The organism is Deinococcus arboris (genome assembly GCF_009755355.1).
Taxonomy (GTDB): Bacteria; Deinococcota; Deinococci; order Deinococcales; family Deinococcaceae; genus Deinococcus; species Deinococcus betulae.
Genome location: NZ_WQLB01000006.1, coordinates 1 through 56,184 on the forward strand (window position 1 = coordinate 1; position 56,184 = coordinate 56,184).

The 56,184-nt window shown below is 66.6% G+C and carries 51 protein-coding genes (1 of these 51 only partly in view); 22 read left to right on the plus strand and 29 right to left on the minus strand.

What is annotated here, in order from left to right; genetic code table 11:
• Positions 1–134: 134 nt before the first annotated feature.
• Both GO986_RS06025 and GO986_RS06030 read right to left on the minus strand, forming a co-directional pair.
• Positions 135–2,057 carry a PAS domain S-box protein gene (locus tag GO986_RS06025; protein WP_198170441.1) on the minus strand — a complete coding sequence of 641 codons (1,923 nt, stop codon included), beginning with the start codon at positions 2,055–2,057 and terminating at the stop codon, positions 135–137.
• Between the two features lie 147 nt (positions 2,058–2,204).
• Positions 2,205–3,701: a GGDEF domain-containing protein gene (locus GO986_RS06030; RefSeq protein WP_157458391.1), complete on the minus strand. Its 1,497-nt coding sequence runs from the start codon at positions 3,699–3,701 to the stop codon at positions 2,205–2,207.
• A gap of 726 nt (positions 3,702–4,427) precedes the next feature.
• On the opposite strand from GO986_RS06030, the gene GO986_RS06035 reads away from it, so the two are divergent.
• Positions 4,428–4,787 (plus strand): hypothetical protein, encoded by a 360-nt coding sequence (locus GO986_RS06035; RefSeq protein ID WP_157458392.1) that lies wholly within the window; start codon positions 4,428–4,430, stop codon positions 4,785–4,787.
• A gap of 458 nt (positions 4,788–5,245) precedes the next feature.
• Here GO986_RS06035 and GO986_RS06040 read toward each other — a convergent pair whose 3' ends face one another.
• On the minus strand, positions 5,246–6,166 hold the full coding sequence (locus tag GO986_RS06040; RefSeq protein ID WP_157458393.1) for an MBL fold metallo-hydrolase: 921 nt from the start codon (positions 6,164–6,166) through the stop codon (positions 5,246–5,248).
• A 361-nt stretch (positions 6,167–6,527) separates the two neighbouring features.
• Between GO986_RS06040 and GO986_RS06045 the strand changes: the two genes are divergently transcribed.
• Entirely contained in the window at positions 6,528–7,769 is a 1,242-nt protein-coding gene (locus tag GO986_RS06045) for a glycoside hydrolase family 16 protein (RefSeq protein WP_157458394.1), read from the plus strand.
• Positions 7,770–8,244: 475 nt separating this feature from the next.
• Here GO986_RS06045 and GO986_RS06050 read toward each other — a convergent pair whose 3' ends face one another.
• Positions 8,245–8,886, minus strand: coding sequence for a glycine-rich domain-containing protein (locus tag GO986_RS06050; protein ID WP_157458395.1), 642 nt, complete (start codon positions 8,884–8,886; stop codon positions 8,245–8,247).
• Positions 8,887–9,142: 256 nt separating this feature from the next.
• Between GO986_RS06050 and GO986_RS06055 the strand changes: the two genes are divergently transcribed.
• Positions 9,143–9,586: a DinB family protein gene (locus tag GO986_RS06055; RefSeq protein ID WP_157458396.1), complete on the plus strand. Its 444-nt coding sequence runs from the start codon at positions 9,143–9,145 to the stop codon at positions 9,584–9,586.
• Between the two features lie 555 nt (positions 9,587–10,141).
• On the opposite strand, the gene GO986_RS06060 is transcribed toward GO986_RS06055, so the two are convergent.
• Complete coding sequence (locus GO986_RS06060; RefSeq protein ID WP_157458397.1) at positions 10,142–10,561, minus strand: response regulator; 420 nt, start codon at positions 10,559–10,561, stop codon at positions 10,142–10,144.
• Between the two features lie 153 nt (positions 10,562–10,714).
• On the opposite strand from GO986_RS06060, the gene GO986_RS06065 reads away from it, so the two are divergent.
• From GO986_RS06065 to GO986_RS06080, 4 genes are all read left to right on the plus strand, one after another.
• A complete protein-coding gene (locus GO986_RS06065) occupies positions 10,715–11,044 on the plus strand; it encodes a DMT family transporter (RefSeq protein WP_157458398.1) in 330 nt (109 codons plus the stop codon).
• Positions 11,045–11,151: 107 nt separating this feature from the next.
• Positions 11,152–12,357 (plus strand): trans-sulfuration enzyme family protein, encoded by a 1,206-nt coding sequence (locus GO986_RS06070; protein ID WP_157458399.1) that lies wholly within the window; start codon positions 11,152–11,154, stop codon positions 12,355–12,357.
• 335 nt (positions 12,358–12,692) lie between these two features.
• Positions 12,693–12,989, plus strand: a complete 297-nt coding sequence (locus tag GO986_RS06075; RefSeq protein WP_157458400.1) for a DUF8820 family protein — start codon at positions 12,693–12,695, stop codon at positions 12,987–12,989.
• A complete protein-coding gene (locus GO986_RS06080; RefSeq protein ID WP_157458401.1) occupies positions 12,989–13,990 on the plus strand; it encodes a DUF6745 domain-containing protein in 1,002 nt (333 codons plus the stop codon). The genes GO986_RS06075 and GO986_RS06080 overlap by 1 nt, the downstream gene beginning before the upstream one ends.
• Before the next feature lie 163 nt (positions 13,991–14,153).
• On the opposite strand, the gene GO986_RS06085 is transcribed toward GO986_RS06080, so the two are convergent.
• The 9 genes from GO986_RS06085 to GO986_RS06125 all read right to left on the minus strand — a co-directional run bounded on the left by GO986_RS06085 (position 14,154) and on the right by GO986_RS06125 (position 23,915).
• Positions 14,154–14,540 (minus strand): VOC family protein, encoded by a 387-nt coding sequence (locus GO986_RS06085; RefSeq protein ID WP_157458402.1) that lies wholly within the window; start codon positions 14,538–14,540, stop codon positions 14,154–14,156.
• A 105-nt stretch (positions 14,541–14,645) separates the two neighbouring features.
• Positions 14,646–15,605: an STM4011 family radical SAM protein gene (locus tag GO986_RS06090; protein ID WP_157458517.1), complete on the minus strand. Its 960-nt coding sequence runs from the start codon at positions 15,603–15,605 to the stop codon at positions 14,646–14,648.
• 94 nt (positions 15,606–15,699) lie between these two features.
• A complete protein-coding gene (locus GO986_RS06095; RefSeq protein WP_157458403.1) occupies positions 15,700–17,031 on the minus strand; it encodes an STM4012 family radical SAM protein in 1,332 nt (443 codons plus the stop codon).
• The gene (locus GO986_RS06100) at positions 17,028–17,828 is read right to left on the minus strand and encodes an STM4013/SEN3800 family hydrolase (protein ID WP_157458404.1); all 801 of its coding nucleotides are present in this window, start codon (positions 17,826–17,828) and stop codon (positions 17,028–17,030) included. Before GO986_RS06100 ends, GO986_RS06095 begins: the two co-directional genes overlap by 4 nt.
• Entirely contained in the window at positions 17,822–18,934 is a 1,113-nt protein-coding gene (locus tag GO986_RS06105) for an STM4014 family protein (RefSeq protein WP_157458405.1), read from the minus strand. Before GO986_RS06105 ends, GO986_RS06100 begins: the two co-directional genes overlap by 7 nt.
• Complete coding sequence (locus GO986_RS06110; RefSeq protein ID WP_369409190.1) at positions 18,931–19,848, minus strand: STM4015 family protein; 918 nt, start codon at positions 19,846–19,848, stop codon at positions 18,931–18,933. The genes GO986_RS06105 and GO986_RS06110 overlap by 4 nt, the downstream gene beginning before the upstream one ends.
• Before the next feature lie 2 nt (positions 19,849–19,850).
• Positions 19,851–20,789 carry an STM4015 family protein gene (locus GO986_RS06115; RefSeq protein ID WP_157458406.1) on the minus strand — a complete coding sequence of 313 codons (939 nt, stop codon included), beginning with the start codon at positions 20,787–20,789 and terminating at the stop codon, positions 19,851–19,853.
• Between the two features lie 103 nt (positions 20,790–20,892).
• On the minus strand, positions 20,893–21,414 hold the full coding sequence (locus GO986_RS06120) for a DUF305 domain-containing protein (RefSeq protein ID WP_157458407.1): 522 nt from the start codon (positions 21,412–21,414) through the stop codon (positions 20,893–20,895).
• Positions 21,411–23,915 (minus strand): heavy metal translocating P-type ATPase, encoded by a 2,505-nt coding sequence (locus GO986_RS06125; protein ID WP_369409191.1) that lies wholly within the window; start codon positions 23,913–23,915, stop codon positions 21,411–21,413. The genes GO986_RS06120 and GO986_RS06125 overlap by 4 nt, the downstream gene beginning before the upstream one ends.
• 516 nt (positions 23,916–24,431) lie before the next feature.
• On the opposite strand from GO986_RS06125, the gene GO986_RS06130 reads away from it, so the two are divergent.
• The 3 genes from GO986_RS06130 to GO986_RS06140 all read left to right on the plus strand — a co-directional run bounded on the left by GO986_RS06130 (position 24,432) and on the right by GO986_RS06140 (position 27,398).
• The gene (locus GO986_RS06130; protein WP_157458408.1) at positions 24,432–25,265 is read left to right on the plus strand and encodes a uroporphyrinogen-III synthase; all 834 of its coding nucleotides are present in this window, start codon (positions 24,432–24,434) and stop codon (positions 25,263–25,265) included.
• 256 nt (positions 25,266–25,521) lie between these two features.
• On the plus strand, positions 25,522–26,463 hold the full coding sequence (locus tag GO986_RS06135; RefSeq protein WP_157458409.1) for a DUF808 domain-containing protein: 942 nt from the start codon (positions 25,522–25,524) through the stop codon (positions 26,461–26,463).
• Entirely contained in the window at positions 26,463–27,398 is a 936-nt protein-coding gene (locus tag GO986_RS06140) for a type I phosphomannose isomerase catalytic subunit (protein ID WP_157458410.1), read from the plus strand. Before GO986_RS06135 ends, GO986_RS06140 begins: the two co-directional genes overlap by 1 nt.
• Positions 27,399–27,711: 313 nt before the next feature.
• Here GO986_RS06140 and GO986_RS06145 read toward each other — a convergent pair whose 3' ends face one another.
• The 9 genes from GO986_RS06145 to GO986_RS06185 form a co-directional block, all read right to left on the minus strand.
• On the minus strand, positions 27,712–28,527 hold the full coding sequence (locus GO986_RS06145) for a CopD family protein (RefSeq protein ID WP_157458411.1): 816 nt from the start codon (positions 28,525–28,527) through the stop codon (positions 27,712–27,714).
• Between the two features lie 2 nt (positions 28,528–28,529).
• Positions 28,530–28,928, minus strand: a complete 399-nt coding sequence (locus GO986_RS06150; protein ID WP_157458412.1) for a copper resistance CopC family protein — start codon at positions 28,926–28,928, stop codon at positions 28,530–28,532.
• Positions 28,929–29,106: 178 nt separating this feature from the next.
• Positions 29,107–29,559 (minus strand): DUF1775 domain-containing protein, encoded by a 453-nt coding sequence (locus GO986_RS06155; protein ID WP_157458413.1) that lies wholly within the window; start codon positions 29,557–29,559, stop codon positions 29,107–29,109.
• Between the two features lie 85 nt (positions 29,560–29,644).
• The gene (locus GO986_RS06160) at positions 29,645–30,127 is read right to left on the minus strand and encodes a hypothetical protein (RefSeq protein WP_157458414.1); all 483 of its coding nucleotides are present in this window, start codon (positions 30,125–30,127) and stop codon (positions 29,645–29,647) included.
• A gap of 72 nt (positions 30,128–30,199) precedes the next feature.
• Positions 30,200–30,958, minus strand: a complete 759-nt coding sequence (pstB, locus tag GO986_RS06165; RefSeq protein WP_224572778.1) for a phosphate ABC transporter ATP-binding protein PstB — start codon at positions 30,956–30,958, stop codon at positions 30,200–30,202.
• A gap of 15 nt (positions 30,959–30,973) precedes the next feature.
• Entirely contained in the window at positions 30,974–31,834 is an 861-nt protein-coding gene (gene pstA / locus GO986_RS06170) for a phosphate ABC transporter permease PstA (protein ID WP_157458520.1), read from the minus strand.
• The gene (pstC, locus tag GO986_RS06175) at positions 31,834–32,850 is read right to left on the minus strand and encodes a phosphate ABC transporter permease subunit PstC (RefSeq protein WP_157458415.1); all 1,017 of its coding nucleotides are present in this window, start codon (positions 32,848–32,850) and stop codon (positions 31,834–31,836) included. Before pstC ends, pstA begins: the two co-directional genes overlap by 1 nt.
• Positions 32,851–33,028: 178 nt before the next feature.
• Positions 33,029–34,054, minus strand: a complete 1,026-nt coding sequence (gene pstS, locus GO986_RS06180) for a phosphate ABC transporter substrate-binding protein PstS (protein WP_157458416.1) — start codon at positions 34,052–34,054, stop codon at positions 33,029–33,031.
• 89 nt (positions 34,055–34,143) lie between these two features.
• A complete protein-coding gene (locus GO986_RS06185; RefSeq protein WP_157458417.1) occupies positions 34,144–35,784 on the minus strand; it encodes a M20/M25/M40 family metallo-hydrolase in 1,641 nt (546 codons plus the stop codon).
• A gap of 208 nt (positions 35,785–35,992) precedes the next feature.
• On the opposite strand from GO986_RS06185, the gene GO986_RS06190 reads away from it, so the two are divergent.
• On the plus strand, positions 35,993–36,376 hold the full coding sequence (locus tag GO986_RS06190) for an HU family DNA-binding protein (RefSeq protein WP_157458418.1): 384 nt from the start codon (positions 35,993–35,995) through the stop codon (positions 36,374–36,376).
• 188 nt (positions 36,377–36,564) lie between these two features.
• Positions 36,565–38,850, plus strand: coding sequence for an ATP-binding protein (locus GO986_RS06195; RefSeq protein ID WP_157458419.1), 2,286 nt, complete (start codon positions 36,565–36,567; stop codon positions 38,848–38,850).
• A 214-nt stretch (positions 38,851–39,064) separates the two neighbouring features.
• On the opposite strand, the gene GO986_RS06200 is transcribed toward GO986_RS06195, so the two are convergent.
• A complete protein-coding gene (locus GO986_RS06200) occupies positions 39,065–39,496 on the minus strand; it encodes a response regulator (protein WP_224572783.1) in 432 nt (143 codons plus the stop codon).
• Between the two features lie 192 nt (positions 39,497–39,688).
• Between GO986_RS06200 and uraD the strand changes: the two genes are divergently transcribed.
• The 3 genes from uraD to uraH are packed head-to-tail and all read left to right on the plus strand — an operon-like array spanning position 39,689 to position 41,411.
• Positions 39,689–40,222 (plus strand): 2-oxo-4-hydroxy-4-carboxy-5-ureidoimidazoline decarboxylase, encoded by a 534-nt coding sequence (gene uraD, locus GO986_RS22830; protein ID WP_157458420.1) that lies wholly within the window; start codon positions 39,689–39,691, stop codon positions 40,220–40,222.
• Positions 40,219–41,067 (plus strand): factor-independent urate hydroxylase, encoded by an 849-nt coding sequence (gene pucL / locus GO986_RS22835; RefSeq protein WP_157458421.1) that lies wholly within the window; start codon positions 40,219–40,221, stop codon positions 41,065–41,067. Before uraD ends, pucL begins: the two co-directional genes overlap by 4 nt.
• Positions 41,064–41,411: a hydroxyisourate hydrolase gene (gene uraH / locus GO986_RS06215; RefSeq protein ID WP_224572789.1), complete on the plus strand. Its 348-nt coding sequence runs from the start codon at positions 41,064–41,066 to the stop codon at positions 41,409–41,411. Before pucL ends, uraH begins: the two co-directional genes overlap by 4 nt.
• Positions 41,412–41,488: 77 nt before the next feature.
• On the opposite strand, the gene nagA is transcribed toward uraH, so the two are convergent.
• Positions 41,489–42,652, minus strand: coding sequence for an N-acetylglucosamine-6-phosphate deacetylase (gene nagA / locus GO986_RS06220; protein ID WP_157458422.1), 1,164 nt, complete (start codon positions 42,650–42,652; stop codon positions 41,489–41,491).
• A 109-nt stretch (positions 42,653–42,761) separates the two neighbouring features.
• On the opposite strand from nagA, the gene GO986_RS06225 reads away from it, so the two are divergent.
• Positions 42,762–43,625 (plus strand): DNA repair protein, encoded by an 864-nt coding sequence (locus tag GO986_RS06225; RefSeq protein ID WP_157458423.1) that lies wholly within the window; start codon positions 42,762–42,764, stop codon positions 43,623–43,625.
• A 389-nt stretch (positions 43,626–44,014) separates the two neighbouring features.
• Here GO986_RS06225 and GO986_RS06230 read toward each other — a convergent pair whose 3' ends face one another.
• Genes GO986_RS06230 through GO986_RS06240 form a run of 3 tightly spaced genes read right to left on the minus strand, consistent with a single transcriptional unit; the run spans position 44,015 to position 47,524 of the window.
• Positions 44,015–44,707 carry an HAD family hydrolase gene (locus GO986_RS06230; RefSeq protein ID WP_157458424.1) on the minus strand — a complete coding sequence of 231 codons (693 nt, stop codon included), beginning with the start codon at positions 44,705–44,707 and terminating at the stop codon, positions 44,015–44,017.
• A gap of 34 nt (positions 44,708–44,741) precedes the next feature.
• Positions 44,742–46,109, minus strand: a complete 1,368-nt coding sequence (locus GO986_RS06235; RefSeq protein WP_157458425.1) for a TldD/PmbA family protein — start codon at positions 46,107–46,109, stop codon at positions 44,742–44,744.
• Positions 46,106–47,524 (minus strand): TldD/PmbA family protein, encoded by a 1,419-nt coding sequence (locus GO986_RS06240; protein ID WP_157458426.1) that lies wholly within the window; start codon positions 47,522–47,524, stop codon positions 46,106–46,108. The genes GO986_RS06235 and GO986_RS06240 overlap by 4 nt, the downstream gene beginning before the upstream one ends.
• 524 nt (positions 47,525–48,048) lie before the next feature.
• Here GO986_RS06240 and GO986_RS06245 point away from each other — a divergent pair.
• Positions 48,049–49,635: an HD domain-containing phosphohydrolase gene (locus GO986_RS06245; protein WP_198170445.1), complete on the plus strand. Its 1,587-nt coding sequence runs from the start codon at positions 48,049–48,051 to the stop codon at positions 49,633–49,635.
• A 327-nt stretch (positions 49,636–49,962) separates the two neighbouring features.
• Here GO986_RS06245 and GO986_RS06250 read toward each other — a convergent pair whose 3' ends face one another.
• Positions 49,963–50,250 carry a PAAR domain-containing protein gene (locus GO986_RS06250; protein ID WP_157458428.1) on the minus strand — a complete coding sequence of 96 codons (288 nt, stop codon included), beginning with the start codon at positions 50,248–50,250 and terminating at the stop codon, positions 49,963–49,965.
• A gap of 73 nt (positions 50,251–50,323) precedes the next feature.
• Between GO986_RS06250 and GO986_RS06255 the strand changes: the two genes are divergently transcribed.
• The 5 genes from GO986_RS06255 to GO986_RS06275 all read left to right on the plus strand — a co-directional run.
• Positions 50,324–50,917, plus strand: coding sequence for a TetR/AcrR family transcriptional regulator (locus GO986_RS06255; protein WP_157458429.1), 594 nt, complete (start codon positions 50,324–50,326; stop codon positions 50,915–50,917).
• Positions 50,918–51,057: 140 nt separating this feature from the next.
• Positions 51,058–52,512 carry a TolC family protein gene (locus GO986_RS06260; RefSeq protein ID WP_157458430.1) on the plus strand — a complete coding sequence of 485 codons (1,455 nt, stop codon included), beginning with the start codon at positions 51,058–51,060 and terminating at the stop codon, positions 52,510–52,512.
• On the plus strand, positions 52,509–53,564 hold the full coding sequence (locus GO986_RS06265) for a TolC family protein (protein ID WP_157458431.1): 1,056 nt from the start codon (positions 52,509–52,511) through the stop codon (positions 53,562–53,564). Before GO986_RS06260 ends, GO986_RS06265 begins: the two co-directional genes overlap by 4 nt.
• On the plus strand, positions 53,564–54,826 hold the full coding sequence (locus GO986_RS06270) for an efflux RND transporter periplasmic adaptor subunit (protein WP_157458432.1): 1,263 nt from the start codon (positions 53,564–53,566) through the stop codon (positions 54,824–54,826). Before GO986_RS06265 ends, GO986_RS06270 begins: the two co-directional genes overlap by 1 nt.
• Positions 54,823–56,184, plus strand: partial view of an efflux RND transporter permease subunit gene (locus GO986_RS06275; RefSeq protein ID WP_157458433.1) — the beginning only. 2,055 nt of this gene lie beyond the right edge of the window; the window shows 1,362 of its 3,417 coding nt (coding positions 1–1,362); its start codon is at positions 54,823–54,825; its stop codon lies off the right edge, out of view. The genes GO986_RS06270 and GO986_RS06275 overlap by 4 nt, the downstream gene beginning before the upstream one ends.

A 56,184-nucleotide genomic window follows, 5' to 3' on the forward strand; every position in this document is an offset into this window, starting at 1 on the left:
TTTTCAGACGCACTTTAAACACCCAGCTGATTCTCAAATTGAGCAGCCTCTCAGCGGGTGAGACTTTCAGACGGCTTCCCATTGGAAGTGGCGGCCGAGATACTTCAGCCGCCGCTGTCACGATTTTGCTGGATTTAATGCACCGTCTTGGGCACGGCCGCCTCTTCGGCAGGGTCAGCCAGTGGCGGTCCGCTTTCGTTCAGGACGTGTTCCAATGCCCTGACCACCTGCGGATCAAAGTGCTGACCGGCCTGCGTTTGAATCTCAGCCAAGGCCGCTGCCTGAGACCACGCCCGTTTGTAAGGCCGCTCGCTCATCAGGGCGTCGAGCACATCGGCCACGGCCACGATGCGTCCACTGATGGGAATCTGCTCACCGCACAGACCCGCCGGATAGCCGCTGCCGTCCCACCGCTCATGATGCGTCCGGGCAATTTCTTCTGCCAGGACCACCAACGGACTCTGACCTCCAGACAAGATATTGGAGCCTATCAGGCAGTGAGTTTTGACGACCTCAAACTCGTCGGGCGTGAGGCGGCCGGGTTTGAGTAAAATACTGTCTGAAACCCCGATCTTCCCGACATCGTGCATCGGTGCGGCTCGCCGGAGTAACTGCACTTCCTCGGGCGACAAGCCCAACTGGGCTGCTATCCCAGCGGCAGTTTCTCCCACCCGCGTCATGTGTTCCCCCGTGTCATCGTCCCGGTATTCTGCGGCCCGGGCCAGCCGTTCTAGTACCTCCACCTGCGCCGCTTCGACTCGACTTCTAAGCAGCGTGTTGTGCTCTTGAATCGTCGTTTCCGATACCTTGCGCTCGGTAATGTCGATGGCCACGCCAATCAGCCCCGTCAGCGTGCCATCGGGCCCCCACGCTGGAAGCTTGGAGGACCAGAACGTCCGGCGCGCCCCATCAGGCAACTGGTCCGTGACTTCGTAAGTGATGCCCTGGGCCTGCTCAAGAACCTGTTCATCTCGGAGGCGCGAAGCACTTGCGACCTCTGCGCCAAACAGCTCATCATCTGTCCGTCCCAGAATGTCCTCTACCAGGCGGCCAATTTGCGCTGCACCTGCCTCATTAATCATGGTGTAACGCCGCGCCTGATCTTTAACGAAAATGGCCTCTGGAACCGTGTCAACCACAGCCCGGAGCAAGCGGTTGCTGCTTTCAAGAGCGCTTTGGGCGGCCTCCACATCCGTGAGATCGCGCAGGGACGCCGTGAACAGCCGTTCATTGGGCAAGTCCAGCGCCGTGATGGCCAGCTCGCAGGGAAAGGTCTCTCCCGTGCGCCGCAGGGCGGTCAGGTGCAGGCGCCGGCCCAGGACAGGCCCTTCGCCCGTTCTCAGGTAGTGGGCCAGCCCACGCTGATGTGCGTCTCGCCACTCAGGAGGAATGATGTGCGCCGCCAACTCCTGGCCAATCAGCTCTTCACGGCGGTAGCCAAACAGGCGCTCTGCCGCTGGATTCCACTCCGTGACCTTTCCGTGTTCGTCCATGACAATGACGGCGTCAAGTGAGGAGTTGAGCACCGCCGCGTGGACCGCTTCCTGGTGAGTCAGCCGCGCCAGCGTGCGCCGCAGTTCCAACTCGCTGACGACACTATCGGCCAGGTGCTGCAACATCTGGCACTCATCTGGCGTCAATGGCGCGCGGGGTTGCTGGTCAAGGATACACAGGGTGCCCAGTTTCTGTCCGTCTGGTGTGACCAGAGGCGCCCCCGCGTAAAAGCGGATGTGCAGCTCACCTGTGACCAGCGGATTGTCCACGAAACGCGGGTCTTGCCGGGCATCTGGAACGACAAGCACCCCGTCCTGTTCCAGGGCATGCGCACAGAATGAAACCGAACGGGACGTCTCCCGAAAGTCCAGCCCGTAACAGGCTTTGAACCATTGCCGCTCAGCGTCAACGAGTGACACGAGGGCCATAGGCGCTTTAAAAAAGGCACTCGCCAGACGAACGGCGCGGTCATAGACCGCTTCCGGTGGCGTATCAAGAATCTGATAGGACTTCAGGGCCAGGAGGCGCGCCGCCTCAGTCTGCTGCTGGGCGTCTGCGCTCATGGACTGAGCATAGAAAACTGGCCCTTTCAGAAGCCTCACGGCCCGCTGATTCATGAAGTCTTAAACGGTTCAGGCCAATTGTAGGTTGAAGCATGAATGAGACAACTCTGCTTCTCCTGGCAGCCTCGCCACCACCGCTTTAAGGACTCAACCTGCTCGCCGCCGCGCCTTCTGAGCGTACATACGTTCATCGGCAAGCCCCAGGAGGGCTTCACCAACACCCTCATGCGGAAAATACGCCGCCCCCACACTGGCCCCCAACTCGGGAAAGCCCCGCGCCTGCACATCCCGCACGATACTGGCGACCCGCTCATGAACGGCTGGTTCGCCCTCCGCCGCGCTGTGGGCCAGCAGCAGCGCAAATTCATCTCCTCCCAGGCGGTAGGCGCGGTCCTCGGGACGGAAAGCCCCGGGCAGCGCGCGCCCAAAGGCCGAGAGGAGCGCGTCACCGTGGGCATGGCCCTGACGGTCATTGACGGCTTTCAGGCCGTCCAGATCAATCATGACGACCGCCAATGTCAGGCCGTGGCGCTGGGCACGCGCCGTTTCACGAACCAGATCCGTTTCGAAGGCGCGGCGGTTGGCCAGGCCGGTCAGCGTGTCCTCGTGGGCCAAGCGCTGTGCAAGGGCATGCTCCTGCGCGCGGGTGGTCACGTCACGCGCCACCACAGCCTGCCCCAGGGTGTTCCCCCATGCGTTGCGCACCGTTGACAGGCGCAGCTCCCACACCTCGCGGCCGGGGCGCCACTCGGTTATGCGCCCCTCGGCCATCTGTGGCCAGCTCTGAAACACGTCCCCTATCTGTGCGCCGCGCAGTTCGGGGGCAGGGCGGCCAGCCAGCCGGAGGGCACGCTCATTGATATCCAGAATCCGGTTGTGGGCATCCAGGACGAAAACCGCATCTGTGAGCTGTTCGACGACCTGACGGTGAGCGAGCGGCGCCACACGGAGCAGCCCGTAGCGCCTCATGCTCCAGGCAACAGGCAGTAAACACAGCGCGAAAAAGACAGGTGCAGGCGCCACGCCTCCAGGTAAAACCGGAATGCCCAGGAGAAAAGCGGTATTGACCGCGTTAGGCACCAATACGGTCAACAGCATCACGAGGCTCTGGGCGCGGTCAGAGCGTTGCCCAGAGCGCCAGGTGGACAGCAGTCGCCAGGCGCCCCATACCAGCAGCGCATTGGGATAAGCCACGATCAGGAGCCAATACAGCGGCGTGCGCTCGACCTGGCCCCAGGTGGGGACCGTGCCTGGCGGGAAGCGCCAGATTAGACTGTGCTGCTCATTGGTCCAGAGCAGCACGAGGGCCAGGCAGGGCACCACCAGCAGGGGCAGGAGCCGCGAGAGGGGCAGAGGTTCAGGAAGTGGCTGCAAGTAGCGCAGGACCAGGGCCAGCCACGCGACAGGAATGGTCAGAATGCCCAGGAACTGCACCAGGCCCCACCGCCACCGGTCCTGCGCGTCACTGGCTGTGAGGGACAGAACGTCGCCAATAAGCCACACACAAATCCCCAGAAGAACTGCCAGGAACGCCCGCTGAAGAGGCTGTCCCAGCCGGTGCAGAATGCTCCCGGCCATCAGGAGAGTGCCTGACAACGCCAGCAGCGGCAGCAGCGTGGCAGAGGTCAGGATGTAGGTCGTCATAGGTCAGCCGGGAGGGTGAGCGCAGCTTAGGACGGGGCGACTTGCGAAAGTCTCACCGGGGGTGGCCGGGCTCATCTCTGAAGAGTGGAGGGGGAAATTCATCTCAGCAGCTATCCGCCGAATGCCTCTCCACACAGATGAAAGGCAGAACGACTCAGCTGGGCGAGGGCCTCACCTGTGCAGCAAATTGGCAGAGCCGCAGTCCAGGTGCGGGCACATTTTGACCAGCCGACGAGCCTGTGGCCTGTATACCATCAGGCTAAAAAAGGCCTCTGGCGGCTCACCGAAGGGAGGCCAGGAGTTACGCCGGACTCACCCTCGGGCTGCGGCTGTGATGCGGTCAGTTGCCGCGCGAGTGGCTTCCGGGTGCTGCTCTAACGCCTGAACCAACGACGCCAGACTGTTCGCCTCTTTGGTCAGAGGCTGCTTCACCGCGCGCCAACGAAGTGATTTCATACGCCATTGTACTTAGACGAGGAGGGCGTGACCAGGTTCGGCACAGGCTGCTTTCCACCTTCGGGATGGACGAAGCGTGTGCTCCACGAGCAACCTCATAGGTCTGGCACCTCTGACCGTTGAGGACCAGACAACAGGTCGCCTGAACCTGCGACCTCGGCGCTTCTTCTCAAAACCAAGCACTTGCTATGACGAGTGCATTGCTCTCTGTCATGCCAGGCGATCTGTGCAATAACGGTCCATTAACGTTAAAAGGTCAACACTGCCCGCATGGACTCTCTCCGAGTCAAACTCACCACCGGCTATATCTCCGCACGGCTGTATCTCCTGATCTCCGTCACGAACTCAGGTGATGACACCGTTCCTGTGGTTCGCACCATCACTCTTCAGGGCAATGCCGCCCACTTCATTGACCTTCCTCTCGATTCCACCCTGGGGATCACCACGACCCGGCCGCTGCCCGCGCTGCTCTATCCCAGCGACCGCCTCCTTGTGTCCTTACCGTTCCAGGCACTCACTCAGTTGGAGCCTCTCTTCTTCCTGCCTCTTCAGGTCAGCGCGCATGTCCGGGACATGACTGGAGAGACTTTCAGTAGCCTGCCGGTCACACTTCACGCTCCTACGGAATAGAGGAAAGCCTGCGTTCTCAAGCACGGATGGCTCAAGTCAGGGTTTGTGCCTGGGTCCATTCGCTTCTGCCTGGGTCAATGCCAGTCCATCAAAGTGTCTAGCGAGCGCAAATTGCCAGCTTCCAGGCGTGAGGGATTCCGAAGGGTCAACATGGGGCCAGCCGCTGCACCCGCGGCACGTTCAATCCGTATTTATAAACGGTGAGACTGGGCTGCCGCGCTGAGCATGGCGCATGCCACGAAGTGTTCCCCGTCCTAGTCAGCGCTGCTGGAGCCAGCAGGCTAGAGATTTCAGCGAAAGCGAACCACGCCTCCAGCGGAGCACCGGCCCCTATTGAGGAGAGCCTGAACACCACATGCGACCTCATGGCGATCACCCGCCAATAAGGCGAGCCTCTGACTGAGGCCATCAGGCCTCAAGCAGTCCAGGGAAACTTCTTCCTCCACGTTCTTTGTAGCCTAGAGGGGCAGATCAAAGCGCATCAGGTCACGGCCCACCGTGATCGGCCCAGCATAGATGTCAGCCATTCCCGCCGTGTAGGCGGCCTCCGCTTCCGGCGTCGCCAGCGGCACCGGAATGTGGTGCGTCAGCACGAGATGCTTGACCTGAGCGTCTTGGGCCACCTGCGCCGCTTCCAGCGTGGTCGTGTGGTACTTCGCTGGATTGGTGACCTGCACCGCCTGCGCCGGATGGGCCTGGGCGATCTCGGCCAGCCACTGGGCCTGATAGGCGTCGTGGATCAGCAGGTCTGCCTGCTGCGCGTGGCGCACGGTGCTTGGCACCGGACGGGTGTCCCCACTGATCACGACCCGGCGACCGCCAAACTCGATGAGATACCCCAGCGCAGGTTCAACCGGCCGGTGGTCAACTTCAAAGGCAGTCACGCGAACCCCACCCTCATCAAACACCACGCCGGTATTGCATTCGGTGTACTCCACGTGGGCGCCAGCGGCCTCGGACTTGTTGTACGCGACGCGGAGGTCAATATCGTAGGCCAGGGCGGTGTGGAAGGCTCCGATGATCTCACGGGTCCGGCTGGGTCCGTAGACCCGCATGGCCTGGGCACGCCCCTCGATAACGCCCACATGTGTGCGCCAGCTGCTGATGAAGAGATCTGGAAAACCAGCGTTGTGGTCGTAGTGGTGGTGGGTAAAAAACACGTCCCGTACCCGCTGCGGCATGAGGCCAGAGGCGATCAGCTGCCGGGTCGTGTCGCAGCCGCAGTCAAAAAGCAGCACCTGGCCGCCGACGGCAACGGCCACCGCAGGTTTGGCGGCGCCCGGGTAGGCACGTGGCGTGCCGGTGCCCAGCAGAATGACGCTGAAGCCGTCGGGTGCCAGGGGCGCGATGGGGGTGGGCTGAATGAACGGCTGGGCCATAGCTCATTTTCGCGCGGCCGCAGGGCCCCTGAAGCCACGCTGTTGGACAGGCCCCTGAAGGAGAGCTGTAGGCATTTGCAGGACGAGGGCGGGCGGCAGCCTGTATTGCAGCGGTTCTAAGGTCTTCGTCCTCCTGAGGCACCAGCAGCTACCCTCTGGCGTTCACAGGGGTCCACGTTTACGTTCTACCTGAACCGGTCTAGTGAGCTGCGTGACCTGCATGAGCCCGAAGATTGAAAACGCTTTCACCACTTGTTAGGGTGATGGAGTTCCACAGTTCATCGGGTGACCCGCACTCGTCCTCACGGCGCGTCCTGCTGCGCTGGTGGGCCTGCGTGAGCTGCCCAATCGGAGGTTTGTCATGCACCGGTCCCTACCTGTCGCCGCCACCCTCGCCCTCAGCCTCGCCGCGTGCAGTCCGGCCCCCACGCCGCTTGCCGCAGGCGAACCTTCTCTGCACGCCCAGGCCACCTGGAGCCTCGTGTACGCCGACGAGTTTAACGGGACTGGTCTGGACACCAGCAAGTGGATCGCTGTCAACGGACCGGCCAACGTGAACAGCGAATTGCAGTACTACACCCCGGAAGACGTGTCGGTGCAGGGCGGCAGCCTGGTGCTCCGCACGCAGAGACGTGCCTTTGGAGGGCGCGGGTACTCTTCCGGTGAGGTGCGCAGCGGAAACAACGTGACGGTCACGCGCGGCAGCGCCGTCGAATGGCGGACGAAGATCCCCAAGGGCAAGGGCATCTGGCCGGCGAACTGGCTGGTCAGTACAGCCTGCAACGGCATTGACGGCTGCGGCTCGGCCTGGCCGCCCGAGATCGACGTGATGGAGGTGCGGGGCTCGCAACCCGCCGTCAACGTCATGACGCACTGGTGGGGCAGCTATCCAAACCAGGCTTACCAGACGAGCACCTACACTGGCCCCGACCTGAGCCAGGCGTTTCACACCTACCGCGTGGAGTGGCTGGCCGACAGCATCACCTTCTACGTGGATGGGGTGCAGCGCGCCCGTCATACCGCGAACATCACGAGCGGCACCATGCAACTTGTGATGAACACCGCCGTGGGCGGCATGTTTGATGGGAATCCGGATGGCAGCACCACCTTTCCGCAGTATCAGTACGTGGACTACGTGCGCGTCTACCGGAACACTGGCGGCAACACGGCGGGGCCGAACCTTGTTACGAACAGTTCCTTTGATGGGGGCCTCAGCGGCTGGGGCGTGTGGTCACCAAACAATGCGTACCAGGGCACGGCGTTCGCGGAGACGTATAACGGCCGCAACGGCATGCACGGCACGGAGTACAGCACCTCGCCCTACGAAGTGCACACCTACCAGATCAAGACCGGGCTGGCCAGCGGCAACTACACCATGCGGGCGTGGGTGCGCTCGACCGGCGGGCAAAGCGTCGGCGAGATGCTGGTCAAGAACTTCGGTGGCGCGCAGCGCAGTCTCGACATCCGCGGTTACACGAACTGGACGCAGGTGAGCATTCCGAATGTGAACGTGACCAACGGGCAGGCGGAGATTGGCTTCCACACGGCGGCCGGAGCGTACCAGTATCTGTACTTCGATGATGTGGAGTTCTTCAAACAGTAAGGGACCTCTGCTGGCACGGTGAGCTCACAGCCAGCGAGAGAGGACCCTTCGCCAGGCGTTCACGACAAGACCTACATCAGCGCTCCAGATCGGTAACGCCAATCTGGGGCGTTGGTGTGCATGATGACAGGAAGGGCTCAAGATTCCGTCGGAGATAGTTTAAGAAAACGCTTGCAGATAGTAATTGCCGCGTCAGCCTGACCAGCAGTCCAGTCTGATGTGGTACGCCCTGACACGCTCCCTGCCGGCCACTTAGAGGCTGGCCTCAGTGAGTCTGAGGCGCCTCCAACATGCCCGCAGGTCCTCGGTGACAGGGCAATTCACCGCTATATATCTGTGGGATGGAGCGCTCCTGTTGAGGAGGAAATAAACCTGACCTGGCCACCAATTGGATGTGGCGAATGGGTTAGGGCACCTCCTCAGCTCGAAGAACAGACCTCTTCCCAGGCCACCCGATCAGGCGAGTGTCTTCTCGTCAGGAGCCGCAGCCTCCACCGCAGCCACTCCCGCAACTGGACCCACCATCACTGCTGTCCCCGTCAACCCCATCGCCAGCCAGCGTCATGCTGCCCCCTCCACGGGCACCCAGCGCCAGCAGCGCAATGACCCCCAGGCCGCTCAGCAGCGGCCACCCCATCAAGAATGTCAGAAAGATGAACGCGCCCAGCAGCCCCATCCAGGTCTGGGGCTGGCGACGCACCGACGTGGCTGGGGTCATGACCGCCGCCGGCCTGGGCCAATAGGTGTCCGGCGCCGCTTCGCCGAAGGTCAAGGCGTATTCAGCGAGGGTGCGCGCGTACTGTTCCCGGAAGTGGTCGTCATCTCCAGGGGCGCCGGTGCCCGGCTCATGGTGCAGAGGGGCTGGCAGCACCGCCTGAAACGCGGCGTAATCCCGCGTGAAGAGGATGTGCGCGTGCCAGACCTCATCCACGCTCTGCGAGGGAGTGACACCCTGGCCCTGGGTGGCAAGGTAAACAAAGCGGCGATATTCACGCTCAGCGCCAGCCAGAAAGGGAGCCGTCCAACCATGTTCGCGCTGCAAGCGGTCGTGAAGGCCAGCGGGTAGGGACCAGGTGTTCAGAGCAGGATTGGGGGTGGGTGCGCGGTGGACGGTCATCGTTGCCTCCAGAGATCTCTTCGGTGTCAGCTGTCGCGCGGTCTGTTGGCCCGGCTGAGGCCAGCATTGGCCTGCCGTGTCAGCGGCCTGTCAGGGCAGAGCCCTCCGGCCCACACAGCAGAGCAGTAGATGCGCTGGCCAACGTTGACGCGCCCCAAATATGGCGCCCCTTAGAGAAATCAAGGCGGCCTCTGGGTCGCCTTCTTGTCTTGAGGTGGAGGAGCTGTGGCCTGCTCGCTATGCTGGAGGCCACACTATGAATGACTGGGACGATCTGCTGCTGACAGGTGGTTTTGCCGTACGTGAGTCCATCTTTGCTGGATTGACGCTTGAACAGGTGACGGCGCGGCCACAGGAGGTGCCGCACAGCATCTATCAGGAACTCTGGCACGCGGCGATGGTGCTGAAAATCAGCCTGGATGAGGGCCGATCTGCCCTGGAACACTGGCCCTATGCCCACCACTTCCCGCCCGACCCAGCACCCGCCAGCCAGGCCGAGTGGGACGATCTGGTCGCGCTGTTCATGCTGTCCTCCAGGCGGGCCGTCACTCAGGCAAAGGATGAACGCTGGCTGACGGCGCCAGAACCCGGCTATCCCCACACCCAGTGGCGTGACGGGCTAGAGTTCTTGGCTGTGCACACGGCCTACCACCTGGGCAAGATTGTGAGTCTTCGGCAGGTCATGCACCTCTGGCCGTAACACCACAGGCTGAACTTGCGGCGACGCTAGATCGGATATAAAGATCGCTGACTCTACTGCCTGTTGCCGGAGCCGTACTGTACATGTGGCCAGAAGGCCACCATTTGCCCCATTACCCATCAGGGCCTCCGACGCCGACACTGCAAACGATTTCTGACGGCGAGCATTAACTTGCAAGCTATACGCATGCCCTACGTCTTCCTCACAGCTAGCACCATGACAGGGAAAAGAGCCCACGCCGGCCTCGTTCAAAGCAGCTCTAGCGCCGTTCATACCCGCCCGGTTTTGAGGCGAAGCTCTAGCGGTATGACAACACCCTGCCTGATGTAGGCCAGGCCAGCGTCCCTACCAGCCCCCACGATCAAGGACACCGCCAGCACAGTCAGTTCAAAGTGCACTAACGTCTCCTCTACCGGTGAGTCCTCAAGCCACAGGAAGGCTAGAGGCATCCCTGAAATATCAAGCTGTGGTGGCCCGTCTCCCCTTCCTTGACGGCGCCCTGATGTGTGCTTACGCCTCACGCACCCATATCAAGGCGGCTAACGCAACTTTCGCTTACCAATTGGGCAGGCGTGGTGTCAACGACCAGAACGCGATCAGCCGTTCAAACATTTGCATCAGCTCACTCAGATGCGGCGCCTTGACAATGTAGAAACTCGCCTGCCGGTCATAGGCATCCAGAATGTTCGTCTGACTTTCCGAGGTCGAGAGAATGCCAACGGGCAGATGACAGAGTGCAGGGTCGTGGCGGATGGACGACAGCACCTGAAGACCCGTCAGCCCCGGCATGTTGATGTCAAGCAGGATCAGGTCCGGCAGGGGCTGCTCAGGGTCTCGCAGGTGAGCCAGTGCCGCTTCGCCGTCGGAGGCTGTGGTCAGGCGCACCCGGTCAGCATGAGTTTCAAGGGCGACCTGAGCCAGCATGAGGTCGGCGGGACTGTCGTCGACCACCAGAACACGCATGCGGTTGGGCATAGGAGCAGCATCGCATATTGCCAAGGGGCTAAATGGTCAACGTCGCAGCACAACTCTCAGGCAACGGCGGGCAGCATATTCTGGCCTCATGCGTGCGATTTCTTTCCTTCCTCTTGTGCACAGCACATGGTCACCGCTGCCCGTGGTTCACCCATGAAACCAGCCCTCCTGCTGGCCCTCGCCATCGTGGCGGAGGTGCTGGCCACAGCGGCGCTACGCGCGTCTGATGGATTTTCCCGCCTGATTCCCTCGGTGGTTGTGGTGCTGGGGTATGCGGCCGCATTTGCACTCATGGCCCAAATTCTCAAAAGCTTTCCTCTGGGCCTCACCTACGCCGTGTGGTCCGGCGTGGGCACAGCGCTGACGGCAATCGTGGGCTGGCTGTATTTCCGGGACGCGTTCAACGGCATGGCTGTGGCTGGCATCGCCCTGATCATTCTGGGGGTCGTGGTGCTGAATATCAGTGGAACAGCCAAGCACTGACACAGTGCCCACCCAGGCTTCGGCACAACGGAAACCGCCTGGCCAGCGAGGCTGGACGCGCTGTCTAGAACAAACGTTCGTTGGGCAGGTCGCGTACAGTAGAGGGCATGAGCGACAACCCAATCTTCTCTTTCCGAACGCGCGCCGTTCATGCCGGTCACGGCCTTGACCCATCCACAGGCGCCCACGCCACCCCTATTTACGCCACCAGCACCTTCGGCTACGGCAGCGCCGAACGCGGCGAGCGCCTGTTTGCCGGTCAGGAAGACGGCTACTTTTACTCGCGCCTGAGCAACCCCACGGTGCGCGCCTTTGAGCGCAAATTGGCCGACCTGGAAGGACTCCCTGAAGCGGTGGCCTTTGCCAGCGGGATGGGCGCGGTGTCGGCCATCTGCCTGACGCTGCTGCAACCCGGCGACGAGGTCATTTTCGTGGCCCCACTGTACGGCGGCACCACCGGCTTCCTGCACGAGGTGGCTGCCAAATTCGGCGTGACCGTTCATGAGGCAGCCGACGAAGACGCCCTGGACGCCCTGGTGAGCCCCAAGACACGCCTGATCTGGGTCGAAACCCCCACCAACCCGCGCCTCAACATCGTGGACCTGGCCCGTGTGGCGCGCGCCGCGCAGGGAGTGGGCGCCCTGAGCGTGGTGGACAACACCTTCAGCACCCCGGCGCTGACCCGGCCCGCCGAGCACGGCATTGACCTCGTGATGCACAGCGCCACCAAGTACCTGGGCGGGCACGGCGACGCCATCGGAGGCGTCGTGGCGGGCCGCGAGGACCTGCTGACCGAACTGCGCTTGGTAGGCTTGCGGCATGTGGGGGCTTCCCTTGGCCCGTTTGAGGCCTACTTGTTCCTGCGCGGCATGAAAACGCTGCCGCTGCGGATGGCCGCCCACTGCGAAGGCGCGCTGGCACTGGCCCAGGCGGTGCGTGGCCACCCGGCTCTGGCCGCCACCCTTTACCCTGGCCTCAGCGACCACCCCGGCCATGAAGTAGCTACCCGGCAAATGAGCGGGTTTGGCGGACTGGTCAGTCTGGAACTGGGCACCCGCGCCGCCGCCATGACGTTTGTGGATGGCCTGAAGCTGTTCACGCAGGCCGTGAGCCTAGGCGACGTGGAAAGCCTGACCTGCCACCCCGCCAGTACCACCCATGCCCTGCTGGGCGACGAGGCGCTACTGCGTCAGGGCGTTACGCCGGGCCTGGTGCGCCTGAGCGTCGGCATTGAAGACGCGGCCGACCTGATTGACGATGTACTAAGGGCGCTGGACCAGGTACCGGCCCAGCCAGAAACGGTCAGCCGGTAAGAGGCTCTAAACTAAAAATCAAGGTGGGGCCGGCTGTAGGGAAATGCCGGCCTTCCGTCATTGCAGAGACAGGAACTGGCGATCCTGTCCGACTCGTCAGAGTGACAGCCAAAGCGGCTAAGAGTCATCACCCCTACTGCTTTCCAAAACGGAAAAGGTGATCGAAAGAGCTGGCAACACCAACGGCACGGAAAGGCATCTTCGGCCTCGGGGTGAACCGGGCATTCGCTGCCAGAACGCAGACATTAACCCGCTTTCAAGAGGTCGCAATTGTTCTCCAAGCGGCTATGTGTTATGCTGTGAACATAACAGGGATATGCCCTTAGGAGGAGAACATGCTTTACCGTCATGGTGATGTATTGGTGCAACGCGTTGAAACCCTGCCCCCGGTCCTGCCTCGCGCAGGCACGACCCTGGCGCGCGGAGAAGTAACTGGCCACAGCCACCGCTTTCAGGACCCCAGCAGCGTTCAATTGTTCCAGGCGGGCCTAGCCACTTACGTGCGGGTGCTGAGCGACTCGGCCGAGCTGATTCACGAGGAGCACGCCACCATTACCCTGCCGCGCGGCGACTACCGCGTCTGGATGCAGCGCGAATACAGCCCCCAGGCCATTCGCCGGGTGATCGACTGATGACGGTCACAGTCTCGGCGGCCGAGGCGCGCACCCGGTTGTTGCGGGGCGAGGTGACGGGCGGTCTGCACTTTCGCGGCAAACTGGACCTGAGCGGCGAAAAAACCCTGACCTCGCTGCCCGAGGGCCTGTGCGGCGACGTGCTGGACATCAGTGACACCGGCGTTCATACCCTACCCGAGACCCTCCAGGTGGGTGAACTCGTGGCACGTAACCTCCCCATCACCCGCCTGCCAGCTGGCGTTCGGGTACAGTTTCGCCTCACGCTGGACGGCTGCACCCGCCTGACCGAGTTGCCAACCGGCCTGACTGTGGGGTCGCTGAGCCTGCAAGACGCGCTGTCGCTTGAAGCTCTACCCGAGGGCCTGGACGTCTGCTTTCTGAATCTCAGCCGCTGCGACGCCCTGCGCGGCTGGCCTCAGCAGGGCCGCGTGCGTTACGGCCACCTGAGCGTGCGCGATTGCCTGAGCCTACGGGAGTTGCCTGCCTGGCTGACCCAAATTGCCCAGCTGGACGTGTCCGGTTGCCGGGGGATTACGGCGCTGCCCGCCGGACTGCGGGTCAACGGCTGGCTGGATGTGGCCGGCAGTGGCCTGACCGCCCTGCCCGCCGGTCAGCCCATCCCGCTGCGCTGGCGCGGCGTGCGGGTGGACGCGCGCGTGGCCTTTCAGCCGGGCACCCTGACCGGCGCCGAGGTCCTGGCCGAGCCGAACACCGAAGTGCGCCGGGTGATGATGGAGCGCATGGGCTACGAGCGCTTTCTGACCGAGGTCGGCGCCGAGGTACTGGACCGCGACCGCGACGCGGGCGGCGAGCGCACGCTGGTGCGCGTGCCTCTGCCGGACGACGAACCGTTCGTGGCCGTCAGCGTGGCCTGCCCGTCCACCGCGCGCCAGTACGTGCTGCGCGTGCCGCCCACCATTCGCACGGCGCACGCGGCCTCGGCGTGGCTGGCCGGCTTTGATGATCCTAGTCAGTACCAGCCTGCGATTGAAGCGTAAGGAGTAGAGAGTCAGTCTTTTACGAGTCGGCTCGCCGCCAGCTCGCAAGACCCTCTCAAGTCTCTACCTGGCAAAGCTGTGCAGCAGCGCCATTGACCACCACACATAGAGCGGCCTACACGGCATGACGGGACACTCTACGGCCGGGCAAGACCCCCCTCCGTCAGCTGACCCCACCGTAGGGCCGCGTAATAATTTCCAGCCCATGTCCGGCGGGGTCGGTGAAATATACGCCCCGGCCCCCGTGATGGGTGTTGATCTGGCTCGGCAGCGCGCGCTGCGGGTCGGCCCAGTGGTCAAACTCACCTGCCTGAAGGCGCCCGTAGATCTGGTCAAAGGTATCGTCATCAACCAGAAAGGCGTAGTGCTGCATCTGAATCTCAGCGACAGCGGGTTCTGCAAACTGAAGGTGAACGCCCTCTTCCAGAGTGACACTGGTAAAGGGGCCCCAGGACACTGGCTCGGGTAAACCGAACACGAAGGCAAAGAAGGACGCCGAGGCCTGCCGGTCTATGGCGGCAATAATCGCGTGATTGAAGCGAATGCTCATGCGAGCAACTCCTGGTGTGGTAGCCCGAGGTCTCAAGCAGCCGGACGCCGGGACGCAGCACCGGCCCTGAGCATACTGCGCATCGAAGACGCTGAGCCCTTGCATTCAGCCAGCGGCGCGCTCACTCCTGCCCACCAACTGCCTCGCCCGCGCCAGATACGTACTCGGGTCCGCCCAACCCGGCCCTTCTGGAATGCGGGCCAGCAGCCCAGGGCCATACAGGTCTTCGGCGCCCAGCGCGGGCAGATGCACGTAGCCGATGTGGCACTCGCAACTGGGCCGGCTGCAAGGACGAGGGCGCAGCAGTTCTGCCACCGGCTGGGCATAGAGGTTGCCCAGGGGCCGCGCGATGAAGTGGCAGCGGCGCACCGTGCCGGCGCCGTCCACGCTGATGGCCGTTTCGCCGGCGCCGCACGGTTGCCCGCGCGTGGGATAACGGCGGGTGTTGACCTCGAACAGGGGGTCGGCGGCGTTCAGGCGGGCGAGGTCGCTGGGTGTGTAGTAGCCCGGTCCCACCTTGAAGGCGTTCACCCACAGATACACCTCGGGCCGCAAGGCCGCCCGCAGCACCTCGATCTCGGCTAGCTGGCTGCGGCGCCCCACGACGCCCACGCTGTAGCGCACACCCAGCGCGTCCAGTTCCGCGCAGCGGGCCAGAAAGCGCTCACGGGAAACCTCGCCGGGGTGATAGGTGGCCCACAGACCGACCTTGTCCCGCGCCGCGTCCGCAAGCCAGTCCAGCCGCCCACTGAGGTTCGTTTGAATGGCCACCTGGCGCAAGTGGGGCAGGTGACTCAGGGCCGTGATGGCCGCCTGATAGCGCCGCCGCACCAGCGCCTCGCCCCAGGGGGTAAACAGCACTGACAGCGGCGAGGTCTGCGCCGCCACCCAGTCCGTAAACCGGCTCAGGGCCGCTGCATCGGCGCGGTGTTCCTCGGCGGTCTCGGTGTGCTTGGCAAAGGGGCAGTAGGGGCAGGCGTAATTGCAGCTGCTGAGCGGCCCCCGGTACAGCACGCTGAGGTGGGAGGGTGGGGCCGAAGCGGTCTTCGGGAGGCTAGAGGACATCACGCCAGCCTCCCGAAGCGAGCCGTGCGTGAGACCGGCATCAACAGCGGCTGGAGTGGAAGCAAGGCGCATCGCCTGGTCCCCCTTCTGCCTCTCAGCTCCACTCGTAGGCCTCGCTGAGCCCCTGCACGGCAGGCGAATAGAGCCAGGGGCCAATCGCGTCGGACCGCTCAAACCCGTGATCGGTCAGGGTCAGGCCCTCATCGGTGCGCCCGGCATAGCCCCCCTCGACCAACTCGGCCAATCCCGGAAAGTCCCGCCCAGCGTCGGTGCCAAAAGCGGCCTGGTACGCCGCAAACGACAGACCCTGACGGTGCAGGAGCGATTGCAGCAGATAGCGCCGCTGCTGCTCGTCCGGGGACAAGCGGATGCCGTGGGTGGCGTGGGCAAAGTCGGTGTCCTGGCGCCCCACGTAGTCGTGCAGAATCTCGCGCACGCCGCGCGCGCCGACGGCGTATTCGCTGGAATAATGCAGTCCGCGCGTGTACGAGCGGGCGCCGCAGCCCAGGCCCACCATGCCGTCCAGCTGGCAGGTGTATTCCGGCTCTGGGGACAGCGGCAGCCCAGCCTTCTGAAAGCGGCGCATGGAGGTTTGCTGATACCCGTGGGCGCGCAGGTAGTCGCGGCCCAGGCGGTACAGTTCCAGCCGCTCGTCGTCCCAGGTGCGGCCCAGGCGGCCGATGCCGGTGAGCGGGCGCACATACAGCGGATAGAGAAACAGTTCTTCGGGCGACCAGCGCAGCGCTTCTTGCAATGAGTGCAGCCAGGTCTGCGGCGTCTGGTGGGCCAGACCGTAAATCAGGTCCAGATTGAGTACGGGCAGGCCCGCCACGCGGATGTTGTCCAGCGCCTCCTGCACCTGCGCCGTCCGCTGGGCACGACCCACGCTGCGCACCTCGGCCTCAATAAAACTTTGAATGCCGATACTGACCCGGCTCACGCCCCGCTCGGCCAGTACCGCCAGGCGCTCGGGGGTGGCCGTAGCGGGCGAGGTCTCCACGCTGGTGGGCAGCGCCGACGGCTGGGCGCCGAAGGTCCCCGCGAGCAGATCGAACACCCGTTCCAGCTCGGACGCCGACAGGTAGGTGGGCGTGCCCCCACCCAGCGCGATCCGCGAGAACTGCGCATCGTCACCCAGCGCTTCGCGGACCACGCGGGCCTGTCGGGTCACGGCGTCCAGGTAAGCGTCTTCCAGGGCCGGCGGCGCCCCGACCGTCGTGAACAGGTTGCAAAAGCCACAGCGCATCTCGCAGAACGGCACATGCAGATAGAGGTAGAGGCTGCGGCGGTCCTCTGCCGCCCAGGCCTCGCGCAGCTCCACTGGCGGGTCCAGGGGCCGGTAAGCCGTCTTGTGTGGGTAGCCATAGGTATAGGCCTGGTAAGGGCCGCCGCGCAGCGCTTCCGGCAGGGGGGCGGGCCGGGTCATGCGGCGCCTGGCAAGACAAATTCAGCGTAGGGCACAGTCCAGACTAGCGGGTGGGCCAGGCGATGACCGTGATAGCCGTCCTCGCCAAAACAGGTGCCGTGGTCGGCACACACGATCATCAGGGTGTCTCCTCGGGCGCGCAGGGCCGCCAGCAGGGGGGGCAGCGCCGCGTCCACACTGCGCAGGGCGGCGCGCTGGGTGGCGGGGCTATCGCGCCGCTCGCCGGGCAGATAGAAGTGGGTGGGCGTGTGGGTGGCTGCCATGTTCAGCAGCAGGAAAACGCGCCCAGGCAGCGCGGCCAGCCGCTGAGCGGCCAGGTCAATTTGCACCCAAGCCGAATCGGGATTCTTGACCCCACTGGCAGGCGACCAGTGGGCTTCCTGAAAGAGGGCGGGCAGGGCGCCCCCCAGGGCTGTGCGGCTGTTGAAAAAACCCACGCCAGCAACACAGACCGTGTGGTAGCCCCGCGCCGCCAGCGCGGCTGGCAGCGTGGCTTCTTCAAAGGTGAAGGTGCGCCCCGAGGTACTGGCGCTGCCCTCAAACTGCGCGGCGAACAGGCGGGGATGCCGCCCAGGCCGCGCGGGGGTGGGCAGAAATCCAGCTAAAAATGCCTGATGCGCGGCGTAGGTAAAGCTGCCGGGCGTGTGCCGCTGCTCCCACTGACCACCGGGCAGCAGCGGCGCCAGCGTGGGCAGTTCGCCGGCCGCCAATGCCGCCTGGGCCACGTCGTAGCGCAGGCTGTCCAGGGTCAGCAGGACCACGTCGCAGGCAGGAATCAGGGCGCGGGCGTTCAGCATGGGGCCACCACCTGCGCCGGCTCAGGCATTTCCTCTAGCGCGCGCAATTGGGCGCCGTAGGTGTCCAGACCATTCACCCGCACGCCCCGGTGATAGTCGCCGAAGGCGTTGACCTCCAGCACCGCCACGCGGCGAAACCCAGGGGTCAGCAGCACATCCACCCCGCCGTACAGGGCACCGGGAAAGGCGGCCAGTGCATGTTCGGCCACCTGGCCAATCTGTGCCCAGCGCGCCGGCCCCACGGCAGCCTTCAGGGCGTCCAGATCGCCCCGCTCGTTGCCCAGATGGAGGTTGGTGATGGGCCCGGCGGCCGAACGCACCAGAGTGTGCTGCGCCCGCCCGCCGATCACCACCACCCGCAGGTCCACCGTGCGACCCTGGAAACTGGCCTTGGGCAGCCAGCGTTCTACGTGCAGGCGGTGGGGGGCCAGGGCATCCAGCAGGGCGTGGACCTCCGGCCACCCCTCGTACCGCACCAGGCGGCGGGAATTGTAGGGCCGCCCGTCCACCAGCCGCACGGTGGTCATGGCCGAGACCCGCGGCCCCTGCCACTGCAACGCCACTGCCCCGGACGCGCTGGACCCGTAGGCCAGTTTGACGAACACCCGCGACCAGCCGCGCGCGGTGGCTGCTTCTATCAGTTCTTCGGCCGAATGGACTTCCGGAAGGGCCTCGGGCACCGGGACCCCGGCCGCGTGCAGGCGGGCGTGGGTCGCCGCCTTGTCGAACATGGTCAGGATGTGATCCCTTCGCTGCATCCGGCGGTGTGGCGGGGCCTGGGCCAGGGCGGCGTCCACCTCCGCCAGGTAACGGCTGAATCCGGCGTACCAGGCGCGCATAGGCGCCAGCTCGCCGCCGGCCAGGTCGCCGGGGACGCCGCCCCCCAGCCGAATCAGCGCTTCCTCGGTGGCGATGTCTTCGCCGGGGGAGTCCAGCCGCACCACGCTGCCGGGCCGCACCAGCGAGGCCAGGTCTACGCCGCCGCGCAGCACGTCCAGCGGCGTCACCACCCGCGCGGGTGGGCGGCCCTGTTCGGCCAGCGACGCCTGAAACGCCCGCACGCGGCGGCTCTCCGGCGGCGCAAGCAGCAGCAGGTCGGCCGTCATTCGCCCAGGGCCACAAACCGCCAGTCGTCGTCGGGATCTCCGGCCTCGTCGGCGTCCACCTGGGGACCCAGCGCTTCCAGGCGCGCCACGGTGTCCGGCGTACAGAAATGATGCCGAATGACAAGGTGCGGCAACCGCGCGACCCGTTCGCTGCCCAGGAGAGCAGCGGCGCCCTCATCCGACAGGGTGCCCAGCGAGAGGTCCAGGGTATCCAGGCCGTCCAGCACTGGGGCGCCGGCCAGCACCTGCGCGAGTTGGTCCTGAAATTCGCTGTTTTTTAGCCCCAGATAGCGCAGGCGCGGAAACAGAGTGCCGTCCAGTAGCGGGCTCAGGTCATCGGCGCTGCCGGTGGCGCCATAATTGACGGCCCCGAAATACAGTTCCAGATGGTGCAGCGCGGGCAGCCGCGCGCCCATTACCTCACGGATGACCTCGCCCGGTAGGCCCCCAGACTGCAGAATGAGCAGTTGCAACTCGGGCAAGTCCAGCTGGCCGAGGCTGAGGTTGTTGCCGCCGCGCACCCCCAGGTGCGTCAAGCCCTGATAGGCCGCCAGCAGCGGCGAGAGGTCGCCCTGCTCAATCCACGAAATCTCGTTCTCCTCGGCGGTGATGTCACCGAAGAACAGCACGCGCAGCGCAGGCAGACGGTCGCGCGCCGTGACCAGGGCCTCCACGACTGCGGTGGGCGGCTCGTTGTTGCCCTGACCGTCCCACCAACCGACCACCAACCCTGGCGTCGCCTCCACGCCCGGCAAGGTCAGGAAGGTACGGAAGCGTTCGGGCCAGGAGTCCTCATCGTCCCAGTCCAGAGCGATGCGGGCCACCGAGGTCGCCGGGTCGGGCAGCGGGTCGCCCGGCACCCAGGACACCACGTCAAAGTCACCGAAGCGGGTCAGGTGATCGTAAATCGCCACGGTTACTCCCCCAGCGCCACGTAGCGCCAATCATCCTCTGCGTCCTGCGGGTCCGAGACATCCAGTTCCACGCCCTGCTGTTTGGCCCAAGCGATCAGCTGGTCCCGCACCTCATCGGACAGCCAGTTGAAAGCCAGGTCCAGCTTTTTCAGGTGGCCCAGCGCAGGGTTGTCCAACAGGGCGCGGCCGCCCTCGTCGGTCAGCACCCCCATCGAGAGGTCCAACACCTCCAGACGCTGCGTGACCGGCGCCGCCACCAGCAACTGAGCGATCTGGTCCTGATGGTCGCTGTTTTTCAGCCCCAGATACGTCAGGCGGGGAAATTGGGTGCCGTCCAGAATGGGGGTCAAGTCGTCGGCGCTGTTCGTCGCGCCGTAGTCCTCGGTGCCCAGGTACAGCTCCAGGTGGCGCAGCGCTGGCAGATCGGCCGTCAGCACCTGTCGTACGACCTCGGCGCTGAGGCCCCCAGCCTCGATGGTCAGGGTGTCCAGCGCCGGCAGAGAGAGGGCGGGCAATTCCAGATTATTGCCGCCCCGGATGCCCAGGTGAGTCAGGCCCGGAAACGCCATGACCAGCGGCGAGAGGTCCGTATTGTTAATCCACGACACCTCGTGTTCCTCGGCCGAGATGTCGTTGAGGTACAGCACCCGCAGCTCTGGAAAACGGGGCGCGGCGGCCCGCAGCGCCCCGACCCAGACCTCATTCGGGTCCTCGTCTATCAGGGTGTCCACGCCCCAGTACCCGACCACCAGGCCCTGAATCTGCTCTACGCCAGGTTGCGCCAGAAAGGCGGCCAGCAACTCTGACCAGGCGTGCTCGCCGTCAAAGTCGGTGCTGATGCGGTGGATCACGCGCTGTGGGTCGCCCAGAGCGTCCCCTGGCTGCCACTGCACGATGTCGTAGCCGGCAAAGCTTTCGAGGTTGCCATACGAGGAGGCCATGCCCCGTAGCTTATACGTCTGCTGATGAGGCTGCCTCTGGACCTGACCCCAGTTGATAGAGGGCGAGACCAGTAAGCCTCGCCCCTTGCTGACCCCTACTTCTCTAGCGGTTCAGATACAGCTGAAAGTCGTAGATTTCCTGGGCCTGGGCGCGCACGATGTCGCGGGCCAGTTTCAGCACGGCGGGCGAGCGCGAGGTGGTCAGGGCGCCGGTGGCCATCGTCACGGCGCTGGCGTGGTGGCCCACCATGCCCTGCACGAACACGCGGTCGCGGCTGACACCCGCAGCAGCTTTCAGGCGGCCCAGCATGGGCGCCATCTCGGCGGTCATGCGGGCAGCGGCAGCCGTGTCGCGGCCCCCAGCCAGCAGCGTATTCATCTGACGAATCTCCTGCTCCTGGGCTTTGAGAATGGTCTGGGCCCAGCCTTTGACCTGGGGGTTCTTGGTGGTCGCCAGCACTAGCTTGCTCATCTGGACGGCCGCGATGTGGTGAGCCACCATGCCGCTCAGGAAGGTGCGGTCGGAGGACGGGGTAGGCGCGGCGCCGTGGGCACTGTGGTCGGTCTGGGCCAAGGCACTGCCACACAGCAGCAGGGCCAGCACCGGGCGAATAGGGACAGTCATAGGGTCTCCTGGGGACGAGGTTGGGCGAGGACAGGGACGGCCGCAGCTGGCTGGGGCCGCAGGGCCGGCTGTACACGGCGCAGGCGCAGAGCGTTGCTGAGCACGAAGACGCTGCTTAGGCCCATCGCAGCGGCGGCCAGCACTGGGCTAAGCTGCCAGCCGAAGACGGGAGACAGCGCCCCGGCCGCCACCGGAATGAGCAAGACGTTGTAGGCGAAGGCCCAGAACAGCCCCAGGCGGATATTGCGCAGGGTCGCGCGGCTGAGGGTGACGGCCGCCGGCACGCCGCGCAGGTCGCCGCCCATCAAAATTACGTCGGCGGTCTCGACGGCCACATCGGTGCCGGTGCCGATGGCCACGCCCACATCGGCCTGGGCCAGCGCGGGGGCATCATTGATGCCGTCGCCCACAAAGGCCACGCGGCGCCCGCCCGCCTGCAAGGCCTGCACCACCGCTTGCTTTTCACCCGGCAGGACCTCGGCGCGCACCTGGGCAATTCCCAGTTGCCGAGCTACTGCCTGCGCGGCGCGTTCGTGGTCGCCCGTGACCATCACGACCTCCAGCCCCTGAGCCTGTAGCGCGCGCACGGCCTCGGCACTGCCGGGCTTGAGGGGGTCTGCCACACCCAGCAGCCCGCGCAGCTGACCGTCCACAGCGGCGTACACCGGAGTGCGGCCCAGCTCGGCCAGGCGCAGAGCCGCCTCGGCCAGCGGCCCCGCGTCCACGCCAGCCTGCGCCATCAGCCGCGCGTTGCCCACCTGAACCTGCTGCCCAGCCACGCGCGCGTCCAGGCCAAAACCAGGGCGGGCCTGGACTCCCTCGGCCAGGGGCAGCGTCAGGCCACGGTCCTGAGCCGCCGCCACGATGGCGCGGGCCAGCGGGTGCTCACTGGCCGTTTCGGCAGCGGCCACTAGGGCCAGCAGGTCCTGCTCGCCCACGCCATCCACCGTCAAGAGGTCGGTCAGGTGAGGGCGCCCCAAGGTAATGGTGCCGGTCTTGTCCAGCGCGACCACCTGGGCGGCTTGCAAGCCTTCCAGCGCGGCGCCACTGCGAAACAGCACCCCCAACTCGGCGGCGCGGCCAGTGCCCACCATGACACTGGTGGGCGTGGCCAGCCCCATCGCGCAGGGGCAGGCGATAATCAGCACCGCCACCGTGTTCACCAGCGCCTGCCCCAGGGCTCCGGGCCCGCCCAAGGCCAGCCAGGCCGCGAAGGTCAGCGCGGCAATCACCAGCACCACGGGCACGAACACCGCCACAATGCGGTCGGCGAGCGCCTGCACGGGGGGCTTGGTGGCCTGCGCCCGCTCGACCAGCGCCATGATCTGGGCCAGTGCGGTGTCTCCCCCCACCTTGGTCGCGCGCATATGCAGCGCGCCGTGCCCGTTCAGAGTTCCCCCAGTCAGGACTGCTCCCGACGTTTTCTCGACGGGCACGCTCTCGCCGGTCAGCATGGACTCGTCCACAAATGACTGGCCCGAGACGACCTCGCCGTCCACCGGAATCTTATCGCCGGGGCGCACCAGCAGGAGGTCACCGGCGCGCACCTCTTCTACCGGTACATCCGCGCCCTGCCCGGCGCGCAGCACATGCGCCGTTTTGGGCTGAAGCTGCAACAGGGCCCGCATAGCGGCGCTGCTGCGGCCCTTGGCAATGGCCTCAAACAGTTTGCCCAGCAGAATCAGGGTGATGACGACCGCCGACGCTTCAAAGTAAACGTGCGCCGTGCCGGCAGGAAAGAGGCCAGGAGCCACCGTCACCAGGGCGGAGTACAGGAAGGCCGCCCCAGTGCCCAACATGACCAGCGTGTTCATATCCGGTGAGCGGTGACGCAGCGCCTGCACGCCCAACCGCAGGAAACGGCGACCAGGGCCAAACTGCACCGGGGCCGCCAGTGCCAGCATGACCCAGTTCAGGAGACGCTCACTGACCAGCCCCGTCAGCCACATATGCACCGGCATGAACAGCATGGGCACCATCGCCAGTAGGAACAGAGGCACGGCGAAGGCGGCACTGAGAATCACATCTCGGCGCAGACGCGCCAGCTCCTGCGCGCGCGGGTCGGCGGCGGTCTGGGTGGGCGCGGGCTGCGGGGTCTCGTACCCAGCAGCCTGAACGGCGGCGCGCAGTTCGGCGGCCCCGACCACAGCGGGCAGGTAGCGCACCTGGGCGCGTTCGGTCGCCAGATTCACGCTGGCGCCCAGAACACCGGGAGTCCGGGTCAAGGCACGCTCCACCCTCCCCACGCAGTTGGCACACGTCATCCCGCCCACAGCAAAGTCAATAGTCTCGACCTGCGGTTCGTACCCGGCGGCCTGCACCCGTGCCAGCAGGGCGGCCGCATCCACCTGGCCAGGGTCATAGGTCACCGTGGCCCGCTCGGTAGCCAGGTTGACAGCGGCACTCTGCACGCCGGGCGTCCTCGTCAGAGTGCGCTCCACCCGGCCCACGCAGTTGGCGCAGGTCATCCCGCTCAGCCCAAATTCCAACGTGGCGTTCACTTTGCCTCCCCTGCCCAGAGGGCAATCCCCCCCAGGGGGATAAGAGGAGACTACCTCCTTTTAACTTCTTTGACAAGGCGAATGTACGTTCATTGGAGACGCCTTTCCAAGCATCCCCCCCAGGGGGCTCCAACCAAAGTTGAGCTGTCTGGGAGTGTCTGCCACCGAGTGCAGAACGGACCCCTTCGTCAAGGCGCCAGACCTCGCGCAGGTCAAGGTTTGCCCTGAGCTGTACAGAATGTTCGGCGAATGAGTGACGCTATGCATCACAGTAGAGAGAGCGGTACATTTCTTCTGAGTTATTTTAGCGTTTTGTTCAATTTTTTCTTGACAATATGCAGATCTTCCAGTTAACTGAGCAGCAGAAGGCGGGCCCCGCTGCAAGACGTCATTCAGATTCGTGACGGCTGGTCCAGGGCACGACATTGGCCGACCTTCGTACCTAATTTTTCAAAGCAGTTCTTTCAGGCGGTGCGCCATGCTGCTCACCCCCTGCGCTCAACGAGAGGTGCCCCCATGGAATGGTTTGCTGGCCTGAATGTGCTGAGTTTGGAATCGCGCCGCAGTGAAGAAATCGACGCCCTGATTCGTCAGTACGGCGGCGCGCCGCAGGTCGCCCCCAGCATGCGCGAGGCGAAGCTGGACCTGAGTGCCGCTCTAGCACAGTTTGGACGCGACCTGGCCGCTGGCGACATTCACGCCGTGGTCTGCCTGACCGGCGTGGGCACCCGCGTGTTCCTGAAAGAACTCACCGCCCAGGTCCCTGAGCACCTAGACGCGCTGAGGGAGGTGCCGCTGGTGGCCAGCACAGGCCGGGCCGCCCAGAGCCTGCTTTCGTTTGGGCTCTCCAGCGTGCCTGTGGCCCGGCCCGGCAGCTGGCACGAGGTCACGGAGCACCTGCTGAGCACCTTGACCCGTGGGCAGCACGCCGCTGTGCTGGAATACGGCGAGAGCCTGCCACCTGCCCTGCGGCGCGAACTGGGGCACGCCGGCCTCCGGGTCACCTCGGTGCCGGTCTACCGCTGCGCCTTTCCGCAGGACACTGGCCCGCTGGCCCGCGCGGTGCGCGACGTGGTGCTGGGCGGCCCCGACCTGCTGCTGCTGTCCAGCGGCACGCAACTGCTGCATTTTCTCAAGTATGCCGAGAAGATGAATCTGCTGGAAGAAACCCGCGCAGGCCTGCGCCGGCTAGTCACGGTCAGTATTGGCCCTGCGTGCAGCGAGGCCGCCGCCGACCTGGGCCTGCACATTGATCTGGAGGCTGACCCCCACAAGATGGCCATGCTGGTGCGTCTGGCGGCTCAGCATGGACCGGCGCTGCTGGCGCAGCGGCTGGGCCGCGCCGGCTAAGGGCCGATGTTGGGGCTGCGGTCAGCCACTAATGCTTGAACTGACCCTGTCCATGCGCCCGCGTCCGTCAGCAGTGAGACCAGATCCATCCACCACCTCTTTGGCCAGATTTGACCGAGCAGCACGCAGAATGAACCTGCCGACAATCCCGTTCTCAGGTCACAGAACTGCTCTAGGCTAAGCTCCTGATGATGACTGACGCCTGTTTGACCTGGCCCCCCGCTCCGTGTCCGCCGCTGCGCGCTGGGGGCCGGCCATGAGCGGCGGCCTGGTGGCGCTGCTGGACGATGTAGCCGCCGTTGCGCGCCTGGCGGCCGCCTCCATTGACGACATCGGCGCCGCCGCCGCCAAAGCCGGGGTCAAGGCCGTGGGCGTCGTGGTGGACGACACCGCCGTGACCCCCCGCTACGTCACCGGCTTCCGGCCCGAGCGCGAGCTGCCCATTATCTGGCGCATCGCGCGCGGCTCTCTGCGCAACAAGGTGCTGTTTATCCTGCCGGTGGCGCTGCTGCTCAGCCAGTTTCTGCCGGGGGCCATCACGCCGCTCCTGATGCTCGGCGGCGCGTACCTGTGTTTTGAAGGCGCTGAGAAATTGGTTGAAGCCTTTGGCGGGCACCACGAAACCGAGGCCCAGACCGAAGCCAAGCTCAGCAGCGAGGCCCACGAGCAGCAGATGGTGGCCGGCGCCATCCGCACAGACTTTATTCTGTCGGCCGAAATCATGGCCATTTCGCTGGCCGAGGTGGCGAGCGAGCCGTTTGCCCTGCGCGCCGTCATTCTGGTGGTGGTGGCCCTGCTGATTACCGCGCTGGTGTACGGCGTGGTGGGCCTGATCGTCAAGATGGATGACTTTGGCCTGCGGCTGGCCCAGAGCGGCTCGGGTGCGGCGCAGGCGCTAGGACGCGGGCTGGTGCGGGGCATGCCGGTGGTGCTGGGCGCGCTGTCGGTGATCGGCACGGCGGCCATGCTGTGGGTGGGCGGCCATATCGTGGTGGACGGCCTGGACAAATTTGGTTTTGGCGCGCCTGCACACTTTATTCATGACCTGGCAGTGTCGGCCGGGCACGCCGTACCCTTCGCCGAAGGCGTCGTCGAGTGGCTGGTCGAAACCATTGGGTCGGGTCTGGTGGGCCTGCTGATTGGTGGGGTTATCGTGGCCCTTTTGCACCTGCGTCCCGGCAAGAAAGCCGCCCACTGATGGCCGCCCTCCCTGCTTTTCTGCCGCTCACACCCCGGTTTCACCCACGGGTCTGGGGCGGCACGCGCTTGGCCCCCGTCAGCCCAGACGGCACCCCTATAGGCGAGGCCTGGCTGGCCGATGGGCAAAGTGTGGTGGCCAGTGGTCCCCAGGCCGGGCAGACCGTGCAGGCGCTGATGACCGCTGAGCCTCACGCCCTCCTGGGCCAACCCAATGCGCGTGGAACCTTTCCTCTGCTGATCAAACTGCTGGACTGCCAGGACTGGCTGAGTGTGCAGGTTCACCCTAACGACGACGAAGCCCACGCCCTGGTGAGCCCAGGCGAACGCGGCAAGACTGAGGCCTGGCATGTGCTGGAGGTGGAGAAGGAAGGCGCTCTGCTGGCAGGTGTCACGGCTGGAACCACCCCGGAGGCGCTGGCAGAAGCCATCCAGGAAGGCCATGTGCTGACCTATTGCGAGCGGCACCACCCAGCGCCCGGCGACACGCTGCTCATTCCAGCCGGGACGCTGCACGCGCTGGGCCCAGGGCTCCTGATCTACGAGGTGCAGCAGGCGTCAGATACCACCTACCGCGTCTACGACTGGGACCGCCCAGCCAGCGCGGGGCGCACCCTGCACTTAGAAGAGTCGGTGCGGGTCACAAAACCAGAAGCGCAAGCACAGTGGACGCCAGCCTCAACGTCGGCTGGCGTGGGTGAACTCACAGCCTGCGAGTTCTTTACCCTGCGCGGGGTAACGGGTGACAGCACGCTGACTTTGGGCGGCCGGTGTGCCCTGGTGACGGCGGTAGAGGGTGAGGTAACCCTGACTGCTGGTACAGAAACACTCACCCTGACCTCCTACGACACAGCGCTGATTCCGGCCGCCACAGGTGACGTGCAGGTGACGGGCCGTGGGCGGGTGCTGGTCGCACAGGAGGGGCCGCAGGACTGACCAGAGATAGCGCCCCTTTCCTCAGGCAGTATGGTTGAACACCTCTGAAAGAGCAGCGGCATGGAATGAACGGCCTGATGACCTTTCGGGGCTGGAGGTGTGATGGATGTCTCCCGTCGAGAGATGCCTTCCACAACGCTCATACACTCCGAAATCGAGCCGCTTTGTTCACGCCCGGCACCCGCTTTACTGCTTACCAGGGACCATCAAGCTGATTTGGGCAAAAGATTCCATCGGGCGTTGTCTCAGCCCTGGGCTCAGGGCAAACTGTCCTGCTCATCAAACGAAATGCTGCATCTGCTCTCCCCAGCCATCAGCCAGCAGGCGACCGACCACCCGTTTCTTGCTGGCCATGGCTGGGGTCATGCCCGCCCGGCGGCGCCTGAGTCACCAGCCAGACCGTGACCCCCAGGGCCGCCAGCAGCAGCAGGCCTTCGCGCGCCAGGTGCGGACGCACTCCGTCTGCACGCCGCACGAAAGCTCGGCGCACCAGCACGGCAGCCCCCAGGGCCAGAGCCACCAGCGCCAGCTTGACGAGCAGGGCTTGCCCATACCCCGTGCCGGGCCACTGCGCGGCCAGCGGCAGGTGGGTCCGGGCCATCAGGAAGCCGGTAGCGGCCAGCACGACCACACAGGTCAGCGCCACCGGGGTAAAACGCCGCGCCAGAGCCCAGGACGGGCGACCCAGCAGGGTCAGCACCCCGCCCAGCCAGACACTCATGGCGCCGGCGTGCAGCGCGTGTTCGGCGCGGGTCCAGGCGCCGTGGCCCGAGCCGTGGCCCACCCCGGCCGCGCCCCACAAGGTCACCGCCGCGCCCAGCAGCAGCCCCGGCCAGGGCCAGCCCCCCGATTCGGCGGCCAGCAGCAGGGCGGCGCCCATCAGGCCAGTGAGCATGGCGCGGCCGGTACCGGTGCCGGTCAGGTACGCCTGAACGTCCGCCGGGGCAGTGAACCCCAGCGCCCCCAGGGTCAGGGCCACCTGAAGGCCCCAGCCCAGCAGCAGCAGCGCGCCGCCCGCCAGGGGCCAGCGCAGACGCGGAAAGCTCGGTGTCCAGAGCCGCCGGGCCAGGACACCGCCCAGCAGCAGCACCAATCCGGCATACACCGCCCCCGTGGCGACAGACAGCATGCTTATTTCACGCGGAAGGTGCTCAGGCCTGTCACTGGATGCCCATCCTCAGACAGCAGTTTCCAGGCCACCACGTAGAGTCCGGGCTTCAGACCAGGCTTCAGGGGCACGCTGACCTGCGCGGCCAGCCCCGTGGTTTTGTGTGCCCGGCTGGCCAGCGCGGCCGACTCGGCGCTCTGGCTCAGGGCCTTCTGTGCGGCCACCTGTGCGGTCTGTCCGGCTGGCAGCGCCATCACCCGCAGGGTGCTAAAGCGCAGCTCAATGGGTTCACTAAAGGTCAGGCGCACGGCCTGAGGCGCGGCCACTGTGGCCCCCTGGGCAGGGCTGACAGCCGTGACAGCCGTATGGGCCAATGACACGCCCCCCAGGGCAAACATCAGGCTCAGAAACAGGTGTTTCATGGAACTTCACCTCCGGTGGGCAGACCAGACGGACGCCTGGCCTGCCCTCAGTGGATCGCTGGTCATCTCTGGATGAGCAGGCGAAGCGAGAAGCGAATAAAGAACGTCGTGGTGGGAATGAAGCGGCTCCGGCGCCCGTCTGGTGGCGCGGCCTATGAGCTGCGGAGGTCTTGGCCTGTTACTTCAGGGTCGTCTTGCTGGCAGGGCCGCTGGCCGGGTCGGTGTCATCCCAGGCGACCACACTGCCGTCACTGTAAGTTTGGTAGACCTTCCAGGCTAGCTCGCCGGGCGCCGCCGGATTGCGCGCCTGGAAGAAGAAGCGGGCGTACTCCATGGGCGCCACGCGGCCTTTCCAGATTACCTCTGTGACCAGGCCATCCGCGTTTTTTCTGACCGTACGGGTAAAGCCAGGCGTGACCTGAAACCGGCTGATGCTAACGCCCGCCGGCACCACCAGCCGAATCTCGGTGGTGCTGATGTCTTTTTCGGTGGGCACGTTCAGGCGGTAGGTTTCACTGGCACCGACCTTGCTTTCGGTCAGGCCGCCTTCAGTGCGGACAGTGGCGTGGGCAGCGGCGAGAGGCAGCAGGAGGGCGGCCGACAGGGCCAGCAGGAATGCAGGAAATTTCATGGGGAACCTCGGTGGGTATGGGGGCGCGGCAGGCGTGGCCAGCCACCCGGCATGGGGGCTGAGACAGGCCTTTGAGGGCAGACCGTCAACCGAGGACAGGGGGCGCGCGGGGCTGGGGGCCGCGCTGGGGCGCCAGCACAGGCCGCTGGGCGGTGGGAACGCGGGCCGCTTGAGACGCCGGGAGAGCAACAAAGAGCAAGGCCCTTCCGGCTTCCAGGGCAAAGGCCGCCGTGAAGCAGAAAGGGCAGTGTGCGCCGTGGTCAGCGCGGTGGGGCGGGGCATTGGGCGCCGCGTCGCTCAGGGCCGTCACCGGAGCCTGGGGCGCGGGGTGACTCCGATCTGCCTCTTCCGGTGGCTGGTGGCTATGGCCCGCGTGAGCTGCGCTGTGGGCGTGGGCCTCAGTCCTCTCGACCAGCCCAGCCAGGGGCGCCGCCGTCACCCGGAGCAGCGGCGCCAGGGCAGACCCCCCTGACCCCGTCACGCGGCCCAGGAAAGCAAACGAGGCGAGCAGGCACAGCAGGGCCAGCAGCCAGCGCTGCCCCCTCCCTGCTTTCCCCTGCTGTCTCACGCGGGCCAGCATAGAGCGGGGGGACGGTGCAGGTGTCCTGCGGCCGTCCCCGGTCCCTGTCCCCGGCAGGCTTTAGCCGAAGCGACCCGTCACATACGCCTCGGTGCGCTCGTCGCGCGGCGAGGTAAAAATCTGGTCGGTGACGCCGTGTTCCACGAGGTCGCCGTTCAGGAAGAACGAGGTGGTGTCCGAAACCCGCGCCGCCTGGTGCATGTTGTGGGTCACGATGATGATGGTCGTCACCTGCTTGAGGCCGGTCATCAGTTCCTCAATCTTGGCCGTGCTGGCGGGGTCCAGGGCGCTGGTGGGTTCGTCCATCAGCAGGATTTCGGGCTCCACGGCCAGGGCACGCGCGATACACAGGCGCTGCTGCTGCCCGCCTGACAGGCCAGTGGCCGGCGTTTTGAGGCGGTCTTTGACCTCTTCCCACAGCGCGGCGCCGCGCAGCGAGCGCTCGGCCATCTCCATCAGGCGCTTGCTGTCACGGATGCCCGCCAGCTTGAGACCCGAGACCACGTTGTCAAAGACACTCATGGTGGGAAAGGGGTTGGGCTTCTGGAACACCATGCCCACGCGGCGGCGCATGGCCACCGGGTCCACGCCCGCGCCGTAGACGTTCTCGCCGTCTAGCAGGATGGTGCCCTCCACGCGGGCGCCAGGGGTCAGGTCGTGCATGCGGTTAATAGCCCGCAGGAAGGTGGTCTTGCCGCAGCCCGAGGGGCCGATCAGGGCGTTGACACTGCCGCGCTGCACGGTCAGGTCCACGCCGCGCACGGCCTGCTTGTCGCCGTAAAAAATATTGACGTTCTGGGCACTGAGGATGGGGGTCACAGAGGTACGGCTCCTTTACTTGCGGCGGCTGGCGCGGCGGGCCAGCAGACTGGTGAGGAAAATCAGGGTGATGAGCAGCAGGGCGCCCGCTTTGGCCAGACGCTGGTTCTCGTCGTAGGCGCTGGTGGCGCCCCGGTAAATTTCTAGGGGCAGGGCGCTCATGGGTTTGGTGGGATCCACGTTGATCTGGTTGTTGCCGAAGGCCGTGAACAGCAGCGGCGCCGCCTCGCCGGCCACGCGGGCCAGCGCCAGCATCACGCCGGTCACGATGCCCCCGGCGGCGGCCGGCAGCACGATGCGCAGCGTCACCAGCCACTTGGGCAGCCCCAGGGCCAGGCCAGCTTCGCGCACCGTCTGGGGCACCAGCTTGAGCACTTCCTCGGTGGTGCGCACCACGATAGGAATCATCAGGAAGCCCAGCGCCACCGCGCCTGCCAGCCCCGAGAAGCCAAATTGCAGCACGATCAGCCCGTAGGCCACCAGGCCCATCACGATGGCGGGAATCCCGGCCAGCACGTCGCTGACCATGCGAATGGTGGGCATCAGGGGGTGGCGGGGGTACTCGGCCAGAAAGATGCCACCGGCGACCCCCACCGTCACGCCCAGAAGACTGGCCATGGCCAGCATCTCGACGCTGCCCAGAATGGCATTGGCCAGGCCGCCGCCGGTCTCGCCCTCGGGGGCCGGCACCTTGGTAAAGAAGTCCAGGTTCATGGCCCCCAGACCCTCGCGGAGCAGGTACAGGAAAATCAGGATCAGGGGCGCGACCACCAGCAGGGTGGCCAGGAGAATCAGGCCGCCCATCAGCAGGTTCTGTGCGCGCCGGGCAGGACTGAGGCCGTGGCGGCGGGCGGGCGCCTGGGTGGCGGCACTCATCATTGAATCCCCTTGGGCGTCAGGCGCGCGATGATCAGGCGGGCCACGAAGTTAACAGCCACACTCAGGACAAACAGGCTCAGGCCCAGGGTCACCACGCTGGAGCGGTGCAGGGCCTCCTGCGCGTCCCCGAACTGATTGGCAATCACTGAGGCCATGGTGCTGGCGCCGCCCCAGATGCTTTTCAGAAGGTCCTGGCTGTCCCCGATGACCATGGCCACCGCCAGCGTTTCGCCCAGCGCGCGGCCCAGGGCCAGAATTACGCCGCCCAGAATGCCGGCGCGGGCGTAGGGCAAGATGGCGCGCGAAATGACTTCCCATTTGGTCGCGCCCAGCGCGTACATGGCTTCACGCTGATCCTGCGGCACCAAGCGGATGACATCGCGCGCCACCGACGCCGTGTAGGGCAGAATCATGACCGTCAGGATGATGACGGCCAGGGCGAGACCGCGCCCGCCAACCCCGTCCGGCACAAAGAAGCATTGCAAGGTAGTCTGCCCGCTGTCCCAGAGGGTCTTGCAACTGCTGTACAGCGCCACCCGCTCGGGATTCGTTTCCAGGTTGAAAAAGGTCAGCTGCCATTTGGCCAGCACCGGCGCGATCACGAACAGTGCCCACAGGCCGTACACCACGCTGGGCACCGCCGCCAGCAGTTCAATGAGGTAGCCAACCGGGTTGGCCAGCCACTTGGGGGCATACTCTGCCACAAAGAGGGCGCTGGCCACCGCCAGCGGCACGCTGATGGCCAGCGCCACCAGACTGGTGACGAGAGTGCCCACAATCATGGCCACAGCCCCAAAGGTGCCTTCAACGGGATTCCAGGTGCGCTGCGTGAAAAAGCTCAAGCCAAACTCGGACAGAGCAGGCCAGGATTCACGGCCCAGCTGGTAGACACTGAGGACGAAGACAAGCACGATAATGCCGGCCAGCAGCAGAATCAGGCCCTGAAACACACGGTCAGAGGCGCTGCTGAGGCCAGCAGGGCGCGGCGGGCGGGTGTGGGTGGGTTCGCTCATGAGTTCATGACCCCTCCGGGGCCTTCGTCTTCAGTTCACACGGGCTTCGTCAGCGCCGCGTCAGGTGCGGGCGGCGGCGGGGGATTGGTCGGGACGGGGTGGAGGTCAGCGCGCTCAGGCGCACAAAAAGGCGGCGCCCGCCCCTGGGGGAAAGCGCCGCCAACGTGGAAGGTCTTCTTTACAGCTTCTTGCCGTCGAAGGTCATCTTGTTCAGGATACTCTTGGCCTTGTTGGCGGCAGCAGCGGGCAGCTTGGCGTAATCCAGCGGCTCGTTGTAGCCCTGGCCGGTCGTGACCATCCAGCCCAGCAGGTCTTTCAGGGCCTTGGCCTGGGCCTGGGTGCGGCTGCCGTACTTCTGCTCCTGGTAGAAGATGACGTAGGTAAAGCTGGCAATCGGGTAGGCGTCGGCGTTGGCGCTGTTGGTCAGGCTGACGCGGGTGTCGGCCGGAATGACCACGCCGTTGGCGGCCAGCGCGGCGGGGCCGTTATCGGCCAGCACGAACTTGCCAGCGCGGTTTTGCACGCTGCCGAAAGGCAGTTTGTTCTGCTTGGCGTACACCAGTTCTACGTAGCCGATGGCGCCGGGGGTGCTTTTCACCACGCCCGCCACGCCGTCGTTGCCGCGCGCGCCGGTGCCCACGGGCCACTGCAGGCTGTTGCCCACGCCGACCTTGCTCTTCCACTCACTGCTGACCTTGGCCAGGTAGTCGGAAAACACGTAGGTCGTGCCCGAGCCGTCGCTGCGGCGGGCCACCGTGATGGGCAGGGGCGCGATGGTGACGCCGGGGTTCAGGGCCGTGATGGCCTTGTCGTTCCAGGTCTTGATTTTGCCCAGGTAGATGTCGGCCAGCACCTTGCCGGTGAACTTGAGGGGCGCGGTCACGCCCGGCAGATTGTAGGCGGGCACCACGGCGCCGATGGCCGTGGGGATGTGCAGCAGCTGACCGGGGGCGTCTTTCATGGCCTCGTCACTCATGGGGTTATCGCTGCCGGCGAAGTCCACGGTGCGCTCCAGAATCTGTTTCTGGCCTGCGCCGCTGCCCACCGACTGGTAGTTCACGGCCACGCCCTTGTCGTTCTTGTACTCGGCAAACATCTTGCTGTACAGGGGGAAGGGAAAGCTGGCGCCCGCACCAGTCACGGTGGACTGGGCGGCGGCCATGGTCACGGTGAGGGCAGCAGCCAGAGCAAACATCTTCTTCATGGCTGGCAGTGTGCCCGGCGATTGTCAGCGCCGCGTCACGTTCCAGAGGCCCCCTTTAAGGCTTCCCTGAGCCTTCCTGTGACGGCGTTTCAGGTGGTGGCCCGCTGCGGCGCATGGGCGGCCAGGACGGCGCGGGCCACAGCCGCCACCAGATCAGGCAGCACCCCAAAGGAATACGGCTTATACACCCGCTCCAGCCACTGATGGTAGTCGCGGCCCCACGGCCCCAGGTTGATGCACGGCAGGCCGGCGAGCAGCGCCTGAATCTGCGCCTCCTTGACAGGCGTATTGGCATTCACGAACGCCACGTCGGCCGCGTCGCCGTGCCCGAACCAGCTCATGTCGCTGATGCCGGTAAAGACTGCCCGTTCCACGACCTCGGCGCCGCATGCCGCGCACGCCTGCGCCAGCGCCGCGCGCAGGACCTCCAGGGCGTGGGCGTCGTCTCCGTGTGGGGCCAGGTGGGTGTGCGGGTAGTGCAGAGAGGCGAAGCCCAGCACTGCCGCTGGCCCCAGCAGGCCCGCCGCGTCCCAGAGCCAGCCGGTCAGCGCGGCACTCCGGGTCGGGTAATCCAGGTCCCCCAGGGTGTCGGCATAAGCCGCGAAAGCACGAGCGAAGTCGGGGTGCTGGTTGGCCGCCTGCGCCATCAGGTCGGCCACCGTCAGGACCAGGGGCGTAGCCCCGTGGGCGGCGCTGGCCTGTTCACCCAGGGCCTCGGCGCGGCGGCGCAAGGTGGCCAGGGCATCTTCCAGCGTAGTCTGGGCCACCCTTCGAAAGTTGCCCAGCACCGCTGAGGCGTCCAGACCGTGCGTCAGGCTGTTCGCACACAGCCAGGCGCGGGCAGGCGTGGTCACGTCGTAATAGGTTTTCAGGTCGGTCTGTTTGAGGAGGGTGGGAGGCGTCCCTATGAGGCCCCCGGTCTGGTCCGTCAGCTCCGGGTTCAGCTCGAAGGCCCGCGCCAGTTCACTGGCCAGAAAGTTGGCATTGATGCCGTCCAGCGCGTAGCCGGCGTGGGTGTCCACCCCCACCACGAAGGCCGACACCAGCAGCTTGCCTGCCGTGCCCAGGTACACGGCCTGACCGGCGCGGCCATCGCCATTGTCGCCGGTGGCGTCGAGGTTAATGACCAGCGGCAGGGTCAGGTGCCGCTCCCGCGCCAGGGCCAGCAGGCGCGGCGCGGCGTGCCGGGCACCGTGCGAACTGACCTCCTCGTCGGCCACTGCTACAAACAGCAGGTTGCCTTCACGCTCTGGCTGCTCGGCAAAGCGCTCCAGGGCCACGAGGCCCGCCGCCAGCCCCGACTTCATGTCCAGCGCGCCCCGGCCCGGCAGAAAGTCGCCACTTTCCAGGTCGGCCAGGGCGCGGTGTTCGGCGTCACTGCGGGCGTTCACCCGCAGGTCGTCAATTAAGCGTGGCAGCAGCGCGTCGGGGTCACAGGCCCACTCGGCGTGCGGGCCGTAGTTGGCTGTCGACACCACGTCGTAGTGACCGGTCAGCACCACCGTCGCCCGCCCCGCGCCCTGCACCAGCGCATACACGTTGCGCCGGCCCAGCGGGTCATTCTCGATCACCTCTGTCCAGAGGTGAGCTGGGTGCGCCTGAAAATAGGGCAGGCGCCGCAAGATGGCCAGCAGCGTGTCTGGAAAGAGGGTTTCGCCCTCTGTGTTCGTGATGCTGGCCGCCCGGACCATCTCGGCCGTCAGGGCCTGCGCCCGCAAAGCTGTTGACATAGGGTTCAGCATAGAGGCGGGGTGCACGCAACCCCAGCGCCCGGAATCCAGTCCACAGAGGCGGCTTCTTCCGTGCTGCACGGCATTCCTTAGCACTTGCTCAAAATGCCCACCAGGACGTTATTTTTCCTTGCTTAAATCTTGAAAGAACGTGCTGGCGGGCATTGCCAGCCCTTCTCCCCTCTTCCCAAGCGGAGACGCATATGTCATGCTGCTCACCATGACGAAAAAGTCTGCTAAGCCCGCCGCCAAGAAGCCCGCTGCCAAAGCTGCTCCTGCCGCCAAAGCCGCCCCCAAAAAGGTCGCCGGCGAGAGCAACAAGGTTGCCAAGACCCAGCTCGTGGAAATGGTCGCCGACAAGACCGGCCTGACCAAGAAGCAGAGCGAAGAAGCCGTCAGCGCCATGCTGGACGTTGTGGTGGGCGCCATCAAGGGCGGCCAGAGCGTGGGCCTGCCCGGCCTGGGCACCCTGAGCGTCAAGGCCACCGCCGCCCGCACCGGCGTGCGCCCCGGCACCAGCGAGAAGATCCAGATTCCCGCCGGCAAGAAAGTCGCCTTCAAGGTCGCCAGCACCCTCAAGGGCAACCTGTAAGCACCGCTGTTCTGTCCCGGAACGCGCCCCCAGTGGGCGCGTTTTTGGTTGACGCCTGGTCTGGGCGCCGCCGCAGAAGTCAGGTCACCCCTAAGCAACGCGCCTGCATCAGCAGGGCTGCTGAAACGACCGGATGAAACTCTCTCTTTCCGCCGCCTGTGGGCCTTTCCCCAGCTATCTTGAAGCCCATGTCCCCCGCCCCCTTGCTCAGCGAACGGCTTCAAGCGGTCACCGAAGCCCTCGCGGCCACCACCACACAGGCGGACGTCTTTCACATTGTCCTTCAGCCGGCCCTCCAGGCGCTTGAAGGCCTTGCCGGCACGGTCCTGCTGGTGGACCGTGCGGGAACTTCTCTGGTGTGTGCCGCCGCTCAGGGGCAAACAGACAGTCCTGCCATCTGGCAAGACGGGCCTCTGAGCAGCGTCACGCCCGCCACCGACGCCCTGCGGCGCCGTCAGCCCCTGCTGTTCGAGCATGGTGGCGATTTGCTGCGGGCCTATCCCGATATTGAAACCACCACAGGAGGCCAGGCGGCTGTCGGCACCGCCGTCTTCCCTATGTTTCTGGATCACCTGCCTCTGGGCGTGCTGGTGCTGGATTTCAAGGAACCGCATCACTTCACCGACGATGAGCAGCGTTTTCTTCAGACCATGGCGGCCCAGTGCGCGCTGGCCCTGGGCCGCATTCAGGCCATCCAGCAGCTTGAAGCGCAGGTGCAGGCGCGCACCCAGGCCCTGGACACCGAGCGCGCCGCCCTGGACGCCTTTGTCGCCTACAAGGAGGCTATTGGCAGTGAAACCAGTGTGCCCGCACTGGCCCAGCAGGCAGCCCAGGTCATTCAGGCGACCCTGGGTCAGGTCAGCGTCGTGTACTACGAGCGTGAGGACCACCTCTGGAAGGCCCGGAGCTGGTCTGAGGATGTGCCTGCCGACGTCCTGGCACAGATTCGGGCGGGGGTGCCAGATGACGCCCCGAGCTTTGCCGAGGCGGTGACCACCCAGGCCGCCGTGTTCATACATGGCTGGGACGCCGAAGCGAATAGTGTATCGGCGGCGTCGGCCTATGGCGCTGTGGCTTTCCTGCCTTTAGTCGTTCAGGGGCGCATTCAGGGCCTGCTGACGCTAGGCACCCGCGCCGCCCGCACCTGGTCGGTCCGGGAACAGGCGATTGTGCGCGCCGTTGCGCGTGGCCTGACGCTGACCCTGAGCCGCACCGAACAGCAGCGCGAGTTAGAAGCCCGCAACAAGGCGCTGGAGGGCTTTGCCGACCTGACGCGGGACCTGGCTCTGGAATTTGATGTCCTGCGCCTGATTGGCCGGGTGCAGGACCTGGTGGTCTCGCTGCTTCCGGATACCATTTCGACCTACTACGAACTTGACGGCGACACCTGGCGCCTGCTGAGCCACCGGGGCATCTTCCGGAACCCGGACATGCTCGTGGCCCTGGGCCGTGGCCTCCCACGGGGGCAGACTGTTAACCTGGACCGGCCCTTTGACACCCAGACGGCGTTTTATCAGGACGTTTACGACCCCGCGACCACGGCGGCTGCTGGCCCGGCGGTCACGGTCATCCGGGCGAGCGCCGCCTTTCCCGTCTTCTGTCAGGGCCAGGTGCAGGGCGTGCTGGTGGCTGGCCGACATGAAACGGCCAACTGGACCGCAGACGAGCGGACCATTCTGGAAACCACGGTGCGGAGCCTCTCGGTCGCCCTGGAAAGAACGCAGGCGACCCAGCAGGTGCTGAAGCAAAACGCCGAACTGGCGGCCCGGACACGCGAACTGGAGCGGAGCAACGAGGAGCTGGAACGCTTTGCGTACATTGCCAGCCACGACCTGCAAGAACCGCTGCGCACGGTGAGCAGTTTCGCGGAACTGCTGATGAAACAGGTGCCGAGCGAGAACGCCAAGGCAGCGCGGTACATGCAGTACGTTCAGGAAGGCACAGAGCGGATGCGCCGCCTGCTGGAAGAACTGCTGGTGTTCTCGCGCATCATGACCCAGGGCACAGAGCCGCAGCCGGTCAGTGCCTGGAAGGTGGCCACGCAGGTGCTGCATGACCTGGGGGCGCAGGTGGAACGGACCCAGGCCCAGGTCACCGTGGACGAACTGCCGGTGGTGAGGGCGGATGAAACGCAGCTGCGGCAGTTGCTGCAAAATCTGATCAGCAATGCCTTGAAGTTCGCGGCGCCGGGCCGCCTTCCCCGGGTGAGCGTAACTGCGCAGGTAGACGGCCCAGTGGCCCAGTTTTCTGTGCGTGACAATGGCATCGGCATTGAGGCGAAGTATTTCGAGCGCATTTTTACGATCTTTCAGCGCCTGAACCGCCGCGAGGACTACGAGGGCACCGGGATGGGGCTATCTATCGCGCGGCGGATTGTGGAGCGCCACGGCGGTCAGATCTGGGTTGACAGTACCCCTGGGGAAGGCACGACCTTTCACTTCACCCTGCCGCTCGCCGCTGGAGAAGCTGGCTAAGGAACAGAGGCCGGCCTACAGATGGTCGGGAGAACGGGAGAAGGGACATAGAAACGGAGCGGTTGACTCTGCCCCGTTTTGACCTTCGGCTTAGGTCTATTGGTCTCGCCGTCCTCTCAGGCCGGGACGACGCGCCGCACACCTCCCGAAACTACTTTCAATTCACTAAGCGCAATTAGGTCACGAAGATGGTCTACGCGCAGAGACCGCAGTTTTAGGAGTCCAGGCGGCGGGGCCAGTTGGTCGTGCGGCTTTCGCGCCAGAAGCCCACGAAGGCGTCTACCTGCTCTAAAAAGGCCTGAAAACTGTGCGACTTCACCAGGTAAGAGCTGGCGTGCAGCGTATACGCCCGCTCGATGTCGTCCGGCTGCGACGAGGTCGAGAGCATCACGACCGGCAGGGTGCGCAGGCGGCGGTCCTCCTTGATGGTGTGCAGCACCTCAAAGCCTGACATCCCCGGCATGTTGACATCCAGAATCACGGCGTCAGGCAGGGGGTCGCCGCCTCGCAGCTGCTCCAGCGCCTCGGCGCCGCTGCGGCAGGTCGTGACCATGAGCTGATCGGCATGCTCCTCAAAGACCTCCTGCGCCAGCAGCAGGTCGGCGGGGTTATCGTCCACCAGGAGCACATGGAAAGGCCGGGTCACGGCGCAGCCCTCAGGCGGCCCGCGCCAGACAGGGGGAAAGAGGCGCTCACCCCCGCACTATACGTGCCGGGCTGGGCAGCCTTGTGGGCCGCGCGGCGGCGCCCAGGACTAGGGCCGTGCAGGCGCCGCCACAATTGGGTATCCTCGGGGACCCTCAGTTCACCGCTTCCCACCTGCCTTCAGGAGACTTTCTTGGCCCCCACTGCCCTTTCCCTGTCTGTCCTGAACGCCCTGAGTCCGGCGGCTTTTGCCGCCCATTTTGCCGGGGTGCTGGAACATTCGCCGCACTACGCCGCCCAGGTGGCGGCCGGGCGTCCCTTTGACACGCCTGAAGCGCTAGCCCAGGCCTTTGCCCAGGCCGCCCGCAGCGGGTCGCCGGCCGAGACGCTGGCCCTGATTCGCGCCCACCCCGACCTGGCCGGCAAGGCCGCGCTGGCCGGTGATCTGACCCCGGAAAGCGCCCACGAGCAAGCCAGCGCTGGCCTGGACCGCCTGACCCCCGAGGAATACGCGGAGTTTCAGGCGCTGAACGCGGCGTATCATGAGCGCTTTGCCATGCCCTACGTGGTGTGCGTGCGCGAACAGACCAAAGCCAGCATTTTCGAGGGTGCCCGGCGCCGCCTGACCCACACCCCCGAGCAGGAACGTGGGGCGGCCTTGCACGAGATTGGCCGCATTGCGCGCCTGCGTGTCCTCGACCTCATTCACAGCCAGGAGCAGCCATGACGGTCAAGGTCAAACTGGGCGACAACAATTATGGCAAGGCCGATGTGCGGCTGTTCAAGGTTTTTCGGGACCGGCCCCAGCACGACATCAAGGATGTGCAGGTGCGCGTAGCGGTCACCGGAGATTTTGAGGCCGCCCACTCGGTGGGTGACAACACGGGTCTGGTGGCCACCGACACCATGCGCAACCTGGTCTACGCCCTGGCCCGCGACGGCCTGACCGGCAGTATCGAGGCGTTTGGGCAGCACCTGGCTGCCGAGCTGATGGCGCGTGGCCCGCGCGTGACAGGAGCCAGGGTCACCCTGACCGAACACACCTGGGCACGCCTGATGAGCGGCGGCCAGCCGCACGACCACTCGTTCGTGCGCCAGATGCCCAAGCACACCGCGACTGTTGAACGGACAGCCGGCGACACCCAGGTGGAAAGCGGGATTGACGACCTGTATCTGCTGAAAACCACCAACAGCGGCTGGGCCGGCTTTCACCGCGACGAATTCACGACCCTGCCCGAAACGCATGACCGCATTCTGGCCACTGTCGTGAGCGCCCGCTGGACCTACCGCACCCCCGACTGTGACCACGACGACGTGTGGCAGCGGGCGTATACGGCGCTGCTGGACGTGTTCCCCGACCACTACTCGCCCAGCATGCAGCACACCCTGTACCGGCTGGGCGAGGCGGTGCTGGACCGCTGCCCCGAGATGGAGCGCGTTCATTTTTCGTTTCCCAACCGGCACCACATCCTGTACCCACTGGAGCGCTACGGCATGACCAACCCCGGCACCATCTTTCATGCCGACGCCGAGCCGTACGGGGTTATTGAAGGCTGGGTGGAGCGGGCGTGAGCGGCGCTGGCCTGAGCACCCATGTGCTTGACACTGCGCGGGGGCGCCCAGCGGCAGGCGTACGTGTGCAACTGTTCCGCGCCGCCGCCGAACGCGAACTCCTGCGCGACACCGTGACCAATGCCGATGGCCGCACCGACGGGCCTTTACTGGCGCCCGGCACCTTGCAGGCCGGCACCTACGAACTGGCCTTTCACGTCGCGCCCTATTTTGCTGACCTCACGGCAGAGCCGCCCTTTCTGGACGTGGTCACGCTGCGCTTCACCGTGGCGGGCACAGACGCGCACTACCATGTGCCGCTTCTGGTCTCGCCGTGGTCCTACAGCACCTACCGGGGCAGCTAAAGGCAAGGCGGCGCTGGCGGCCAGCGACGACTGAACCAAGTGACCTTCCAAACACCTACAGTCGCCCTGAGCAGCGGCTACGCTTCGACCCTCGCGCCTTCTGCTTTCACCCTTTGCCCCGCCACATAGACGGTGTTCACCCTCAGATCGGGCGTCAGCAGGGTCAGGTCGGCGCGCTGGCCAGCGCTCAGTTCGCCCCGGTCTGTCAGGCCCAGCGACCGTGCTGGGGTGAGGCTCAGCATGCGGCTCACCTCATGCAGCGACACGCCAAGGGCCACAGCGCTGCGCAGGGCCGCGTCCATCGTCAGCACACTCCCGGCCAGGGTGCCGTCGGCCAGGGTGGCGCGGCCCCCCTGCACCTGAACGGGCTGGCCGCCCAGTTCGCTGGCCCCGTCGCCCAGCCCGGCGGCCCGCATGGCGTCTGTAATCAGCACCACGCGCCCAGGGGCCGCTGCACGGGCCAGCAAGAACGAGGTGTTATGGACGTGCAACCCGTCCAGAATGACCTCCAGGGTGGCGTCGGGGTCGGCCAGCAGCGCTCCGGCCGGACCGGGCGCCCGGCCTTCAATGCCTCCCATCGCGTTGAACAGGTGGGTGGCGCAGGCCTGCCCACCCGCCTCACGCACCACCCGGAGCGCGGCCTGCACGGTCTCGGCGTCGGCGCGGGTGTGGCCGATGCCCACCCGGACCCCGGCCTGTGCAAAAGCCTGGGCCGCTGCCAGCGCGCCGGGCAGTTCGGGCGCCAGGGTGACGGCCCGCACCGCGCCCGTCGCCAGCACCTGCGCCACCCGTTCTGGCGTGGGGGCCAGGGCGCACGGCGGCTGCGCGCCCAGCCGGTCTGGGCTGATGAAAGGCCCCTCCAGGTGTGCGCCGGGCAGATCGGCGCCGCCGGGAACGCCGCCGGCGCGCCGGACCTCGGCCACGGCGGTCAGGGCACGCAGCACCTCTGGCCAGGGATTGGTAATGGTGGTCGGCAGCAGCGTTGTGGTGCCGCACGCGGCATGAAAGCGGGCCAGAGTGCGAATCCCCTCGGGGCCGTCCATCGTGTCGCCGCCCGCTCCTCCGTGAACATGGGTGTCCACGAAGCCGGGCAGAATCAGCGTGTCGCGCGGCGCCTGCGCGTCGGGCACGACCGCCTCAATCTGGCCGCCGCGCAGGATCAAGCGGCCCGGCTGAAGGCCACCGGGCAACACCAACACACCACGGAGTTCTGCGGGCGAATGAGCGGGGTCGTGGGTCATGAATTGGCCTGCATCCTAACGGGAAGCGCGGCCCCCCGGCGGCCCGGTGCGTAAACAAGGTGTCAACCCAACACACAAGGCGCTCTGTTCAGGGCAGAATAGAGGGGCTATGGCACGAGTGAAAACAAAAGATGAGCGCCAGACCACTTCCCCCTTTGACGCCTTTGACGGGCTGATGGCGACGGCGGCCCTGGACCCGCAAACCCGCGCCCTGGCCGAGGGCGGCGCCGATACTGACGCGGTCAATGCCGCCCTGAGCGAGACCCTAAACAGCGCGCTGCGGCGCTGGGGCCTGGGCCTGCACCACCTGCGCCATGAGGCCCAGGTCACCGACAGCGGCCAGGACATCGCCATCCTGACGGGCGGGCGGCAGACAGCCCTGGTCAGCGAGGGGCCCGCAGCCCTGGCCCGCGCCCTGGAAGCGATGGGCGCCGCCGACGAGCGGGGCCTGAGCCTGTGGGGCGTGCTGGGCGAAGGTCACCGCGTCCCTGGCGACACGCCTTTTGCCCGCCTGCGCGTCCTGATTGAAGACGCCCGTGACTTCGAAACCGAGTGGACCCCGGCGCGCGGCGGCGCCTTTCACCGCACCTGGCGCACCGGCGACACCCTGTTTGTCGAAGTGGCGCGCCCCGCTTCGCCGCAAACCGCCCTGTCGGACGCCGCCTGGGACGTGATTACCAGCATCAAGGACCGCACCTTTCAGCGTGAGCTGATGCGCCGCAGCGAGGAGATGGGCATGCTGGGGGCCCTGCTGGGCGCCCGCCACGCCAGCGCGCGCAACAACCTGGCGGCTCTGCCGGATGCCCACTTCACGGTGCAGGCGACCATTCAGACCCTGAGTGGTCCGCAGGCCCGCCAGGCCGAGGAATACCGCACTGCCCTGCGTCTGGCCACCGAGGAACTGGACGCCCTGCAGGGTCAGGCCACCCGCCAGCTGGCCGAGGTGCTGCGCCACGGCCTGAAAGACAGCTGAACGGCCTGGCGATGATTCGGCAGTAGACCGCTACAGTCTCAAGCGCGGACCTCAGAGCGGTTAAGGACTGATCCCTGGCAACCGCTCTGAGGTAAACAAAGGGAATGGCCCAAAGAGGCGGAGGCGTCCAGGTTCGCCGTTCTCCTTAGGATCGCGCTGGCAGCCGGTTTGTAAGGCTAGCGCAGTGAGGATATGACGCTGGAGGACAGACCAGCGCCCTTGCAAGCTCTTGTGACAAGGGCCGGCGGCGTGCCACAGGCAAAGTCGCGCGTCGCTGGACTCAAGAGCGCCGCCGGGGACGGCTCTGCCAGAGCCACAAACACATGCAAAAGCAGGGACGCCGCTGGCGTCCCTGCTCTGTGTTCCCGCATCTTTGGCGTTGCCCTTCGCTAGTCTCTCTCCTCTTCAGGCTCTGGAGCATTGAGCCAGGAGCTGCTTCCTGGCACCAACGCCATATCACACAGGGCCAGGAACGCCCGGTCGTCAGGCTGAGCGCTGACGCCCAGGGTCCAGGTGCCTGCGGGCAGCTCCCCCAGCAGGTAATTCACGGCCCGCTCCGGCCGGATGGCACCTGGCAGCAGGGTCAGGCCCAGCGGGTCGCGCGTCAGGCGCAGGTCCTGTCGAAAGGGAGCGTCCTCAAGCCACTCGGTCAGGCCAGCCTGGGCCTGATCCAGCGCCAGCGCCAGGCCGTAAGGGTCGCGCAGCCGCACCAGCAGCGGGCGGCCCTGCCGTTCGGTGACCGTCACCTCTAGCCCCAGCTGGCCCAGGGCGTTCAGGTGACCGGCCGCCTGGGCCGCCAGCGACAGCGCCGCCTCGGTGTCGGCCTGGGCTTCCAGGGTCAGCCTCCGCCACGCCGCGTCTTCCTGACCGTCGGGGGTGAGGATAAGGGCGCCGTACTCCAGCACCTGCCAGGACGTGAAGGCGGCCGGGACAGCCAGCAGCTCTTCCTCGTTCAGACCGGTCACGGGAATCAGGTCGGCCTGGCCCAGCAGCGTGCCCAGGCCGCTTGCTAGGTGACTCAGGTCAGCGGTCTGGGCCGGGTCGTACAGGGTGCCCAGGGGATTGAGAAAAACAGCAGTCATACGCCCATGCTAGAGCCTGCCGTTTCCGGCACCGTTACCCGCCCGCCACCGCCAGGGCAGGCACCCGCGCGGCCGGGGCGCCCGTGGCCTCCAGGGTCCAGTCCAGAGTGCTGCCCAGGGCCTCTATCTGACTGAGCAGGTCCAAGATGTTGCCGGCCACCGTGAACACGTCCAGGGGATGAGCCCGCTCGCCGTCTTCCAGCCAGAACCCCTCGGCCTGCAAACTGAAGTCCCCGGTGTAGGGGTCGGCACCAGCGTGGCCGCCCTTAACCTGCGTGAGCAGCAGCCCGGTCACCCCAGCCGTCACCGCCTCATCGGGGGTGGTGCCCGGCTGAATGGCCAGGTTGCTGGCCCCCACCCCTACCACGCCCTGATAGCCCAGACGCGCGGCGTGGCCGGTGCTGTCCAGCCCCGCGCGGGCGGCCGTCTGGGCGTTGTGCATGAAGGCCTTGAGGCGGCCGCCTTCCAGCAGTGTCAGGGGCGCGCTGGGACAGCCTTCGGCGTCAAAAGCGCGTGACCGCAGCCCCAGGGGCAGCGTGGCGTCGTCCACCAGGGTCACCAGGTCACTGGCGACCACCTCGCCCAGCCGGCCGGCCAGTGGGCTCTTGCCTTCCTCGACCATGCGCCCGCTGAACATGGAGGCGAACAGGCGCAGCAAGTCGGCCAGACATTCGCCGGTAATCACCGCCGGAAAGGTGCCGGTCGGCGCGGGGCGCGCCCCCAGCAGCGCCAGGCTCTTCTGAGCAGCGGTCAGGGCGGTCTGGGTGGGGTCCAGGCCCGCAAAGTCGCGGGTGAACTGCCAGTCGCCGCTCATGCGGTTTTCGCTTCCCTCACGCGCCAGCGGATAGGCGTAGGTCAGCGCGTGCAGGGCGCGGCCTTCACGGCGCAGGCCCTCGGTGTTGCCCACCAGGGTCTCGGTCTGGCTGTCCTCGTAGCCGGTATAGGGCACACTGGCCACGCGGGGGTCGTGCCTGCGGGCCGCCTCTTCCAGTTGCAGGGCCACCGCCACTTTTTGCGCGGCGGTAACGCCGCTGAGGCCTTCGCCCCAGGTGTCCACGCTGGGCGGCGTGCCCCAGGCGCGCAGGGCTGCGCCCGCTTCGGGGGCCACCAGTTCGGCGTTCTGCACCGCCGAGCGCAGCGCCCGTTCCAGCGCAGGCCGCGACAGGTTCTCGGTGAACGAATAGCCCCAGGCGCCGCCCACCAGCGCCCGCAAGCCCACCCCCTGCTGCGTCGAGACCTTAAATTCACTGACCTCGCCGGTGTGCGCCTCAATGCTGGTCGCGGCTGTGCGGCGCGCGTACACCTCCAGGGCCACCCCCTGCGCCTGCGCGGCCGATAGCAAGTAGGTGCGCGCGGCGTCCAGACTCAGCTGCTCTGCTCCGTTCAGATCGGCGCCGGTCATGCGCGGCCTCCCACGGTGATTTCGCTGAGCAGAATGTGGGGTTGCCCCACATCGGTGGGAATGCTGCCCGACACGCTGCCGCACATTCCCTGCCCCAGCGCGAGGTCGCCCGCCACCCCCACGATGTTCTGCAAATCCTGCGCGCCGTTGCCCACCAGTGACGCTCCCTTGACCGGTTCGGCCAGTTCTCCGCCGCGAATCATGTACGCCTCGTGGACCGCAAAGTTGTATTCGCCGGTGCCGGGCGTCACGCTGCCGCCGCCCATGCGCCGGGCGTACATCCCCAGGTCCACCTGCCCGATCAGGCCCTCAGGGGTCTGGTCGCCCCGGTCAATAAACGTCGAGCGCATGCGGCTGGCGGGCGCGAAGGTGTAATTCTGACGGCGGCCACTGCCGGTGCGGCGGTGCCCGGTCTGCAACTCGCCCACCCGGTCAGCCAGGAAGGATTTCAGAATGCCGCCCTCAATCAGGACCGTGCGTTCGGCGGGCATGCCCTCGTCGTCCACGTTGACCATGCCCCAGGCGCCCGGAATGGTGCCGTCGTCAATGGCCGTTACGCAGGGGTGGGCAATGGCCTGCCCCAGCCGGTCACCGAACACGCTGGCGTCCCTGGCCACGGCGGTCGTTTCCAGAATGTGCCCGCAGGCCTCGTGAAAGATGACCCCCCCGAACTCATTGCCGATGACCACAGGAATCTTGCCGGCCGGGGCGTGGCGGGCGCGCAGCATGGCCCCGGCGATGCGGGCGGCCTCGGCGCCGATGCTCTCTGGGGTTACGTCCTCGAAATACTCCAGGCCGCGCCCCGCGCCAGGGCCATAGAACCCGCTCTCGCGCAGGAGGCCGTCCTGGGCAATCGCAGACACCGACAGGCGGGTCCACACGCGCTCGTCTTCGGCCCACAGGCCTTCGGAGTTGGCCACCAGCACGCGCTGCACCCGGTCCAGGTAATTCACGTCCACCGTTTTGACGTCGGCTGCGCCCGCAGCGGCCCCGTGGGCGCGGCGCATCAGAGCCAGCTTGGCCTGGCTGCTGGCCTGAAGCGGGTGGTCGCGCACCACATACAGCGGGCGCGCGGACGCCCTGCGGAAGTCCAGCCCGCCGCTGCCGCCGGCGCTGACCTCGCCCTGCCCGGCCTGCGCGCTGGCCAGATCGGCGGCTAATTGCCGCAGGCCGCCCGGCGTGACGTCATTGGTGTAGGCGTAGACCACGCGGGTGCCGTACAGCAGGCGCAGGCCCGCGCCGTACAGGTTGCCGCCGCCCGCGTCGCGCACCTCGCCCTGGTGCAGCCGCAACTGGGTGCTGAGGGTGTCCTCGACAAACAGCTCGGCAAAGTCGGCGCCGCCCGCCCGCGCCCGCGTGAGCACATCCGCGCAGAGGGTGGGGTCCAGCAGTGAGGTCGTCTGAAAGGTGGTCATCTGTGGGGACTCCTTGTAACCAGAGGCCAGAAGGCCAGAGTTGAATTGAAGAACCCAGACAGCATGCCGCACCGAGCGCTGCTTTGCCTCCGCAACCTGGCGTAACCGCAGCAGGACGGGGCTGGCCATATCGGAACAGCCACTCTCGTACGCTGCGGTCTATGGGATGGAGGCTGGCGGTTACCCCTTTCATCTGGAAGAGCACTGCTGAGCCAACGCCGTCCCTCTCAGCCCACTGGCACGCTCGCCTGTCGTGCGGCGCTGCTTTCCAGGCTTTAGACGGCACAACCAAATTGCCCGTACACCTCGTCAGCCTCCGTGCAACCCGCTTTTGAACCCACCACACACTCGATTGCCCATCTTGGCGCGCGGCAGGCCAGTGCTATTCTGGCCTGGAAGTTCCCTCTCTGTCCGCGCTGTTCAAGCGGGTTGTCGGGTCTCCCCCTGTGGTGACTGTCAGACGCCCACATGATCCAATGTTGAGGCACGGTTCAGCGCCGCGCCGACCCCAGGAGGACCGTGTGATGCCCAGACTGCTTGCCCGTCAAAGCTGGCTGACCCGTTACCAACCGGGCGAACTGGCACTGGGGGCGGCCTACGTGGCCGCGTATCTGCTGCTGGACCGGGCTTCTAAACCCTTTGAAGCCTACGACGGTATCTCGCTGTGGTATCTGCCCTACGGCCTGTTGCTGGCGGTCTGGCTGCTGTACGGGCTAAAAAGTGTGCCTTTCGTGTGGCTGGGCATCGTGCTGGTGGACGCCCTGAGTGGGTATCCCGTCAACCTGCTTATCAACCTGCTGAGCGTGGTGGGCTTTGCACTGACCATTGGCCCCCTGGCCCGCCTGCTGGGCCTGGACCCCCGGTTGCCGCGCCTGGCCGACGTGCTGAACCTGGCGGTGCTGGCGCTGGGGGTGGCCTTCGTTTACGGTCTGGTCACGGTCTACGCGCTGGTGCTGGCCGGCATTCTCGCCCCAGAGGCGGTGCGCGCCATCCTGCCCGTCTGGTGGGTGGGCGACCTGGTTGGGGCGCTGGTCCTGACCCCTTTTGTGCTCGTGTGGCTGGCCCCGCTGAAGCGCCAGGACTTGAGCTTGCGGGAATTGCCTGCCCGCCTAGCCGGCCCCCTCAGGGTGCGCGGAGCAGAGCTGCTGGCGCAGGCCCTGAGTCTGCCGCTGACGGTGTGGCTGGTGTTTGCTGTAGCGCCGCTGCACGACTGGCACCTGTTTTACCTGTGTTTTCTGCCGGTGGTGTGGATCGCGCTGCGCTGCGGGCTGCCCGGCGCCACGCTGGCCGTGGTGGTCAACAGCGCCCTGATTGCCGGGGCGGTCTGGCTGACCGGCGACCGCGTCGAGAGCCTGGTGCAGCTTCAGGTGCTGGTGGCCGCGCTGTCGCTGACCGGGCTCATCCTGGGGCAGCAGCAGAGCGCCCAGCAGCAGATGCGGGCCCAGCGCGAAACGCTCTTTCAGGCGCTGAACGCTGCCCACGTCGAAATTATCGGCCGCCTGACTGCCGCTTTAGACTGGCGCGACGGGCACACCGGCGACCATACCTTCCGCATGGCCAGCCTGTGCGGGGCCATTGCCCGCCAGCTGGGCACCGACGCGGCCACCTGCGAGCGCATCGGCCTGGCGGCGCTGCTGCACGACCTGGGCAAGATAGGTATTCCGGACGCCATCCTGCACAAGGCGGGCCCCCTGAGCCCCGACGAATGGGCCGTGATGCGCCGCCATCCTCTGATTGGCGGCGAACTCCTGCGCGAAAGTCCGGCCCCGGTCGTGCAACTGGCCGAGCAGGTCGCCCTGACCCACCATGAACGCTGGGACGGCACCGGTTATCCCCAGGGCCTGCGCGCAGAGGAGATTCCCCTGGCCGGCCGCATTGCCGCCGTGGCCGACGTCTATGACGCCCTGACGAGTGACCGCCCCTACCGCCTGGCCTGGTCGCAGGATCGGGCGCTCAGTGAACTTCAGCGTGGGTCGGGCACCCAGTTCGACCCGGCGGTGGTGCGCGCGCTGCTGGCGGTGCTTCAGCAGCCTCTGCCCGTGCCTGTCGCCCTCAGAAGTGACCTGGAACCACTGCTGGCCTTTGCGCCGCGCGGCACGCCAGCTGATTGACACTGCTCCTTGGAAGCGCAGTGCCGCAGTCAGAGAGCGATTGTTCGCCTCGTGGAAGAGCGTCGCTACCAGCAGTCGTCATACCGTGGAGAGCCTCTCTCCCCAGCGCACGCTCAATGGTGTTGGGTTTACTCAGAGCGGATACATGCGCTGCTGACACTATTTGAACCGTCTGGAGCAATGTCAGGTACAGCGCATCTCTGACCGCCGCGCAACCGGGAGAGCCAGAAGGCTTCTGCAGATCCGTTCCAACGTGTAAGCCGGACAGACGCAACAAGCCGCCAAGTCATGAGACTACTGGCGGTTTGAACTCGGGCCATCTGGGTTCTACCCGCCAATATTGACGGTAGGCGCACCCATGACGATGGTGCCGCCGTGCACGGTCATATCGCCCTGGCGGGCCGCTGGCATCTTGTTGATAAAGACCGTGGCGCTGCCGCGCGCAATGGTGTCCGGCGGGCCAACACAGACACACATGTCGCCCACGCGCGCAGCCGGCATCCGGCCAATCATGACCGTGGGGCTGCCCTTGCTGATGGGCCCACCCACATGCGGCGTGTTTCCTGTGACCATAGGGCAGGTGTGGTTGTCACCAATGCGCGCGGCTGGAGGCATGGGCCCAGTGTACCCAAACGCTTTGTGCATTTCCCAACAGACCGGCACCCGGTTTCTGAGTCATAACTCAGGAATGGCGCGGCCCCGACAGATTAGCGACGAACAGATTGTGGCAGCGGCCCAGGAAGTTTTTCTGGAACAGGGATTTTCGGCCACCACGGCGGCCATTGCCCGGCGGGCCGGGGTGTCTGAAGGCACCCTGTTCAACCGCTTTACCAGCAAAGAGGACCTGTTTGCAGCGGCCATCGGCCTAACGAACTACGGCCAGTGGCGGGCGGCCCTGCTGGAAGCGGCTGGTCAGGGCGAGGTCCGGCGCAATCTGGAGCGCGCGGCTCTGAGCATGCTGCACGAGGCCGAGCAGCTGGTGCCCCGGCTGATGGTGGTGTTCTCGCGCGGGCATGATCCCAGTCACAACCCCATGCTCGACCGGCTGGATGACCCCATGCGGGCAGACGCGGGCGTGCTGGCCGCCTACCTGCAGGCCGAGGTGCGCCTGGGCCGTCTGCGGCCTCTGGACGCCGACATCGCGGCCCTGACGATGGTGGGCGCCCTGACGCATTACATCCACCAGGAACAGGTGATGCCCCCGGCCGGGCGTGCCCCTATTGAGGCTGGACGCCTGGTGCGCGGCCTGCTGGACGTGCTGTGGCCAGGATTGGCGCCGTGACCCGCACGCTGAAAGTAAGTGAGCCTTCACTTATAAATGGCCAGAGCTGGGGGCCAGGTCCACCGGAAGAGGGACGACCCAGCCACCCTGCCTGATTCACCTTTTTCCTAGCCGCTTGTGCGGCTCCTTTCGAGGTCACCATGTTTCGTTCAAGACCGCTTCTTCTGTCCCTGCTGCTGGGTACAGCCCTGAGCTTGGAACCCGCGCGGGCCCAGGGCAGCGCGCCGCCCAGCCCGGCATCCAGCCCGCCTCCCCCAGCCACCGCCCCCCAGAGCGGCCCGCTGTCCCTGAATGACCTGCTGCTGGCGCTGCGCGCCGCGCCGGGCTGGCGCGCGGCCGACCTGACTTACCGCGCCGCGCAGCTGACCCTGCAAAGCGCGCGCACCCGTGCGGGCCTGAGCGTCAGCGCCGGGGCCGACGGCGCCCTGAACCGCGTGCCCTGGGACGGCGGCGAGTGGAAAGGCAGCGGCACGCTGACCGTGACCGCCAGCCTGGCCGTGCTGCCCTGGTCACCCGCTTTTGAAGGGGTGCGCAGCGCCGAGCGCGCCCTGGCCGCCGCCGCCCTGACCCTGCGCGCCGAACGCGCGAGCCTGACCGCACAGCTGTTTCAGGCGTATGCCGGGGTGCGGCAGGCCCAGAGCGCCCTGACGGCGGCCCAGGCCCAGACCACCCTGGCGGCGCGGGTGCTGACGATCACGCAGGCCCAGCAGACGCAGGGCCTCCAGACCGGCGCCGGGGTGCTGGAGCGGCAAGCCGCACTGGAGGGGGCACAGGCCGCCGAGGCGCAGGCTGCGCGCGCCGTAACCCAGGCGCAGCAGGCCATCACGCGGCTGCTGGGCACCGCCGTCACGCTGGCCCCCACCTCTTCCCTGCCCGACCTGACCCCTGCGGGCGACCTGCCAGCGCTGCTGACCCGCGCCCTGGCACAGCGGCCGGAGGTCAATCGCGCCCGCGCCGCTGTGAGCGACGCCCAGGCTGGCCGCGCCGCTGCGGCCCTGGACGTCCGGCTGCCCGACCTGAGTGCCGGGGTGCGCGCCGGGCAGCTGGCCGACGCCCAGGGCAATCCTGGCCGTACGGTCAGCGCCACCCTGAACGTGAAAGCGGGTGTGCTGGGCGCGCAGGTCAGCGTGCCGCTGCGCGACACCAGTGCAGCGGTGACGGGCGTGGCCCTGTCCCTCAGTGCCTCTTTGCCCCTGCTGGGCCGCCCGCAGGACACCGCACTGGCACAGGCCGAACTGGGGCTGGCACAGGCGGCGCTGGCCCTGGAGACCGCGCAGCAGGGCGCCGAACTGGAAGTCCGCACCCGCTTTGCGGCCCTCGAAGATGAACGCAGCGGCCTTCCCGCTGCCCAGACTCGGCAGGCCGCCGCCGCCCTGGCTGTCCAGAATGCCCGCGCCCGTCTGGACGCGGGCCTGGGCACAGCGCTGGACGTGGCCCAGGCCGAACTGAACCTGCTACAAGCCGACCAGGCGCTGACGGCTGCGCGCGACCGCGTCACCCTGGCCGGGCTGGCCCTGGCCCAGGCCACCGCCGACCTTGACCCGCTGCTGCTGACCCTTGCCCCCACCCCCCTGCTCACCGGAGGCCGCCCATGACCCGTCTGTCCCCCCGTGCCCTGCCCCTGCTGGCCCCCATTCTCCTGTCGCTGACCCTGGGAACGGCCTCGGCCCAGACCGCCCTGACGCTGCCCGGCGCCGTGAGCCGCGCGCTGACCAGCGGCACCGATGTCACGACCGCCCGCGCCAACCTGCAAAAGGCGCAGGCGGGCCTGCGGGCCGTGCGGGCCGACCCCACCAGCCTGTTGCCCACGCTGACCCAGGCCGAACAGGACGTGGCCGCGCAGGCCGCCGCCCTGGACGCCGCCAAGCTGGGCGCGGCGCAGGCCGCTGTCTCGGGCTACCTGGCCGCCGCCGAGGGCGAAGCGCGGGCGTCCCTGGCCGCCGCGCAGGTGGCGCTGAGCGACCGCAACCTGAAAATTGCCCAGGCCCGCCTGGCCGCGCGGGTCGCCACCGCTCTGGACGTCAGCCGCGCCCAGAACAGCCTGAACAGTGACCGTCAGGACCTCGCCAGCGCGCGGGCTGCCCTGCCCGTGCTGGAAGCGCAGCTGACCCGCACCCTCAACCTCCCAGCGGGCACCGACTTGAAACTGGGGGCGGTGCCCGCCGCGCCCAAGCTGAGCACCACCCTGGCCACGCTGCAAACTGGCCTGGACAAGCGCCTGCCCAGCCTGGTGCAGGCCGCGAACGGCGCGAGTTTTGCGGCCCTGCAAGTTCGCCTGGCCGACAACGATTACACCCCGGCGCGCACCCTGGAAGACGCCCGCGTGACGGCCCAGAACGCGCAGCGCGGCCTGGATGACGGCCTGCGCGCCGCCCAGACCGGCGTGCGCGACGCCTACCGCAGTGCCCAGGATGCCCAGGAGCGCGTGACTCTGGCCCGCGAGGCGCTGCAAAACGCCCAGAGCAGTCTGACCCAGGCCCAGGCGCGCCTGAAAGCCGGCACCGCCGCCGCCGTGGAGGTGCAGCAGGCGCAGCTGCAGGTGCAGCAGGCCGCGTTCAGTCTGACCCAGGCGCAGGGCGGCGTCTGGCGCGCGCTCTCGGCGCTGGGGAGCGCGGCCGGCGTGGACGTGACTGGGCTGGTGAACTGATGGCCGGAACCCGCCCAAGGCTTCTGGCGGTGCTGACTGGCGTGCTGCTGCTCAGCGCCTGTGCCGGCGGGGGCGAGGGCCGCCAGAACGGCAACGACCTGGACGCCGCCCCGGCCAAGACGACCACCCTGCGCGTGACCACCGTGACCGCCCAGCAGGGCCGCCTGAGCGCGCAGCGCAGCGCCAGCGCCACCATCCGAGCCGAGCGCGACAGCCAGGTCGCCGCGCAGGCCAGCGGCGTGGTGGCGCGCCTGCTGGTTCAGGAGGGCGAGCAGGTCTCGGCGGGACAGGTCGTGGCGCAGCTGGACGACGCCCCGCAGCGCCAGGCGCTGGAAAACGCCCGACTTCAGGTGCAGCAGGCCCAGCTGAGCCTGGCCCAGACCAGCCGCACCACCCAGGGCTCAGAAGCGGCGCTGCGCGCGGCGGTGACGGCGGCGCAGGCCAGTCTGTCGCAGGCCCAGAGCAGTGCCCAGAGCGCCGAAAATCTGTATGGCCTGGGCGGCATCAGTCAGGCGGACCTGCAGGCGGCGCGGGCGCAGCTGGCCCAGGCCCAGAGTGGGCTGGCCCAGGCCCGCACCAACCTGGCCCAGAATGGCCAGAGCGCCCAGAACAGCGTGCCGCTGGGCCGCGTGGGGCTGGAACAGGCCCAGGCAGGTGTGCGCCAGGCCGAGGAAAACCTGGCCCGCGCCGCCGTGCGTGCGCCCTTTGCCGGCACCGTAGCCGATCTGAGCGCCGAGATCGGGGAATTTGTGGCGCAGGGCTCGCCGGTCTTCCGGCTGGTGGACCCCGGCAGCATCCGCGCGCAGTTCAATGTGCCGGCCGCCGACGCCCCCGGCCTGCGCGCCGGGACAGCCCTGAACCTGGGCTACGGCGGCGTGAACTACGTGGCGACCGTGGTGGACACCCCCGGGATTGCGGGCAGCAACCGGCTGGTGCGGATCACGGCGCGCGTGCAGGGCGGTGAGGCGCTGCCCGTGGGCGCCGCCGCCCAAGCCCGTTACCGCGTGACGCTGGGGCAGGGCGTCCTGATTCCCAGCGCCGCCGTGCAGGCTGACGGCGGAAAGAATGTCGTGTACACCGTGGCCGGCGGCGTGGCCGAGCGCACGCCGGTGACGGTGGTGGCCGAAAGCGGCGCCCAGGTGGCGGTGCAGGGCCTCCCGGCAGGCCAGCGCGTGATTGCCCCGGTGCCGGCCAGCCTGCAGAGTGGCGCGCGGGTGACCGCCGAGACCCGCGCGCCTGCCGCCAGCGGGGCCACCCCATGAGCACCCACGACCCCGCCGATTTTCACGCTCCGCCAGGCACATTGCCTGACGGCACACCCGAACCCGCCGTGCATCCGCTGGTGCGCTTCAGCGTGCGCAACTACGTCTTTTCTATCGGCGTGTTCGTGATGCTGGTGCTGGCGGGTCTGGTCGCCACCTTCCGGCTGGGTGTGGAGCTGCTGCCCAATTTCGAGGTGCCGGTGCTGGCCGTCAGCACGGCGTATCCCGGCGCCAACCCCGATCAGGTGGACCGCGAGGTCAGCCGCCGCATTGAGGACGCGGTCAGCACCCTGGCCGGCGTGGTGGACATCAACACCACCTCGGTCACCAACCAGTCGGCCGTGGTGATTACGTTCACCGACGCCACCGATGTGGACAGCGCCGCCAACTCGGTGTCGCAGGCGGTGGCGGCCATCCGCGCCGCGCTGCCCGACGGGTCTGAAGCCCCGGTGGTCCAGAAATTTGACCCCAACGACACCCCCATTCTGTCGCTGGCCCTGCTGGGCGGCAGCGCCCCCCCCGCCGAGGTCACGGCCCTGGCCGAGGACGTGCTGGTGCCGCGCCTGGAACGGGTGGACGGCGTGGCCGATGTCAGCCTGACCGGCGGCCCCGAGCGGCAGGTGCAGGTGCTGCTGGACCCTGCCCGCCTCCAGAGTTACAACCTGACCCCGGCGCGGGTGACCCAAGCCATCGGCGCCAGCGCGCTGGACCTGCCAGCCGGCTCGGTGACACAGGGCGGCACGCAGACGCAGTTTTCCACCCGGAATACCCCGCGCAGCGCGGCTGAGGTGGCGCGCATTCCGGTAGACACCCAGACGGGCCTGACCGTGGGCGACGTGGCGGCGGTGCGCGACACGGCCGCCGCGCCGACCTCGCTGGCGCGCGTGAATGGGCAGCCCGCCGTGCTGCTCAGCGTGCGCAAGGGCAGCGGCACCAACTCGGTGGCTGTGGCCGACAACGTGCGCGCAGCGATGGAAGCCCAGCCCCTGCCCGCCGGCTACCGCCTGAGCCTGGCCAGCGACACCACCCGCGAAACCCGCGCCACCGTGGAAGACACCTTTAAGGAGTTCCTGTTGGCCGTGGCGGCGGTGGGCGTGATCTGCCTGCTGTTTCTGGGCCGCCTGAACACGGTCTTCGCGGTGATTCTGGCCATTCCTATTTCCATCAGTGCGGCGCCGCTGCTCTTTAGCCTGCTGGGCTTCACCTTCAACATCATCTCGCTGCTGGCCATCATCGTGGCCATCGGCATCGTGGTCGACGACTCGATTGTGGTGGGCGAGAACGTGCAGCGCTACCGCGACATGGGCTACAGCCCCATTCGCAGTGTGCTGCTGGGCGGCTCGGAGGTTTTCTCGGCC

What these genes read in the sequence shown, in the direction of transcription:
- GO986_RS06025 (WP_198170441.1), bottom strand. Translation starts at nt 2,057, where the DNA reads ATGAGCGCAGACGCCCAGCAGCAGACTGAGGCGGCGCGCCTCCTGGCC.
- GO986_RS06030 (WP_157458391.1), bottom strand. Translation starts at nt 3,701, where the DNA reads ATGACGACCTACATCCTGACCTCTGCCACGCTGCTGCCGCTGCTGGCG.
- GO986_RS06035 (WP_157458392.1), top strand. Translation starts at nt 4,428, where the DNA reads ATGGACTCTCTCCGAGTCAAACTCACCACCGGCTATATCTCCGCACGG.
- GO986_RS06040 (WP_157458393.1), bottom strand. Translation starts at nt 6,166, where the DNA reads ATGGCCCAGCCGTTCATTCAGCCCACCCCCATCGCGCCCCTGGCACCC.
- GO986_RS06045 (WP_157458394.1), top strand. Translation starts at nt 6,528, where the DNA reads ATGCACCGGTCCCTACCTGTCGCCGCCACCCTCGCCCTCAGCCTCGCC.
- GO986_RS06050 (WP_157458395.1), bottom strand. Translation starts at nt 8,886, where the DNA reads ATGACCGTCCACCGCGCACCCACCCCCAATCCTGCTCTGAACACCTGG.
- GO986_RS06055 (WP_157458396.1), top strand. Translation starts at nt 9,143, where the DNA reads ATGAATGACTGGGACGATCTGCTGCTGACAGGTGGTTTTGCCGTACGT.
- GO986_RS06060 (WP_157458397.1), bottom strand. Translation starts at nt 10,561, where the DNA reads ATGCCCAACCGCATGCGTGTTCTGGTGGTCGACGACAGTCCCGCCGAC.
- GO986_RS06065 (WP_157458398.1), top strand. Translation starts at nt 10,715, where the DNA reads ATGAAACCAGCCCTCCTGCTGGCCCTCGCCATCGTGGCGGAGGTGCTG.
- GO986_RS06070 (WP_157458399.1), top strand. Translation starts at nt 11,152, where the DNA reads ATGAGCGACAACCCAATCTTCTCTTTCCGAACGCGCGCCGTTCATGCC.
- GO986_RS06075 (WP_157458400.1), top strand. Translation starts at nt 12,693, where the DNA reads ATGCTTTACCGTCATGGTGATGTATTGGTGCAACGCGTTGAAACCCTG.
- GO986_RS06080 (WP_157458401.1), top strand. Translation starts at nt 12,989, where the DNA reads ATGACGGTCACAGTCTCGGCGGCCGAGGCGCGCACCCGGTTGTTGCGG.
- GO986_RS06085 (WP_157458402.1), bottom strand. Translation starts at nt 14,540, where the DNA reads ATGAGCATTCGCTTCAATCACGCGATTATTGCCGCCATAGACCGGCAG.
- GO986_RS06090 (WP_157458517.1), bottom strand. Translation starts at nt 15,605, where the DNA reads ATGTCCTCTAGCCTCCCGAAGACCGCTTCGGCCCCACCCTCCCACCTC.
- GO986_RS06095 (WP_157458403.1), bottom strand. Translation starts at nt 17,031, where the DNA reads ATGACCCGGCCCGCCCCCCTGCCGGAAGCGCTGCGCGGCGGCCCTTAC.
- GO986_RS06100 (WP_157458404.1), bottom strand. Translation starts at nt 17,828, where the DNA reads ATGCTGAACGCCCGCGCCCTGATTCCTGCCTGCGACGTGGTCCTGCTG.
- GO986_RS06105 (WP_157458405.1), bottom strand. Translation starts at nt 18,934, where the DNA reads ATGACGGCCGACCTGCTGCTGCTTGCGCCGCCGGAGAGCCGCCGCGTG.
- GO986_RS06115 (WP_157458406.1), bottom strand. Translation starts at nt 20,789, where the DNA reads ATGGCCTCCTCGTATGGCAACCTCGAAAGCTTTGCCGGCTACGACATC.
- GO986_RS06120 (WP_157458407.1), bottom strand. Translation starts at nt 21,414, where the DNA reads ATGACTGTCCCTATTCGCCCGGTGCTGGCCCTGCTGCTGTGTGGCAGT.
- GO986_RS06130 (WP_157458408.1), top strand. Translation starts at nt 24,432, where the DNA reads ATGGAATGGTTTGCTGGCCTGAATGTGCTGAGTTTGGAATCGCGCCGC.
- GO986_RS06135 (WP_157458409.1), top strand. Translation starts at nt 25,522, where the DNA reads ATGAGCGGCGGCCTGGTGGCGCTGCTGGACGATGTAGCCGCCGTTGCG.
- GO986_RS06140 (WP_157458410.1), top strand. Translation starts at nt 26,463, where the DNA reads ATGGCCGCCCTCCCTGCTTTTCTGCCGCTCACACCCCGGTTTCACCCA.
- GO986_RS06145 (WP_157458411.1), bottom strand. Translation starts at nt 28,527, where the DNA reads ATGCTGTCTGTCGCCACGGGGGCGGTGTATGCCGGATTGGTGCTGCTG.
- GO986_RS06150 (WP_157458412.1), bottom strand. Translation starts at nt 28,928, where the DNA reads ATGAAACACCTGTTTCTGAGCCTGATGTTTGCCCTGGGGGGCGTGTCA.
- GO986_RS06155 (WP_157458413.1), bottom strand. Translation starts at nt 29,559, where the DNA reads ATGAAATTTCCTGCATTCCTGCTGGCCCTGTCGGCCGCCCTCCTGCTG.
- pstA (WP_157458520.1), bottom strand. Translation starts at nt 31,834, where the DNA reads ATGAGTGCCGCCACCCAGGCGCCCGCCCGCCGCCACGGCCTCAGTCCT.
- pstC (WP_157458415.1), bottom strand. Translation starts at nt 32,850, where the DNA reads ATGAGCGAACCCACCCACACCCGCCCGCCGCGCCCTGCTGGCCTCAGC.
- pstS (WP_157458416.1), bottom strand. Translation starts at nt 34,054, where the DNA reads ATGAAGAAGATGTTTGCTCTGGCTGCTGCCCTCACCGTGACCATGGCC.
- GO986_RS06185 (WP_157458417.1), bottom strand. Translation starts at nt 35,784, where the DNA reads ATGTCAACAGCTTTGCGGGCGCAGGCCCTGACGGCCGAGATGGTCCGG.
- GO986_RS06190 (WP_157458418.1), top strand. Translation starts at nt 35,993, where the DNA reads ATGCTGCTCACCATGACGAAAAAGTCTGCTAAGCCCGCCGCCAAGAAG.
- GO986_RS06195 (WP_157458419.1), top strand. Translation starts at nt 36,565, where the DNA reads ATGTCCCCCGCCCCCTTGCTCAGCGAACGGCTTCAAGCGGTCACCGAA.
- pucL (WP_157458421.1), top strand. Translation starts at nt 40,219, where the DNA reads ATGACGGTCAAGGTCAAACTGGGCGACAACAATTATGGCAAGGCCGAT.
- nagA (WP_157458422.1), bottom strand. Translation starts at nt 42,652, where the DNA reads ATGACCCACGACCCCGCTCATTCGCCCGCAGAACTCCGTGGTGTGTTG.
- GO986_RS06225 (WP_157458423.1), top strand. Translation starts at nt 42,762, where the DNA reads ATGGCACGAGTGAAAACAAAAGATGAGCGCCAGACCACTTCCCCCTTT.
- GO986_RS06230 (WP_157458424.1), bottom strand. Translation starts at nt 44,707, where the DNA reads ATGACTGCTGTTTTTCTCAATCCCCTGGGCACCCTGTACGACCCGGCC.
- GO986_RS06235 (WP_157458425.1), bottom strand. Translation starts at nt 46,109, where the DNA reads ATGACCGGCGCCGATCTGAACGGAGCAGAGCAGCTGAGTCTGGACGCC.
- GO986_RS06240 (WP_157458426.1), bottom strand. Translation starts at nt 47,524, where the DNA reads ATGACCACCTTTCAGACGACCTCACTGCTGGACCCCACCCTCTGCGCG.
- GO986_RS06245 (WP_198170445.1), top strand. Translation starts at nt 48,049, where the DNA reads ATGCCCAGACTGCTTGCCCGTCAAAGCTGGCTGACCCGTTACCAACCG.
- GO986_RS06250 (WP_157458428.1), bottom strand. Translation starts at nt 50,250, where the DNA reads ATGCCTCCAGCCGCGCGCATTGGTGACAACCACACCTGCCCTATGGTC.
- GO986_RS06255 (WP_157458429.1), top strand. Translation starts at nt 50,324, where the DNA reads ATGGCGCGGCCCCGACAGATTAGCGACGAACAGATTGTGGCAGCGGCC.
- GO986_RS06260 (WP_157458430.1), top strand. Translation starts at nt 51,058, where the DNA reads ATGTTTCGTTCAAGACCGCTTCTTCTGTCCCTGCTGCTGGGTACAGCC.
- GO986_RS06265 (WP_157458431.1), top strand. Translation starts at nt 52,509, where the DNA reads ATGACCCGTCTGTCCCCCCGTGCCCTGCCCCTGCTGGCCCCCATTCTC.
- GO986_RS06270 (WP_157458432.1), top strand. Translation starts at nt 53,564, where the DNA reads ATGGCCGGAACCCGCCCAAGGCTTCTGGCGGTGCTGACTGGCGTGCTG.